The following is a 57,190-nucleotide window of genomic DNA, read 5'->3' on the forward strand; positions in this document are numbered from 1 at the left end:
GGGCGGTGGGGGCGGGAGTCGGTCCACAGTCATAGAGCATTTGCGTTGGCGGCCCGACCAACGCATTAACCTGTCTCACTGCGACGTGCAGCGTAGACACCCTATCGGCGATTGTACATGAGCAGCCGACAAGCGACGGCACGACAACATGCGGTCTGTGACGGCAGCCGTCCCCCTGCGCTAGCAGCGGAACCCGCAGACATGCACTGCTGCAGACTCACCTCTATCGCGTGTCACCGTGGCCGCACTTCAGTCATGGCCATGGTGCTTAGGCACCAGCAAGACCGGAACGGGAGAGGAAGCTAACACGCGCGCTGCCACCGACCCGAGGACGGCCGACAGGAAAGCGCCCCGGCCGTGCGTGCCCATGACGATGACGTCGGCTCGGCACGCTAGCACCACGTCTACGATTCGTGGCGCTGGCTCACCAATGCAAGCATGTTCGGTCACCGCACAGTGAGCCGCCTTCAGTAATGGGCGAATTGCCTGGAATGCGTTATCTGCGGCCTCGTTTGCCCACCGATCGATCTGGGGCTTCGAGAAATATGCCTGCGCCCTGCCGCTGATATCGGGAAACGCGTGCACTAGGTGCACTTCCAGCGGGCGCTCAAAGAGACCGGGAGAAACCAGTCTTCTCGCGGCTCTAATGCTGTATGGCGAGCCGTCGCTCGGTAGCACGACAATGGTCATCCCGGCCTCCTATAGCAACGATTCAAGCTTACGTAAGCTCTTCCGCCTGTGATTGATTCACGTCAAAGCAGCACGCTCTCAAACCTGTAACCAGGCAGAACCCGGTGTACCACCCGCGCTGGAGTACGTCGCACACGTACCTGAATGTTACCCCCCGGCATGGCCCGACTCCTTGCTGTCGATGGAGCGGTCTCCGATCGCTTCGTGCTAGGCACTATCAGCCGCCGTCCGACAAAAGAAAAGCTGTCGACAATGTTGACGAGGGCTTCAAGAATGGGTGGGCAATCGCGGCGACGTCCGAAACAATGCTCGCAAACAACGCGAGGTTATCGAAGCCTACTTATTGGTGGTATCGCGTCGGTGCAACGTTCGAAGCACTCAAGACTCCTAAAGCGGTAAGTAGAGGATCAGCCGCAGATGGCGGCTCTTTCGTGCGCCGCAATTAGCCTGGTTCGGTGCTCATGGAGCCAGCAGGAAGAGAGTCATGAGTTTGCGCGACGTCCGGGCCCGGCACGTCAGCCAGTAGCGACAAGAAGATCGTTGAAGAGCGCCGGCCGGCGTGAGGCTAGGTCAACTGCACCATGGGCACCGCGCAGCTGTTCAATGTCGTCCCCGGCCAAACGGAACCTGGCCGTTGGCTGCCGGCAAGGCCGGCTCAAACCAGGCGCTGGCCGCCGTCGATGTGCAGCGTCTCGCCGTTCATGAAGTCGTTCTGGATCAGGAACATGACGGCGGGCGGCAGCCTGTTGCATAGGAACGATCTTCTTCAGCGGCAGCCGTGCGCTGAGCTCCGTGACATAGCCGCCGCGGGCGTCGCCGAGCGTGCGGCCCAACAGCGGGGTGTCGGTGGTGCCGGGTGAAAGCGTGTTGAAGCAGCTCGGGATCCCGCTGTTCATCCGCACAACGAGGTCGTTGCGCCTGACCCACGAGGCGAGGGGTTGCGCGAGCGCGCGATGCGCCTGTTGCACGAAGCGGAGGAAATACAGCAGGCCGCGATTTCCACTAGAAACGGTCCTTCCGGGATAATCCGCGTGGCGGCGCCGTATCCGATCGGCGTGCATGTGCTGGCACCGGCGCTGGTGCTATTTCGCGCGCGGCATCCCGCCCTCGCGGTCGACCTGCGCATCCGCGACCAGATGGCCGACCTCGTTGCCGAGGGCATCGATATCGCCATCCGCGTGGGCGATCTCCCGAATTCCCGCCTGATCTCGCGCCATCTGGCGCCGCACCGGATCTGCGCGTTTGCCGCGCCCGCGTACCTGGCTCGGAAAGGCACGCCCACGCGCCCGGAGGAGCTGGATCGGCATGACTGCGTGAAATTCCGCTTCCAGAGTTCGGGCCAGGCGTTGCGCTGGCCGTCTTCCGTGGATGGGGAGCTGGTCGAGATTGCTCCGGATGCGGGCATCGTCGCGGATGTAAGCGACGTGGTGGCGTCGATCGTCATCGCCGGCGGCGGGATCGGCATCATGCCGACCTATCTGGCGGCGACGCATGTGATGCGAGGGGAGCTGGTCCCGGTCATGCCGCGGTTAGCGGTCCCTCGCGCGAACATTACCGCGCTATGGCCCGAGAGCCGGCGCGCAAGCCCCAACGTGCGGGCATTCCTCGACTTGCTGGATGAGGTATTTACCGCGCCGCCAAGATGGGATGCGCTGATCGACGGCTTCGGGGGGGACGAGGGAAACGGCTGATGGTAACCCCGCCGGGCTACTTGAGTCTGTACTAAAGGCAGATAGCAGCGCGCCGCGCTCTTCATCAGATGCGAGGCGCACCGCATTTGCCGGATCGGCCGAGGTCAGCCACGCCAGCGCGACACGACGCGCCGGCTCCTCGCCGGGGTGCGGCGTCGACGGGCCAGGCCGATTCCCGCTGCATGCTGCCCAGGGCCCGGTGATGGAAACGGATCGACGCAAGTGAGATGGCTGAGCACTGCAAGACTGGCCATGTTAAGGCGTGGCATAAGGTCGTACCGCCAGCATGTTTTCAAAAGTCGGCACGGGCGTGCGTTCTGTGCACCGCCTGGTCTCTTCGTTGAAGTTGGCCCGTGAAGCAGTGAACCTGTCCTGAGACAGCAACGTCGTGTCGAAGGTAGGGCAGGAGGCACGGTCTACGATCACAGTCATCCACCAACCTGCGCGGTCGTCCGGGTCCGGCCAGTGGACTAAACCGCTCGCGCGGTAGCCCTCCGGCCATTGCACAAAGTGACTGAACCGCCTGTGCTGTTCCCTATGTCGAGAATCGAGGCAATTTCCTCGACAGGAGCACAGCCATGTCAATCCCGACGCCTACCATCAGCCCGCGGCGCCAGCGCATGATCGAGGACATGCGGATGCGCAAGCTCCATAGTTGAACTGCCTACGAACCGGCGCAGACAACGGTTCAAATCCAGAGCAGTCACTTAGAATCTGGCCGCCCTTCACGCCAGACTAATGTCGTCTGGCTAACGGCCGGACACAAGGAAAAGTGGCCGCGATCACCGAACTTCCGTATCGTCTTCTTGCCTCACGATCACCGGCTATTTGAAATCACACCACTCATGTATTTATTTAAATCTCGAAAATCTTGAACAGTCCAAGAGTGCGGCGCCAGCCTTACACCATTCTCTTGCAAAGTTCTTGGAATCAAGTCTCCATTTGGACGAAGTATCACCGATGAAACAATAACACCAGGATAATCATTGAGTCGTCTTTTGAAAGCGGCGGTTGTCAGATCAGGTGTGGGAGGAATGCTTTTCTTGGCCAATGGCCCTGTCCCTTTGAGGTCTGCTCCATGGCATATGGCACATCTCTGCGTAAAGAGATTTTTCCCATTAAAATTTTGCGCACAGGATAGTGATGTTTGAGTTAGCACCACAACTCCTAGCGAAGCGATGCATAATGCTCTTACTTTCATTTGGCCTTATTGTATAAATCAGATCATAATCGAGAGCAAATACCGGGGAGCACCACTGCAACACATGAGGGCCACGACACGCGACAGCTCGTCGGGCCGCCAAGCCGATCCCTGGGCAACCCGCCTCGCAGGCGGCGGCTCGGCGCACTCAGTCATGTTCCAGCGAGAGTTAGGTGCGCTGTCCCACTACCTGCGCCCGGCCACGCGAGCTCCGCCCTCCCGGTTGCGGCACACCGCTAGTTAGCCTATGTCTTCTACTGTGGCCGCCGCGACGGCACACGGCTCGCCATGACGGTGACTTCGACTAGCCATCCCGGCGGCACCAGCCGCAAGACTTCGGCTCGCGTGCGCACCGGCACGTTGGGCTGCTTGTCTGTTCCGAAGTATTGCTTATAGGCGCTCGAGAAGCCGGTGAAGTCTGGCTCGCCCGTGGCCGGGTCTGCCACAATCAACGCCTGCATGGAGACGATGTCGCCCATGCGATAGCCGCGATCCTGGAGGATGCGCTCGATCTGGCCAAGCACGCTGCGAGTCTGGGTTGCGGTGTCGCCATAGGAGGCCGCGGTATCGGGCGGCGCCGAGGCATTCGCCACCGTGGGCCCCACGCCGCTGAGCACAAGCAGCTGCGCATTGGCGGGAATCTCGATCACCTCCGCGAACTCACGCGCCCACGGTTCGGTCATGTGCGCCGGGTTGCGATGCCTGACGATCTGCTCGGCGGCGTTGGCATTGGCGATGCAGAGCGCCGGCACAACGAGGGTGGCAAGGGCCGCGATAGAACTACATGATAGCAAGCGTGCTGTGCGCATGGGCAGGGCCTGGGAAGTAAAGGATGAAGGTCCGGACAACGCGGCGTTGCCTTGCCGGACCGTACAAAACGAAGAACGCATATGCGAAGAACGTGCTCGCGTTCGTCTCGACTAAATCGAGTGGTCGCCCCTTGGGCGGACAAATAACTCCCGCTGCCTGGTCCACGGAGGGAGTTCGGTGTGCATTTCATCTCGAACAGAAGGCGGCGTTCGTCCCACTCACTCTTTAGACTACTCATAACTTCATCATCTCATCAGCCGCATTGAGAATCCGATTGGAGGACTGCTGAGCACCGCGAACAATGCTGTCCACGTTGTAGGCTAGCAAGCGACCGCTTCTCTTTATTATTCGGCCATCGACTAACACCGTGTCGACGTTGCTGGCGCTGCCGCTCTGCACAATCGCCGTTTCGATATTGCCTATTGGCCAGATGTTCAGATCCTTGGCCCGCACCAGAATGATGTCTGCGCGCTTGCCTTCAGTGATCGATCCAGTGATGTCGCCGATCCCCATCGCGATGGCTCCATTGATCGTCGCCATCTCGATCACCTCTTGCACGCTGACCGCCCTTGCCCGCTCGCTGGGGGTGCCAACCCAGGGCACCCCGAGGTTCCAGGTGAAACGCATCATTTCGAACATGTCCGGTGGGGCAATGGACGTCGCGTCGCTCGACAATGAGATAGTCAGCCCCGCGGCACGCATCGCGAACAGCGCAGCCCGGGCATCGCCCGTGCTGCTGAGCCGGAGTTCGGAATGTGTCGCAAAGGAGAGCGGTGTCTTCGTGCGCGCCATCGCCATCAAGTCCTCGGTCGTCGCCGGGACGTAATGCGCGATCATAAAATCGGGGCCGAGGTAACCGCGCCTCTCGTAGTCGACAGCATCGACATTGTTGGGCGACTCCTGCGGCGCGTGGATCGCTACGGGAAGCCCACTCTTCTTGACGAACTTCATTTCCTCGTGAAAGACAGCATCGGTGCTCTGTTGCGGACCACGCAGATTCAGTCCCAGGTGCACCAAACCTTCGAATGGGGAGTTTGCACCGAACCATTTGCGCTGGACGCGCGCAAGGTCGCCGAACCTGTTCACCTCGTCTACCGGGAGCTTGTCAATGTGGCCGTACGAGTAACGGGCCCTCAGCAGAGAGTGCTGGTGCGCGCGAAGTTCGGCATCCGCATGGGCCGCGGAGCGGGTGTTATGCGACCAGTTGTGCACGGTAGTGGTCCCGCCGTTCGCTAGTTCGGCGCACGCAAGGAGCACGCTGTTGTAGAAGTCCTCCGGCGTGTACAAGGCGGATGTGGCGCTCTTGGCCGGGTAGTAGGAGAAGCCGCCGTTCCGCGCGGTGAAGCTGCGTCCGATCGCGCTCCACATATGGTAGTGAGAGTTGACGAAGCCGGGCATGACGATCATGTCCGCGGCATCGATCGTCTGCGCGCCGGACGTACTCAGACCCCGACCGATCTTCTCGATCACGCCGTTTCGAATCAAGATGTCGGCGCGTGGCATGACGCCATTCTTCCGGTCGACCGTGATGACCATGCCGTTCTTGATCAGGTAGGTGCCTCGACGGGCTCCGGACGCCGCGGATGGCGTGCCGCCTCCCGCCGAAGCCGATGCCGATGCCGAAGCGACAAGCGAGGGGATCCCGGTTGCCGCGACCATCATTGCGCCGGCGACCTTGGTGAATTCTCTTCTGGTTGTTCTCATGTTCCTTTCCGATGCGATTTGGATTGCAGGAAGACGGTTGTGGTCAACTCGTCTCGAGAAAGAATGCTGCGGTCATTGCCAGCCCTGTCAGGACGACGAAGCCACGCACCAGGGCCGCTTTAAGTCGCCGAGCCATGACGCCGCCGAAATACCCGCCGGCTGTGGCGCCGATCGCCATCCATAGTGCATGCGTCCAGGCGATGGCGCCGCTGGCCGCATAAATGACGACAGCTATCAGCGTCAGGATCACGGAGACGAAGTTCTTGATGCCGTTCATCCGGCTCATGTCGGTGTGCCCGAGCGCAGCGAGAACCGCCAGCAGCAAGATGCCGAGACCGCCGTTGAAATAGCCACCGTAGATCGCGACCGCAGCGATGCTGATGTCCGTGATCCATTCACTGGGGGACTGCGATGCGACGGCTCCTTTGCGCAGAAGCCTTGGCCCACAGGCAAAGAGAAGGGTCGCGGCCAACAGCAACCAAGGCACAATGCGCCCGAAGTCGCTGTTCGAGGTCGACAGCAGCAACGTGGCGCCTGCCGCACCGCCCAGCACCGACAGCACGCTTAGCCGAAGAAGCGAGGGTGCCATCGGCCCCGACAGATCCTTGCGCTGTGCCCAGGCACCCGCCATATAGCCAGGCAGGAGCGCGGCGGTCCCGGTGGCGTTGGCAGATACCAGCGGCACGCCGACCATCGCCAAGGCCGGCAGTGTCAGGAAACTACCGCCGCCTGCCACCGCATTCAGCGTCCCGGCGAAAGTCGCAGCGCCACCGAGCAGCACCCATTCGGCCGGCGTCATGGCTTACGCACAGGCAACGACATCCGGTCGGTCCGCAGTAGCACGGTGAGTACTATTCCGAAGACCGATAGCAAGGTGATCTGCGCAAAGCCGGCGGTGCTCCAGCCAAAGCGCGCCGCGATGCCGCCGATGATGTAGCCCGCGAAAGCGCCCGCGCCGTAGAGCGTCGTGACAAAGACACCGGTGGCCCGATTCGTGAGCGAAGAGCGCACGGACTTGATATGGTAGCCGGCCAGGTTCACGTACAGCACGCCACTTACCACCAGCCCCCACACGAATGACAGCACCGATTGGACCAACATGCCCGTCGGCCCCGAGAACAGAAGGAAGCCGAGCAGCCCGGTCCCCGCAAAGCTCAGCGACAACACAAGCTTGGGGTGGAAGCGGTCGCCAAGCCAGCCGCCAAAGATGGAGGCGAACACGCCGCACCCGAAGATACTCATGACGCGACCAGTGTCCGACGGCGTGTAGTGCAGATGCTCGCGCAGGAACGTGGGGTACATGCCGAGGTAGCCATAGATGCACAACCCGCCAATGATGCTCATCACAGTCAAGAGAGCCGTGTTGCGGTTCCACATCGTGGTTGCACCGCGCGTGTCGATGTGCGTGGCGATCGCGCTGGCCTTTTCGGTCATGCGCTTGCTCACGGTAGCCGCGATCAGCGCCATTGCGACAAATCCGGTCAGGCCGAACACCACCAGCGGCAAGCGCCAGTTTCGCTCAATGCCGATCAGGTGCCCACCGAGCAGCGGTCCCACGATGGCTCCGACACCGAAGGAGAAGTTGATGGCCCCAACGGCCGTCGCGCGGAAGCGAGCGAAATAGCTCGCCGCGATGGCGATCACCACAGTCAGCTGCATCGCTTCGCCGATGCCAGTAGCGGCGCGGTAGAGGATCATGTCGGCAAAGCCGCTCGAGTAGGCAGTCAACAGCGTGCCAAGCGAGAAGATCGCGATGCCAATCTGGAGCACGGCCTTGCGCGACCACCGCGCCAGCAGGTAGCCTGTCGGCACCCCCGCCAGTGCCATGCCGAGCGTAAAGATGGTCGAAAGCAGGCCGGTGTCGGCGAGGCCGAACCCAAACTCCCTTCGCACATCTGCGGCGATCAGCGGAAAGATCTGCCGGTCCATCGCGTTGAGCGCATAGGAGGCAAGCAGCACAAGAAATATGCCGATCTCCAATGCCGTGACGGGCGCATCGCTGCGCACGTCTCCGGTCAGCGGGCCGGCCGAAGTCGAGGAATTCACGTGTTGTCTCCTTCTCGTCAAGCGAGAGATTTGTTCGAGTTTCTGGCGATGTACGGATCCGGCTATGAGGCCGCGCGCGCTGCCTTATACCAATCGAGGATCTGTTCTCCCGTCAGGAAGGCAACGTCGTCGTGTGCCCGAATGTGCGCCAGCGCCTCCCGGAAATAGCGCAGGCGGTGTGGCGCGCCCATGATGTACGGATGCACGACCAGCGCCATCACGCGGGCTGAGTCCTTCGCATCGGCGTAGAGTTGCTCGAACTGGTCGATAGCGCGGTCGCGATACTCGCTGGCCTTGTGATGCTGGATCAGCATCATCGCTACATCGTTGCACTCCTGTGTGTAGGGCACGTTCACGATACAGCCGCCATCTCGCGTCCTCAGTTCCACGGGCTGATCGTCGAGCACCCAGTCGCACACGTACTCGTAGCCTTGCTCCGCGAGGATGTCCGGTGTATTCCAGGTCTCGGTGAGCCCCGGTCCGAGCCAGCCGCGGGGGCGCTTCCCGGTGTAGGCGCGAATGGCCTCGGTGGTCTTTGCGATGTCGACCGCTTCGTCGGGCACCTTCTGCATGTTGCGCTGCCCAAAGCCATGGCCGATGAACTCCCAGTTACGCGCCTTCGCCGCCTTGGCGATAGGCTCGTAGGCATCGATGGCGGCGCCGTTGATGGCGAGCGTTGCATTGATCCCAAGCTCGTCAATGACGTCCAGCATGCGCCAAAAGCCGACGCGGTTGCCGTACTCGTGCCAGGCCCAGTTCGGGATGTCTGGCATCGGCGAACCGCCCGCCGGAGGCGTGAGAACCGTGCGCGGCATGGTCTCGTTGATATCCCATTCCTCAACATTGACGATGACCCAAACGGCCAGGCGCTTGCCAGCCGGCAGCGTCAGGGCGGGACGCTCGGAAATGGCCGAAAATGAGATGCGTTCGAGTGGTTTCATGGCGTGTTTCCTTTGACCCGGGACTCAGACGATCTCGACCTGCAAGGGGTCGAGTCCTTCAATACGGCCGATCAACCTGTCACCGCGCTGCACCGGACCAACGCCTTCTGGCGTGCCGGTAAAGATCAGGTCGCCAGGAAGCAGGCGATACTGCCTGGACAGCTCGCTGACGATTTCATGGACGTTCCAGATCATCTTCTCCAGGACCGAGTGCTGTCGTACGTCACCGTTTACCGCCAGGCTCAGTGCGCCCGAACGGAGATGGCCGACCTTCGCCACGGGATGGATGGGACCGCATGGCGCCGAATGGTCGAATGACTTGCCCAGCTCCCACGGCAGGCCGCGCTTGTTGCATTCGCGTTGGCGGTCCCGCCGCGTCATGTCAAGCCCTGCGGCATAGCCAAAGACATGATCCAGTGCAGTGTCCGGCGGCACTTCCGTCGCTTCACGGCCGATGGCAACGACGAGTTCAAACTCGAACTGAAAGTCATCAGTAAACGTCGGATAGGGGACGCGGCCATCGGTCACAATGGCATCGGCCGGCTTCTGGAAGAAGAATGGGGGGTCGCGTTCGTCACCCTCCCCCATTTCCCGGATATGGGCAAGGTAGTTGCGCCCCACGCAATAGACGCGCCGCACCGGGAAGCGTTGATCGCTGCCAACGATATCAATGAAGGCGGGGGTAACGCTCAGGACCTTGGTCGATTGCACGACGCTGTCCGCACTGGCTCTAGGCATAAGGATTGTCTCTGTGTAAGATTATTGAACGGAGTGGCTAGAGTTTAGAGACGCGGTCGTTCGGCCTCAACGCACAGGCTTGCGAAAAGATGCGCAATCCTTACGATCCTTTGCCCCCCACGTTTCCATGCACCGAGCGAAGCCCTCGAACGACCCGCTGCTGCCCCTCCACCACGACGGCGAGAAGGGTGCTGTCATCCGGAACTACACCATGGCGGCCCGGGCGCAGAGCGCCTACTTTGGCATCCACGATCAGAGCAACTGTCTGCCGAACCCGGTGCCGCACCGTCACGAGTACTTCCAGATTTACGTCAACACACTAGGCGAAACCACTCACTACATTGGGGGCCAGCAGCGGCCCATTCGCCCCGGCACCGTAAGCTTCGTCCTGCCGTTTCTGGTTCACTACATTCCGAACGTAGCGGACGGCAAGTTCCACGTAATCAACATCAGCAAAGAGTATCTGCTACCGTCGCTTAACCTTGATGTCTTCGAGTTGTCGGAAGTGCCGCTCGCGCGCGCGCCAGAGCTTGGTCCCTTCCGCTTTCAGCATTGTCTGGATTTTCAGTTCGATGAACTGGACACCGAGTACCTTCAGGAGCTATGCGAGCGCATGGCGCAAGAATCCCAGCAATCGCCCAGTGACGATACGGCCAGCAACTTGCTGATCCGCAGCCACTTGCTAAACCTGATTGGCATGGTGTGGCGACGCCACGGTGACAAGATTCGTCTTTGCGAGAGCAACGGGATGTTGCTGCAGTCGTACAAGCAGTCCGTGCTGCGCTGCATTCGGTATATCACCCAAAACCTTTCGCGGGAACTGACCTTGGGCGACGCTGCGCAGGCCAGTCATGTATCAGCAACACACCTGGCCCACCTGCTGAAGAGTGAAACCGGAAAGACCTTTCTGGAGATCGTGACTGAAAGGCGGATCGAGCGGGCAAAGACTTTGCTGGCTTTCACATCCGCCTCGGCCGCAGAAATCGGGCAAAGCACGGGATTCGGTGAACCAAATAACTTTGCCAGGCGGTTTCGGCAGATCGTGGGTTCGACACCTTTGGCATATCGACGCCAATTCCAGGACGTGGGCGCGCGAACTTGGGTTGAGTAAGACCACCTGTCAAAAGACATAGCAAAGTGGTGAGCTGAGGGCTAGCCGATGAGACTGGCATTGTTGGGGCTTTCCACTAGTCTTTATTTTAAGCTTCTTATTTGTGATATTTCCCTTGTATGTGTACTGCGTTCCGACTGGCCTCAGTATTCCTTGTGCTGCGGAAGCGTATCGGTGATTTCATACCACGACGCCTTGCTGCCGACAAAAACATGGCGCTCGGCCTTCACGCCGGGATCGCTATCAAGCGTACCGAGCGGGAATCCGATTACATCGGGATTGCTGTCAAATCGCGTCAATATGCTTGAGCCACATTCGCTGCAAAATCCCTTGTGCTCGCCAGGCGAGGACTCGTAAAACTTGACGGTGTTCTGCCCGGATACCCATTCCCAATCCCTAATCGCCACCTTGGCTCTCGTGCGGAAGGCCGAGGCATGAAGCTTTCGGCACATCGAACAATGACAATTCAGGACGTCGGTTAGCGGGCCGTGGATTCGGTATTTGACGTGTCCGCAGAGACAACTGCCGTGCTGGGTCATGGGCTTCTCCAGGAAGTGTTGCGATGAATGCTAAATTGGAGAAGATCGTAGGGTGTGCGGAAATTTTGATAAAGTAGCCGCCCATGAATGGATTCTTCATGATTTACGAATAATCGACGATGGATCAGCTGTTCAGCATGCAGGTGTTCTGCCAGATCGTGGACTCGGGGAGCATGGCGCAGGCAGCCCGGGTCCTCGGACTCGCGCCTGCGACGGTGACCGGCGCACTAGCCCGAATAGAAAAACGGCTTGGCGCGCGCCTGCTCGACCGGACGACGCGTCGCATCGCCGTGACCGAGGCAGGCAGGCTCTGGTACAAACACGCGAAGCGCATCATTGAACAGTCGCATGAAGCGGAAGATGCGGTCCGGCGCCTTGCGTCGGAACCAAGGGGTGAGTTGCGCGTCACATTACCGCTGGGCGTGGCGCTGACCTTTGTGTACCCGCATCTGGATGAGTTCACGGCACGCTTCCCGAGAATCAGCCTCGATCTCCAGGTTAGCGACCGGATTGTCGACCTTGTGGCCAACGGCTTCGATCTCGCCCTGCGGGCGGGGCGACCCGGGGATTCCGATTTCTCGGCTCGATGCCTCAGCACGTACCGCCGCGTAACATGCGCCAGTCCCGGCTATCTGGCATCTCATGGCGCCCCCCGGCATCCGGCCGAACTGGCACGACATCAGTGCCTGATTTACCGCCATGAACCGCATTCCTCATCTTGGCAGTACCAGGTGGACGGCACAACTATGGCAATTCCGGTAGATGGGGCATTTTCGAGTAACGAATCGCATGCGCTGATTGCATGGGCCAAAGCAGGCAAGGGAATCACCCGGCAGCCCGACTGGCTTGTCGAGCAGGACTTGCTCAGCGGCGGCTTGATTCGGCTGCTGGAAGAGTACGACGAGATTGGTGCATCTGAGCAGCCGGGAATATATGCGGTGTTTCCGAAACCTCGCAATCACCCGAGGAAGGTCGAGGCTTTCGTGAAGTTTTTTTCTCAAAAGATCGCCTCAGCATCCCACCAGTAGCGTCACAAACGGGGCGAGGGTCGTGCGCCATAATCGAGTGTCCTGCTGGGATCGCAGGCGCCCATCGTTTCCTTGACCGGACGGATGGCTCGGATGACAACTATCTCAGTCCAGCCGCGTTTGTCGACTTCCTGCGCTGCATGGCATCGACCGGCTTCCGTTGCCCGCGCCAGCGCGTCGACGGCCATCTGAGGTGAGGGCCGCGTCGACAGGCGCAGAGGCAGGTCAGTGCTAAATTGATAACGCTAAACCGACACCAGGTGATGGCAGCATACGCAAAGCTTGTTTCCATCAGCATCTCGGAAGTATGCGCCGTAGTAGTGAGGGTGATACTGGGCTCTTAGGCCAGGAGCGCCTTCGCAATTTGCTCCGTTTGCGAGCGCGCGGGCGTATGCCTGGTCAACGGTCTGCCGATCACGCGCAAGCAATGCCACCATTTGACCATTCCCACCTCGCGCAGCATTGCCGTCATATGGCTTGCCAATAAGGAACAGCGGCCGCGGTGCGTCCGTTGCCATCCACCCCGCCCATGGCGTGCCGCGCTCGCAGAATTTGAGGTTGTGTCCTAGTTCATGCATCAACGCCGAATAAAACTCAAAAGCACGATCGAAGTCGTTAACGCCAAGAAAAATGTGCGAAATCACTTTGCGTCTCACAGGAGGGTGGTGGCGACGAACATTATCACGGTTGTGAGCATGGGATCGCTCCTAGCCTCCCCACGAAGCGTCAGCCTCGCCGGTCCGGTTTCGTCGAGTCGGCCGTCAACCAAGTGGTGAGCAGGCGCTTCGTCAAACGACAGCAGATGGCTTGGCGGCCTCGGCGCGCGCACAACCTGCCACAAATCCGGATGGCCGTGCTCAATGACCAGTTGCGATCGCACGTTGAGCGACGGTATCCATCTATTGCCGCAGAAGAACAACATCGCCTTGCCGCTTGATTAGCCCCAACGCCCGGCTCGCGACTGACAGAGGTCATCTAAGATTTCTATCGGCTCTCCTTGCCCCACATCTGCAATCTCAAGGGTGCCAGGTCGACGGCCTTTCAATTTGCATCGCAGGCCGTTGGCTTCCTGCCATGGCATACGAAAGCTTGTTCGCCGCGTCGACGACTGTCTGTGCCAGCTCCAGCAAACGCTCTTCGCTTAGCCGGGCGGTCGGTCCCGAAATGCACATGGAGCCTAGCAGCCGCCAGTGCAATCCGAAAACCGGTGCCGACACGCTCGAGACTTCGGCCTCGCGCTCGCCGAGCGACAGATGAAATCCACGGCGGCGGATCATTTCATAAAGCTCGCCCGGCTCACCTGAGAACGCCAGGATGACGCGGCCTGGCGAACCGCTGTCCAGCGGCAGGGCCGCCCCGATCCTGACGTGATGCCGGATGGCCTGCGGTCCTTCGACCCGGACGAGGCAGGTTCGCTGTTGTCCCTCCCGGACGTAGAACGAAGCGCTTTCGCCGGTCTTGATCGTCAGCTCCCGCAGCACCGGCTCCACCACTTCCTGAACGTTGAAGGTGGCCTGGTAGCACGCGCCCAGCCACCCGGCTGCGCGGCCGAGCCGCCAGTTGCCGTCTTCCTTCTGCACCAGATAGTTGTCCGCCGCCAGCGTGCGCGCCAGCCGCAGCACGGTGGTCTTGTGGATGCCGGTCCGCCGGCTCAGTTCGGCAAGTGAGAGCTGGGGGTCGTTCACCCCGAACGCCTCGAGTACGCGCAGGGCGCGGGTGACCGCTATGACGCCCCCAGCGCCATCGTCGCCTTTTGAGGCGCCCCTTGAATCACTATTCGCATTCATAGAATGAAACGCGGTGCACGGTATGAAACAGCATTGTATGCCGTGAAACGGTCGACCACAATCCGAAGCACAACGAAACCGAGATTCGGAGACAGTAATGAAGGCAATTTCCCGTCGCTGCATATTCATGCTCGCCGCAGGTCTGGTTCTGGCGTCCGCCACTACCCAGGCCGCGCCGCAATACCCCACCAAGCCCATCCGCGTCATCGTGCCTTTTCCCGCCGGCGGGGGCACGGACATCATTGCGCGCGAGGTGACCAATACGGTGGCCAAGTCGACCGGCTGGGTCTTTGTGGTGGAGAACAAGCCAGGTTCCGGTGGCAACCTCGGCGTGGACGCGGCAGCCAAGGCGCCGGCCGATGGCTACACCATCGTCATGGGGCAGACCAGCAACCTTGCAATCAATCCCTCGCTGTATGAACGGTTGCCGTATGACCCATTGAAGGATCTGGCGCCCATCAGTCTGGTCGCCTCCGCGCCGCTCGTCCTGGTGACGCATGTCAACTCGCCCTACAAGACGATGAAGGACGCGATTCAGGCTGCCAAGGCAAAGCCCGGAGCGATCAATTTCGCATCGCCGGGCAACGGCACGGTGGCGCACCTTGGCGGCGAGCTGCTTCAAGGTACCGCGAAGGTGAAGTTCACCCATGTGCCGTACAAGGGCGCAGCCCAGGCGGTCAACGACCTGATGGGCGGCCAGGTCGATCTCTACATGGCATCCGTGCCAACGTTGCTCGGGCATATCAAGAACAACAGGCTGCGGCCGCTCGCGGTGACGTCGCCGAAGCGTTTGCCAGACCTGCCCCAGGTGCCGACAGTCGCCGAGCTGGGCTATCCCGGCTTTGATACCGCGACCTGGTTCGGCTTCGTCGCGCCTGCCGCGACACCGAAGGACATCGTGGTACGCCTCAATACCGAGTTCAACAAGGCGCTCAAATCCCCGGAGCTCGCCAAGAAGCTGAATGAACAAGGTGCATCGGTGCTGGCCGGCACGCCTGAGGCGTTCAGCGCGCTGATCAAGCAGGACATCGGACGCTGGGCATCGGTCATCAAGACCTCCGGCACGAAGCTGGATTGACGCCCTTATCTACCTATCCATTTCATATTGCTGGAGTCCATCATGACCTTGCCCAACATCATCAAATCGTTTGAGCGCGTGCCCGCCGAGATCGTGGCGCGCGCTGCCAGGTTCCAACCGGCGATCCTCTCCGATGTCGGCGGACGCCGCGGCGCGTTGCATGGCCGGATCAGGGCCTTGCGCCCGACCATGAAAGTCGCCGGGCCCGCCTTCACTGTCGAGGTACGCCCCGGTGATAATCTGATGATCCACGCAGCACTGGCGCTGGCGCAGCCGGGCGATGTTCTGGTCGTCGACGGCAAAGGGGACCAGACCTCTGCGCTGATGGGAACGATCATGATGCATGCCGCTCGCCAGCGCGGCCTTGCTGGTGTCGTCATCGACGGCGCGGTCCGCGACAGCCTCGAGCTGGACGAAATGCAGTTCCCGGTCTTTTCGGTGGGCACGAACCCTAACGGCCCCACCAAGGAAGTTGGCGGGCGTATTGGACACCCCATTTCTGTTGGTGGCGTCACGGTGAACCCTGGCGACTACATCTGCGGCGATGCCGATGGCCTGGTCGTGGTGGAGCGCGAGAAGATCGAAGCCTTGCTCGATGCGGCGGCAAAGAAGGAAGAGGCGGAAGCCAAGCGCATCGCCCAGATCAGGGAAGGCAATACCACCGCGCCCTGGCTGCTGGCATCGCTGGTGACGGCGGGCGTCCTGAAGCAGGGAGAAGCACTGTGACGAAAAAGCAAGTCATTATCGTCACGGGTGCCGACCTCGCGCCGGAAGCCCTCGCGCTGCTGGGTGACTATGAGATCGTATTCGCGGGGAAAACGCCCCAGACCGCCGATATTGCAGCCCTGGCAAAGGAGCACAACCCGGTCGGCATTATCGTGCGCTACGGCAGCTTGACCGCTGAAGTCATGGACGCAGCACCAGCCTTGAAAGTGATTTCGAAACACGGCACCGGAACTGACACCATCGATAAATCCGCTGCGCAGGCGCGCGGCATCAAGGTGGCCGCCGCAGCCGGGGCCAATGCCGCCGCCGTGGCAGAACATGCGTGGGCGCTGATCCTTGCGTGCGCCAAAGCGGTTCCACATCTCAACGATCGCATGCGCCAGGGTCATTGGGACAAGGCAACTTATAGGGCCGTCGAGCTGAACGGTTGCACGCTCGGTATTGTGGGGCTCGGAGAGATCGGCCGCCGCGCCGCCGTGATTGGTGTGGCGATGGGCATGCATGTCACCGCTTTCGATCCTTATGCGACGACAGTCCCGGAAGGCGTAACGCTTGTCGACCTGCCTCGGTTGTTCAGGGAATCGGACGTGGTGTCGCTGCACTGCCCGTTGACGGAAGAGAACCGTGGCATGTTGAACCGTGAAACACTGGCGACGTTCAAGGACGGCGCGATCCTGGTCAATACGGCGCGAGGCGGGCTCATCGACGAGCCTGCACTGGCCGAAGCGCTGCAGAGCGGCAAACTGTATGCCGCTGGCCTGGACAGCTTTGCCGTGGAACCGATGCCCGTGCCGCATCCGTTCCGCGACATTCCCAGCCTCATCCTGTCGCCGCACATCGGCGGCGTCAGCAACGCGGCGTACGTGAACATGGGGGTTGGGGCGGCGAAGAACGTCCTGGCGGTGCTGCAAGGCGTGGCGACGCCGGCCTGAACGACGCACGGCTGCATCATCAACTAGAACAGAAGTGTCGCGGGAGGAGCCGACGGACAGTCAGGCCTCCCCCCAGCACAAGGAGACAAAGGTGTTTTATCGAACCATTGGCTGCCTGGTGGCAGCAACGACGCTGCTTGTCAGCCTGTCCGCTGTGGCGGCGTACCCGGACAAACCGGTCCGCATCATCGTGCCGAATCCTCCCGGCGGCGCCGTCGACGTCGTGACGCGCAAGGTTGCGCAGAAGCTCTCCGTGCAGACAGGGCAGAGCTTCGTCGTGGAGAACAAACCGGGCGCGTCCGGCACGATCGGCACGTCCCTGGTCGTGAACGCACCCGCCGATGGCTACACGCTTCTGGCGAACGACAACTCCTATACCACCCTCCCCTATGTCTTCAAGAAACTGAACTGGGACCATCAGACAGCTCTGATCCCTATCGCGCCGTTCGCATTTTCGCCGGTGGTGCTTGGCGTCAAGGCCGATTCGCGCTTCAAGGACCTGGCCTCCCTCATCAGCTATGCCAAGGCGCATCCCGGAGAAGTGACGTTTGGCACCGGCGGCCCCGGTAGTTCGCCGCATTTTTCTGCCGAGGCGTTCCAACAGGCCGCAGGTATCAAGCTGATGCATGTGCCGTACAAGGGGGCTGGCGAGGCCATGGTCGGGCTGCTGTCCGGTAGCGTGGATCTGCTGGTCGTGTCGACCCCGACCGCGCTGGCGCCGGTCAAGGGTAATCAGATGCGTCTGCTGGGCATCAGTGGCAAGACCAGGGTGGATGTGTTCCCGGGCGTCCCTACGTTCGCTGAAGCTGGTGTACCCAACTTCAGCCTGTTCAACTGGTCAGGCCTTGCCGCGCCAAAGGGCACGCCGAACGATGTCATTACGCGCCTGCAAACGGAAATCCAGAAGGCGCTCCAGGCGCCCGACATGAAGGCATTCCTTGCGCAGATGGGGTCGCAGCCGGGCAACCTGGACAGCCCCGCGTTCGCGCAGCTGATCCAGCGCGAAACCGCGCAATGGGCAACGGTTGCGCAAAAGGCGCATATTGAGAAGCAATAACCAGGAGCGGCGATGTTCCTACTTCAGCAACCGGCCGTACGCGATGCACAGGTGCTCACCCGGCTTCCGGAGTCGTTCCGTCGGCACGACCCTGACAACGCGTGGGCACACGCCAATCGCGGCGGGGCGACGATCGACTCATTCCTGGAGGGGCCGGTCTGGGCCGATGGCCAACTCTGGGTAACGGACATCCCCTACGGCCGCATTTTCCGTGTTTCGATGCAGGGCGACTGGGAGCTTGTTGCCGAGTATGACGGTGAACCGAATGGCATGAAGCGCCTGGCCAGCGGTGACTTCCTGATCACTGATTATCGCAACGGCCTGGTGCGTCTGGATGCAAAGTCGGGAACCGTCACCCCGTTTCTCGAGCGCAGGAATTCCGAACGCTTCCGGGGCGTCAACGACCTGACCTTCGATTCGCAGGGCAACCTCTACTTCACCGACCAGGGCCAGACCGGCTTGCACGATCCGACGGGCCGCGTCTATCGGCTGACGCCCGACGGCAAGCTGGACGTCCTGCTGGACAACGCACCGAGCCCGAACGGTGTCGTCCTGTCGCCTGACGAGAAGGTGCTGTTCGTCGCGATGACCCGCGGCAACAGCGTATGGCGCGTGCCGTTGCAGGCCGACGGTTCGGTCAGCAAGGTCGGGCAGTTCTTTACCTCTTACGGCCCGAGCGGCCCCGACGGTCTGGCAATGAGATCGGATGGCCATCTGCTGGTGGCCAATCCCGGACTTGGCTATGTCTGGGTGCTCAATCATCGCGCCGAGCCTGTGGAGGTGATTCGTAGCCCGGATGGCACATCGCTGACCAATCTGTGCTTTGGCGGCACCGAGGGCGCCACGCTACTCATGACCGAGTCGACCACCGGGACGATCCTGTGCGCCGACATGTCGGTGGGCGGTGCACCGGTGCATGGAGGGCGGCTGGCGTGAACGGAGTACCGGGCGTTCTCGCCATGCCGGACGCATGCCACCGTCAGAGCGCCGCGGCCGAGCAGCAAGAACGCGGCCTCACCCACGCCGCGTGCCGCGGGACTATCGCGCCTCGGTCGATTCGCGCTCGAACTCGCGGATCACCGGGTTGCCAAGGATGACATCCCTTCCCGCTTCGATCAGGCGATCGACGTCCTTCTCGGGCAGTCGAAGCCTGGTCGGCAGATCGTTCAGGCTTGCAGCTCGCTCCTTGTCGAGGGCCTCAAACGAGATCCGCGTGACGAAGAATTCGACTTCATTGCACCGCCAGCCTGGGCGGCGTGCAGCGATCTCCTGCTGCCGGGAATGCGGCAGCGCACACCGATACGCCACGAGATCATCGCGCCACCGTTGCATCATGGGAACGAAGGCGTCATAGGTCATTCGAACGCTGGTCGCCATTCCCGCGTCGATGGCTGCGCTTGCGACTTCGATTCCGGATGGGCCACCCGGGCTTTGGTTCCAATCGCCGCGCGGGCCCTGACCGGCGTCAACAACGATGAAGAGTAGCCGCCGCACATTGATCGCGTCGTTCTCGCTCATGGGACCGTAAGCCGTGCCCAGCAGCAGGCGCGATTGCAAAATTGTGGCCAGGCCGTAGTTGTCGGTCACCCCACCGTCGACCAGCTTGATGTACTTTCCCTTCGAAGTGTCCCGGTGACCGCGAACGGCGGTTGCCAACGCGCCAAGCAGCAGCGATTGCCCGGGCCTCTGGGCGTGGTCAAGGTTCGGCAGCGGTGTACTGCAAGCCTCGGGATATTTTTGAAGGACGATCGGTGCGAAGAAGAGCGGGACCGCCATGGATGCGGCGACGGCCTCGGAAACGGGAAAGCTCGCGAGATCACTGCATAGCGCATCGAATGCCAGCTGGCTGAACGGGAACGCGACCCGGTAGTAGACGTTCGTGGCGTTGATCCAGACGAGCGGCTTGCCGCGGCGGAACATGTCGGCGAACGTCGCGCCCTTGAACACGTCTTCGTCGAGCCATGTCTGGAGATCTTCCCGATTGTTGAGGCCTCCCGCGAAGAGGCGCGCAAGGTTGACCGGATTCAGGAGACTGAAGCGAAGTCCCGCCTCTCCGTCCTTCAAGAGCACTGATCGAAAGGTCGCCAGGCTGGCCTTGCCGTGCAGACCGTAGTACGCCGCGGTGATGGAGCCTCCGGACACGCTGCTGATAAATGAGACGTCGTCGAGCAGGGACGCGCCCCCGGGACCTCTCATGGCGTCGAGCCCCTGCAGCGCGCCGAAGGCGAAAGCTGCGGCTCGCGTGCCACCGCCAGAGAACGACATGGCGACGGTTGTCGGGCCAACGACGTCGGTGGGTTCGCGCATGGTCGCGGATGCGCTGCCAGCCGCTGCCTGAGGCAGATTGCGCGGAGCATTGTGAGAAAGCGACCCACAGGCACTGAGTCCCGCAAGCAGAAGCAGCATCAGAGCGTGGCAGGCCCTGCCGCGGGCGTGCCGCTCTCTCCCTGCCTCCCCAACTCGCCAAGGCAGGCTGCTCTTGCGGCAAAGAGTCTGGTCATGTCGAAACTTCCACATTGGACTAGGTCAGAAAGGTGCTCGGCGTGGTGGCGGCCCGCGGGAAGGGAAGGTCGAGCTTCGTTGGCGCCAGGATCCGGTGTGTCCGGCTCCCTCGGAATCTTACGGCATCGCCATGGGGCCGCGCGACCCGCAGATGGCGCCTGAGTAGCGTCGGGAGAAAGTCGGAGGGCGGACGAAGATCAATCAGATACTGAATGCTAACTCGACCGGGCTTGCCTGGTTCGCCTGGTGCCGCGCCGCTGGCGGTCATTTTCGATCTCCTTCATGTCGGAGCCCGCCACGCTCGCGGGCTTCAGGAACCAAACGCCCACCGGAGCCAGGGTCGTACATGTCCCGATTTAATCAAATTTTTTGAATAATACTTACAACTCTGGCTGACTGCCTCCGCACTTTCCTCCGCTATAGTTCGTCACATGGACGGCACGACAACGCAACACAGCGAACAAAGCGCCGCCCAACGAGAACTCAAGATCATTGAATAAATTTCATCGGAGAGAGCAGCATGTCGAACGCCAAGCTGGAAGTCCTGACCCCGCGCAACAGCCAACTGATCATCATCGACCACCAGCCCCAGATGGCTTTTGGTGTGCAGTCGATGGACCGCCAGACCATGAAGAACAACGTCGTGGGCCTGGCCAAGGCAGCGAAGATCTTCGATGTGCCGACCACCATCACCACGGTCGAGAGCGATTCATTCTCCGGCTATACCTACCCCGAACTGCTCGACGTCTTCCCCGGCAAGCAAACGCTCGAACGCACCTCGATGAACTCCTGGGACGACCAGAAGGTGCGCGACGCGCTGGCCGCCAATGGCCGCAAGAAAATCGTCGTGGCCGGCCTGTGGACCGAGGTCTGCAACACTACCTTCGCGTTGTGCGCAATGCTTGAGGGCGACTACGAGATCTATATGGTGGCCGACGCTTCGGGCGGCACGACCAAGGAAGCTCATGACTACGCCATGCAGCGCATGGTCCAGGCAGGCGTGGTGCCCGTGACCTGGCAACAGGTCATGCTGGAATGGCAACGCGACTGGAAGAACCGCGAGACGTACGACGACGTGATGGCCGTGGTCAAGGAGCACTCGGGCGCCTATGGCATGGGGGTCGACTATGCCTATACGATGGTCCACAAAGCCGCGCAACGCACGGCAACCACGCACGAATCGCTGGCTCCCGTGCACGCACCGGTCATCGAGCGCTGATGCATGTCCGCCACCAGCCATCCCTCGGAGCACACAAGATGATTCCAGGTCGAAGCGTGGCCAACGGCGCCTTCCTGCTGGGATGCTGGCTGGCCATCAGCACGTCCAGCGTAGCGGCGGCAGCGATCGTCGCCAACGCGCTGATCGCATGATCGTCCCCTCCGCGGGGGAAACCCTCCCCCGCGGGCATGCCCCCGCTACAGGATGGATCTCAGCCATGAGCGCAAACGTCAACGCATCAGACTACAGCCCTGCACATCCGGTCGGCTATCATGCGAATCCTCTCTGAAGTAGCTCCCTATGATTTCCGTCCGTAATGTCACGCTGCGCCGCGGCGTCAATGTCGTACTCGACCGCGCGTCCGTCACCTTCAACCCCGGCGAAAAGATTGGTCTTGTCGGCCGCAATGGCGCCGGCAAGTCATCCTTCTTCGGCCTTCTCAACGGGACGCTACACGAAGACAGCGGTGAGTTCTCGATTCCCGCTGCATGGAAGATGGGCCAGGTCGCGCAGGAGATGCCGGAGACCGGGCAGAGCGCGACCGACTTCGTAGTCGAGGGTGATACCGTGCTGTTGGCCGCGCAGGCCGAAGTAGCCGCCGCCGAGGTCAGCGACGACGGCATGCGCATGGCGCACGCCTACATGGCCCTGCACGACGCCGGTGCACACGATGCCCCCGCGCGTGCCCAAGCGCTGATCCTCGGCCTTGGCTTCAGTGCTGCGCAGCTTAGTCAGCCGGTCAACAGTTTCTCCGGCGGCTGGCGCATGCGACTGCAACTGGCGCGCGCGCTCATGTGCCCGTCCGACCTGCTGCTGCTCGACGAGCCGACCAATCACCTCGACCTCGACGCGCTGGTCTGGCTGGAAGCCTGGCTCAAGCGCTATCAGGGAACCCTGGTAGTGATCAGCCACGACCGCGAATTCCTCGATGCGGTGACGCAGGTGACGGTGCACGTCGACAACGCCAAGCTCGTGCGTTATGGCGGCAACTACAGCAAATTCGAAGACATGCGCGCTGAGCAACTCGTATTGCAGCAGGCCGCGCTGGCCAGGCAGGCGGACAAGATCGCCCACCTGCAGAAATTCATCGACCGTTTCAAGGCCAAGGCCTCGAAGGCGAAGCAGGCGCAGAGCCGGGTCAAGGCGCTCGAACGCATGGAGAAGATCGCACCGGTACTTGCCGACGCAGAGTTCAACTTCGAGTTCAAGGAGCCGCTCAACGTCCCGAACCCGCTGTTGTCGATGCTGGACGCGAGCTTTGGCTACCCGGCGCCGACCGGCGCACTGCCGGGCACGCCGCCCACGATCATCGTGCGGGGCATCAACCGTTCCGTGCTGGCCGGGCAGCGCATCGGCATTCTCGGTGCCAACGGCCAAGGAAAGTCCACGCTGGTGAAGACGGTGGCGCACGCGCTGGCACCGATTGCCGGCGAAATCAGCGAAGGCAAAGGCCTGAATATCGGCTACTTCGCACAGCAGGAACTCGACGTGCTGCGCCCGCTCGACACGCCGATGGAGCACATGATCCGCCTTGCCAAGGACACGCCGGCGCACATGCGCGCTCCCGGCCAGAGTGGCACCGAACAATCCCTTCGCACCTTCCTCGGCACCTTCAACTTCAGTGGCGACATGGTCCATCAGGCGGTTAGCACGATGAGCGGCGGCGAGAAGGCGCGGCTCGTGTTGTGCATGATCGTGTGGCAGCGTCCCAACCTGCTGCTGCTCGACGAGCCTACCAACCACCTCGACCTGGCCACCCGCGAAGCGCTAGGCATGGCGCTCAACGAATTCGAAGGCACAGTGATGCTGGTCAGTCACGACCGGGCCCTGCTGCGCGCCGTATGCGATGAGTTCTGGCTGGTCACCAAGGGCGGCGTCGAGCCCTTCGACGGCGATCTGGACGATTACCAGCAGTTCCTGCGCGACGAAGCCCGTCGCCTGCGCGAGCAGCCTGCCGCAGTGTAGAAGGTCATCGCCTGAAATGGTGGGACCCAGGCATGAGCTTTACAGGATTCAGCGCGAAGGTCGCCATTGAGCGCCTCGTGATTGATATGGCGAGTTCCGAAATCCCGTCGCAGTGGTTCTCCTTTTCAGAACCCTGCGCATGCCTATTAATGGGAAGCTGCTCGCCGGTCGAAGCAGTGACTGGAAACGTCAGTCAGTTGCCGGGACCATCGCCAGCCCGGGGAAAAAGCGGCCACGCCGTCGCCGCGCAGGCCCCGGCCAGGAGCCAGACGCCGGCCCAGCCGCCGCTATCGAGCAGTAGCGGAATCGCCGCAGGGGCAGCGAAGTACGCGGCGAAGACCAGCGTATTGGCCAGTCCGAGGGCCGTACCCGCCCGCTCCGCGCCCGCCTGCGTCGCCAGTTCGGTGTAGGCAACCCCATGCCAGGCCGAAACCGCGATGCCAGCCAGCACGACCGCGACCATGGTCAGCGTCGCAGGAACACCCTGCCCGACCGCCGCGCAGAGGGCCAGCGGCACGAACATCAGCGCGGCGATCAGCGTGCAATGGCGCAGCCATGCACGGCGGTTGCCACGCCGATCGGTATGGCGGCCGCTCCAGATCCGCATCGCCATCGCGCCGAGCTGCACAGCGCAAAGGGTGGCGGCGATGCCCGACACAGCCACATGGGCCGCATCGTGCAGGAACACCGAGGCGAAGCTCAAGACCGCGAACTGGGGCGCGCACAGGATGCCGATGGCCAACGCAATGCGCCAGACCCGCAGGCTGCGCAACGGGCTGGCATTGTCATGCGCATGGCGTCGTGCCGACGCGGGGGCAGCGAGATGCGTGGGTTCGTGCAGCCATCGCCAGGTCAGCCAGGCAGAGGCAAGGCAGAACGCGGCCAGGACTGCGTACACCCAGCGAAAGCCCATGGCAAAGGCCAGCCACGGCAACACGAGCGCCCCTAGCCCGCCGCCGAGGGGCACCGCCGTCTGGCGGATACTCATCGCCAGGCCGCGCTCGCCGTCGGCGAACCATCGCATCACCGCCCGCCCGCTGGCCCCGTTGACGCTGCCGCCCGCCAGTCCCAGCAGCGCCATGCAGGCCATCGCCACCGGCAAGGACGGCACGCGATCCGGCCTTGGGGCCAGGAACAGTGCCATCACCGCCAGTATGAGAGCGGTGGCGCCGAGCCCGTACAGCAGGACGCGACGGTCGCCCCACCGGTCGGCCGCTGCGCCCCACGGCAGTTCGGACAACGCGGCGCCGATGCCCAACGCACCAAGCAGCAGGCCAAGCCCCCCGTTGTCGATCTGATAGGCGCTGCGCAGCCACACCGCGGTGGCGGGCAACCCGTTGGCGGCAGCGATGAAGCTGGCGTTCGCGGCAACGCCGACGCCCAACACTTTCCAGCGATGCGAAGCGGCGGAAGCCGCGAGGGAATTGCCACCAGGGCGGGCAAAACAGACGGACTCGGCCACGACGGCCCTCCGATAAGGCTGTTGACAGGGCGTCAGTATTGCAACCAATATTCGTCTTGAAAATCAGAAAGTTTGGGACCAATTGTTTCGTTTTTCCGCACGATTGCCATGACGTCGAATCTTGATATTGCCGCGCTGCGCAGCTTGATCGCCGGCATCGACCTGGGCAGCTTCGCGCGCGCTGCGGAGCAGGTCGGGCGCTCCACTTCGGCCGTCAGTGCGCAGATTCACAAGCTCGAGGACATGGCAGGCACGCCGCTGTTTCGCAAGGCCGGCCGGACCCTGGAACTTACCGAGGCGGGGAGTCTGCTGCTTGGCTACGCGCGCAGAATCGTTGCCCTGAACGACGAAGCTGCCGCGGCCGTGAAAGGGGTGGACCTGTCCGGCGGCGTGCGATTGGGACTGCAGGAAGAGTTCGGCGAGGCAATGCTGCCGGAGGTGTTGGGGCGGTTTGCGCGAGCGCATCCGAAGGTCCGGGTCGAAGCCATGGTGGCGCGCAATCACGATTTGTTCGCCCGCATCCAGGCGCGGACGCTGGATCTCGCGCTGGTCTGGGGCGGCGCGGATGGCGCTCGGACGGCAAGAGAGCCCGGCGCCGATATCGCCGTGGTCGGCGAACCGCCGATGTGCTGGGTCGGACCGGCTGCGCTGCCGTGGCACATCGAGCCCGGCCAGCCGATACCGCTGGCGGCGTTCGACCGGCCCTGCCATTTCCACGATGCCGCCACGGCGGCATTGGACCGCGCCGGAATCCCCTGGCGCGTCTCGTTCACCAGCCCCAACCTTGGTGGCCTGTGGGCCGCCGCGGCAGCCGGACTTGGGTTGGTGGTCCGCACGCCCTACGGCTTGCCGGCATCGCTGCGGCAACTTGGGGCTGCCGAAGGATTGCCGCCGCTCGGCAAGATGCCCCTGATGCTGCTGCGCGCGCCGGGACCCGCGTCCGAGGTATCGCAGCGCCTGGCTGACATCATGCTTGAGGCGTTGCGTCCAGTGTGATGGCGGCGGCGGGATGGCTGGTCACGCCCTATCGGATCGGCGGTGAACCATCGAATTCCGGCCGTTCACGTAACAGGATGCGGAAGACCGGTACGGGGTCGCAAGCAAGCGGGCCCCGCCAGCGGCGCGGCGCTTGATGTTTGGCGTTGCAGCAAGGCCTGTCCGACATATAGTGAAATCCTGGCCCGTGTTTATGACTGCACGTTCCCCCCCGCGGTGACACCTGTTGCCATGGAGAGGCACATCGACCCCGGCAGCATGCCCATCGCCGTGAGCAACACAGCGCGGATGTCATTGCCAGCCGGAATCTTGTGCGCGTTCCTACGGGAGTCTTCATGCTGTACCAGCTCGTCGAGTATCAGCGCGCGCTGCTCGCGCCATTCACCGCATGGGCGGCGAGCGCAGCAAATGCGTTCATCGATCCGGCCAGCCCCTTCGCGTATGTCCCGGGCGCATCGTGCTTTGCTGCTGGCTATGAGATGCTCTACCGGCTCGGCAGGACCTGCGAGAAGCCGTCGTTTGGCATCATCACCGCCATCCGGCGCGACGGCCACGTCATCGCGGTGGCTGAGCAGGTCATCGTGGAAGGGCCGTTTTGCCGGCTGCTGCGCTTCGCACCCGACATGGGCGCGCTTGACCCTTGCACCGCACCGACGCCGCCGGTGCTGGTCTGTGCGCCGCTGGCGGGCCATCATGCCGTCATGCTGCGTGAAGTCGTGCAGGCCTTGCTGCCCGAGCATGTCGTGTATGTGACGGATTGGAACGATGCGCGTCGCGTGCCGATGGCCGAAGGACCGTTCCACCTCGATGACCAGGTGGCCCACCTGCAGGCCTTTATCCGTCGGATCGGGGCGGAACCGCTACATGTGCTGGCCATCTGTCAGGCCACCGTGCCAGCGCTGGCTGCGGTTTCCCTGTTGGCGAGCGCGGGTGAGCCGACGCCCAGGAGCCTCATCCTGGTGGGCGGCCCGGTCGATGCACGCCGCAGCCCGACTGCACTCGGACGTCTGGCCGCGCGCCACTCTCTCGCGTGGTTTCAGCGTAACCTGATCTATGCGGTACCGCAGCCCTACCCGGGTGCCGGACGCAAGGTGTGCCCAAGCTTTCTGCAACTTGCCGGCTTGGCGGCGGCACAGCCAGAACGTCTGGGGGAGGCTTATTGGGACTATTGCCTGGATCTCGTTCGCTGCGACCCCGTGCGTGCCAAGGAGCACCGGCGTGCCTGCGATGCCTACCACGCGGTGCTCGACATGGCGGCCGAGTTTTACCTGGACACCATCCAGCTCGTGTTCCAGGAATTTCAGTTGGCGCGCGGCAGCTGGCAGGTGCGGGGCGAGGCAGTACGGCCACAGGACATCCGTACCACCGCACTGCTGACCATCGAGGGCGAACAGGATGAGATTTCCGGCCGGGGCCAGACGCAGGCCGCGCACGATCTGTGCCAAGGCATCGCCGCATGCGACAAGCGGCACCTCACGGCCCGCCAGTGCGGCCACTATGATCTGTTCTGCGGGCCTCGCTGGTGCACCGACGTCTACCCCCGCATCCGCGATCTGACCGGGCACGATACTTAGCATCGCCTGCCCGCGGGCAGGCGCAAGCGATCACCCAGTCAAGGGTTGTGCAATCCCTATTGGGGAACAAGAACTCGCGGTGGCCAGCTCAGGGCTGGCTCTCGGGCGCCGATGCAGGACGGCCACGCGTTGCCGCGGCGGAAGCGCCTTGGCCGCCGGCACGCCCCTTGCTGCGGTCAACCTTGCCGTGCGCTTCGCTCTTGTCTTTCTTGGCACTCTCGCCGGAAGCTCCGCTGGCGGCCTGCACAGTTGGCTCCGCGCGCCTGCCAGTGTCAGTCCCCGGTGTTGGAGGCGAACCGTAGCGACCGCCCTGCGCCCACGCCGCAACGGCCGTTAGCGAAAGGGCGGCGAGGAAAGCTAGCTTTTTCATTGCTGTCTCCTTTCCTGTGGGATCGCCTTTCACGGTAGACGCTCGCGCTGTAAACACAAGCCTGCGAACCCAATAGCGCTCAAGTAGCTGCAAACTCTGCTCCGCGCCGGCGTGCGATGAGGGTGCACGCGAGTTCAAGAATGACGCTGACCCTCCGGCGCCGACGACACATCGTGCGTGATCTGCCCCACGCCCAGCTTGTTCACGCGTCATCGCGCAGTCGGTAGTGGTACCGGTGATCGCTGATGCCGACACAGACTATGGCAACGAACTGAACGTCACGCGCCGGCGCGTACTTCGATCGTGAAGAAGTGATCGAGTGCCTGTACGGGACCGGCCGGCCCATCGACCGAGCCGCCGGGCGCGAAGCCGACCAGCCGCTGCAGGTCCCTACTTGCCGCCGACGCCGACCTTGCCGCGCCCGACCTTTCGATGCGGCACACTGGGGCGTAGCCTCTTCCTGGAGCCAGCCGTCAGCGTGACGTGCTCCGCAGGGTAGCGGGGGGTCCTGTGCGGCGCGGCCTGATGGGCGGAATGGCCCGGATCGATGCGCTTGATAGCTGACATGACTGACACCTCCTCAGAGGATTCTAGTCCGAAACTGCACGGCGCTTATGCCGCCCGTCGCTAGCAGCCCCATGGGCGCTGAGCTTGGGGCGCTCACCAGTGAGGGGCCCATGACCGCAACATGCAGACAGGCGCGGCAAATGTCTCCATCAATGCAATCGAGGACACGATCAACGCGTGGCGGCGCCGCGCACAGCCGCCGGCCGACGTGTGGCCAACGGCACTATCCCGCCCGCAGCGCCCACAGGGCCTCCCGTACGTATTCCGTGGCGCGTTCTACCCGCTCCCCGCTGTGCGCCAACCCCAGTCGCCGCCACAACGCCGGCCGCAGCGGCCGCATCACTATGCGCGCATCCGGCGCCGGCGTGGTGACCTCGTGTGGCAGCAGGGCCGCGCCATAGCCGGCCGCCACCAGGCTCTTGATGGCGTCGTTGTAGTTGAGCTGAATCCGCGGCGCCGGCCTGTGGCCACCGCTGGCGAACCACTCGGCGGTCAGGCGCGACAGGCGCGTGGTGCCGTCATTGAGGATCAGCGGGCGCGTTGCCAGCCAGGCCGGCGTGATGCGCGCCGGGCAGGGCCAGCTCGCTGGCAGGAAAGCCCGTACCGGATCGCGCCGCCAAGGGCGGATGGTCAGCCCCGCCACGCGCGCCTGTGGCAGTGCCACCAGACCGATCTCCAGCGTGCCGGCGGCCAGCCGCGCCAGCGTCTCCTCCGAGGTAAGCACGGCCACCTGCACGTCGATGTCGGGATGCCGCTCCGCCAGCATGGCCAGCGCCTGCGGCAGCAGGTGGGCGATGGCCCCGGTCGAGGCGCCGAGGCGCACGCGGCCGGTCAACCCCTGCACCTGACGCTGCACGTCGTCCAGCGCAAGGTCGGCATCGGCCAGCAGGCGGCGGGCGCGATCGACCAGGGTCTCGCCAATGGACGACGGACGCACCTCACCGCGCCTGCGCGTCAGCAGTTGCGCACCGACACGGGCTTCCAGCTCGGCAATGTGAAGGCTGACGGTGGGCGGAGCCAGGTGCAACGCGCGCGCGGCTTCGGCGAAGGAACCCAGATCGGCGATGGCGACGAGGGTACGCAGGCGGTCCAGGCTGATCTCGCGCATGGGGCGGCACTCCGGTTAAGGGCGTATCTGCTGACGAGGAATATCGTTCAGGAAACGTGAATTTCATCGTCATGAAATTCAACTTCTTCGATTCTAGCCGGTGGCGCAAGATGGCGCTTCCTGTACCGGCCGCACCAACGCAGAGCTGATGCTGAACCGGCCGGGGCCGCCACTTTCACGCCACTGCCAAGGATCCATCCCATGCGCTACCCTCTTGTTTTCATCGACGGCGACCAGGGCACCACCGGCCTTCAGATCCACGAGCGCCTGCGCGGACGCGACGATCTGCGCCTGCTGACACTGCCCGCCGGCCAGCGCAAGGATGCGCGCGCCCGCGCCGACGCCATCAACGGCTGCGACATCGCCATCCTGTGCCTGCCGGACTCCGCCGCACGCGAGGCGGTGGCGTCCATCGTCAACCCTGCGGTGCGTGTGATCGACGCCAGTTCGGCACACCGCACGCAGCCCGGCTGGACCTACGGCTTTCCCGAGATGACCGCCGGCCAGGCGCAGCGCATCGCGGGCGCGCTGCGCGTCAGCAATCCGGGCTGCTATCCCACCGGGGCGATCGGCCTGTTGCGCCCCCTGGCGGAGGCCGGCCTGCTGCCGCACGACTACCCCATCGCCATCCATGCGGTGTCGGGTTATTCGGGTGGCGGCCGCATCGCCGTCGATACCTACGAGGGACCGGAGGCCACCCGGGCCCTGCCCTTCCAGGTCTACGGCCTGGACCTGGCGCACAAGCACACGCCTGAAATCCGGCAGCACGCGGGCCTGGCACGGCGCCCCGCCTTCGTGCCGGCCTACGGCGCCTTCCGGCAAGGTATCGTACTGACGGTGGCGCTGGAGTTGGACCTGCTGGCACCCGGCACGGACGTCGGCAGGCTGCACGCCTGCCTGCTCGACCACTACGCCAACGCCCGCCATGTCGAGGTGATGCCGCTAGCCGAATCGGCCGCCGCTACTCACCTCGACCCGCAGGCACTGAACGGCACCAACGACCTGCGCCTGGGCGTGTTCGCCAACTGCGAGCACGGGCAAGTGCTGTTGGCAGCGGTGTTCGACAACCTCGGCAAGGGTGCTTCGGGGGCGGCAGTGCAGAACCTCGACCTCATGCTGGCCGGGGTGGCGGCGGAGGTTCACCGGGCCGCCTGAAGCCTACCCAGCTCGAAATAAGAAGCGGGCCGGCAGCTTCCCGGCTTCCGGCCCGCCTGGTGCGATCGGGTCAATCACGCGTGATTCGGCGCGTCTGTGAATCCGCATGCCACGCATGGCGTGGATGCGTTCGTGATATTTCCACATGCGCTCGTACTGACGCAGGAGCAATTGTTGCCGTTCGGTCAACATACTGAGGGCCTTCGCGATGCTACTGGCGTTCGCCCCCGCTGCCTACAACCGGTTGCAACGATGGTTGCACAAGACGTGCGACGGTCGAGGCCTGGCTGCGGTCACCGACATCGTGATTACGCATATGCACATGGATCACGTCGGGGGCCTGAACGTGGATGGCGTCAAGGCCAAACTGCGCCCGGACGAGCCTGGGTCGGCCATTCTCGGTCGATCATCGCTTCCTTCCCGAGTGACCATGGGTGCTCTGACACCGGTGGTCACTGACACGGCAGTAACTTCGTGCCACGCGCCTAGGGTTTCGCTGTTCCTCTTCGGATAAGCATGTCAAAGAGAAACTGAGCGGCCGGCGCCAACGGGCGTCCTCGTCGCGAGATCAATCCCAACGTTCGAGTTATCACTGGGTCAGTCAGCGGGATCGCAAGCAGACCACTGCTGGACTTCGGCGGCAAAGCCATTCGAGGCACAACACCGATTCCCAGGTCGGCCTGGACCAGGCTTACCAAGGCGGGAACATGATTTACCTCGCAGTACCATCGCGGTCTTACCGGCAGCCGCGCAAGGGCCTGGTCGATCAGGAAGCGGTTGCCGCTGCCTTGCGCGAGCGTAATGTAGTCAAAGCCTTCAAGGTCTTTCCATTTGACGCTTCTTCGCGTCGCCAGCGGATGCCCCTTGCGACAGGCGACAACGAACGCCTCTTCAATCAAGGGGCAAAAATCGATGTCAGGCTCCTGCGTCCCGATATAGGTCAGGCCGAAATCCGCATCGCCGCGCGTGACCGCGAGAAGGACATCCCCGGAAGACTCGTCAATGATGCGGATCCGTATCCCCGGATAGCGCTCGTGATACGGCCCCACGACAGAGGGCAGGAAATGCCCGACCGCAGACGGTACGCATGCAAGCGTCACCTCGCCCGACAGCCGATCGGCAACGGTCTGGATGCCGAGCATGGCCTCTTCCAGCTCGTTGATGACGTTTCGCGCCTTGTGCACAAACATGCGGCCCAGGGTAGTCAATTCGACTTTCCGGGTGGTCCGCGTGAACAGCGCGACGCCAAGCGCTTCTTCCAGTTTATCGACGCGACGCGACAGTGCCGACTGCGACAGGAACATCGCATCGGATGCCGCCTTGAAGCTGCCCAGATCGGCTACGGCCAGGAACGCTCGCAAGTCCGCCAAATCGAAATTCATGTGTCTTACGCAAGAATACTTGTGATCTTTGCACTTTACACTGGAATCCGGTCAGCGTGATCATTCGCCCTATGGATGGAACGAAACACTGTCCTGACCAAGCAGGAGACACAATGCCCAACAAAGTACAAGAGCCGTTACGGCGCATGTCGCGCCGTAACGCCCTAGCCGCCCTCGCGATCCCGCTAGCCACTGCACTGATTCCCGCACAGGCGCAGACCTGGACACCCGCCAGGCCGATCCGGCTGATTGTCCCGTATGGGCCCGGCGGAAGCTCGGACGCCATTGCCCGCGTCATCGCGGCAGAGATGTCGAAGAATCTGGGCCAACAGATCGTGGTGGACAACAAGGGCGGCGGCCAGGGTGTCATCGCCATGCAGGAGACCGCACGCGCAGCGCCTGACGGATACACACTGGTTCTCGGCCACGTTGGCACGCTTGCCGTCAATCCCGCCATGATGCGCAAGCTTCCCTACGATCCTCTGAAGGACTTCACGCCGGTGACTTTGCTGGCGAAAGTGCCGATGGTGTTCGCGGTGGGGCCTACCGTCCATAGCGATTCCATCAAGGCATTCATCGCCCAAGCCAAGACGAAGCCTGGTGCCATGACCTATGGATCGGCGGGCAACGGAAGCGCTGGCAACGTTGCCTTCGAGATGCTCAAGCAGACTGCGCATATCGATCTTGTGCACGTGCCATACAAGGGCACCGGCGCCCAGATTTCCGACTTGCTCGCCGGAAACATCGACGCCGCATCGGCGGGCCTGGCGGGGATCCTGCAACACGCCAAGGCGGGCAAGCTGCGCATCCTCGCCGTTGGATCGTCACAGCGCCTCGCGCCGATTCCCAACGTTCCCACCATTGCCGAGGAAGGCTACCCGGGATTTGAAAGCTCGCAATGGTTTGGGCTGATGGCGCCAGCGCGCACGCCAACGCCGGTGGTCAGCCGCCTGCATGCCGAGGCAGTCAAGGCCCTGGCCACCCCACTGGTGCGACAACGACTTGCCGAGGACGCAAGCACGCCTGTCGGCGCGGGCAGCGCCGAATTTGCGTCATTCATTCGTGCCGAGCAACAACGCTGGGGCACCGTCATCCGCAGCGCGGGAATCCAGGCAAACTAAGTCTTCCGAGAATATCCAGCATGCAACAAGATCGAATCACTGTATCCGAAGCCGAACTCCGCCAGCTCGGAGTGCGCGCGTTCCAGGGCCTGGGCCTGACCGAAGGGGACGCCATCGATGTCATTGACATCCTGGTACTTGCAGACCTCTTCGGGCTCAGCACCCATGGACTGTCTCGCATTGAATCCTATGGCGAACGGCTCCAGTCCGGCGGTATCTCGGCACGCCCCACCATTACAGTCGAGCACGCCGCGCCGGCGCTGGTGAAGGTCGATGGTGGCAACGCAGTCGGCCCGCTCGCTGGCATGAAGGCGCTGCGCGCCGCCATGGAAGTCGCCGAAGAATTCGGCATCGGCATGGCCTTCGTCCGGGGCAGCAATCATTTCGGGCCAGTTTCACCGTACAGCTACATTGCGGCGGAAGCAGGATTCGCCAGCATGATTGGCAGCAACGCCACGACGACCATCGCGCCATGGGGTGGAAGCGACGCACGCCTGGGCAACAGCCCGCTGGGTTTCGGCGTACCGGGGCATGACGGCCGCCACTTCCTGCTGGACATGGCCATGAGCGTCGCCGCACGCGCCAAGATTCGCAATGCGCTCAAGGCAGGACAATCCATCCCGGATTCATGGGCTACCGACGCGCAAGGACGACGGACCACCGATCCCAAGGCTGCCCTCGATGGCTTCCTGCTTCCGATTGGCGGGCACAAGGGCTATGGACTGGCACTGATGGTCGATCTTTTCGCAGGACTGCTGTCGGATGCGGCGTACCTGACTCACGTCAAGTCGTGGGTCGATGCACCCGACCAGCCCCAGAACCTGGGCCATTTCTTTATCCTGGTTGATACCCGGCGACTGGGATCGGCCCAATGGCTGGCTGCCCGCATGCAAGACTTTGCGGCGATCCTCCACGGTAGCGCACCCGCGGAGCCTGGCAAGCCTGTCATTGTTCCCGGAGAGATCGAACTCGACAAGCTGGCGCGTCAGCGCGAAAAGGGCATTGCCATGGATCCAGCGGTGAAGGCGCTACTGGATCGACATGCCAACGCAAAGACGAACTGAAATGGCACACGCCGGAAGCATCATGACAAGTCAATATGCAAGGCTCGCAGCGGAGCTTGCGCCGACGGGAATCCTTCGCGCATCCATCAACGTAGGCAACCCTATCCTGGCAAACCTCGATGCCGGCGGCAATCCATTCGGCGTTTCAGTGGACCTCGCCCGTGAGCTTGCCAGTTGCCTGGGTGTTCCGCTTGAGCTTGTCGTATTTGACTCAGCGGGGAAGTCGGTCGATGCCGTCACGGCCGAACAGGCGGACTTCGGATTCTTTGCCGTCGACCCGGTCCGGGGGGCCGGCATCGCATTCTCCGAACCCTACGTGCTGATCGAAGGCGCGTATTTGGTGAAGGAGGAATCCACCGTCAAGGCCAACGAAGAGGTCGATCTTGCCGGACGCCGTGTCGTGGTAGGAAAAGGGAGCGCCTACGATCTTTATCTCACTCGTACGCTGCAACATGCACACATCGTGCGCGCGCCGACGTCCCCGGCCGTTGTGCAAACATTCCTGGAGCAAAGCGCGGACGTGGCTGCAGGGGTGCGACAGCAATTGGAAGCAGATGCCAAGCGCACTGCGGGCCTGAGGTTGTTGCCGGGCCGGTTTATGGTCATACAGCAAGCCATGGGCCTCCCCATAGCCCGCAGCGCTGAAGCCGTGGAATGGCTACGGCGGTTCGTCGAGCAGATGAAGGCCTCCTGCTTCGTTTCGGACGCTCTCAGGCGTCACGGAATCGAGGGCGCGTCCGTCGCGCCCGCAAAATCATAGCCTGCACGCAACGCCGGGCTGGCAATGCCGGCGACGCAGGTGCTGATCTATGACAACGCCAGGCGGGGAACGCCATTGATGCTCGCCGCACCCAGCGTTGCGCTGGACTTGCCCCTGCGCGTGCTGGTGCGCGATGACTGCCAGGGCAGCACCTGGATGAGCTGCCACACCGCCGCGGAACTGGAAAGCGCCCTCCCATTGCCGGCCGGCAGCGCCGCGCCGCCGGCTGTGGCGCAGCGGCTGATTCTTGACACGGGTGGGCGCGCAAGGCGCCCCACGGTGATTTATCCGGCCAGGCCCTTGTTCGGGTTGATCAGGTACTTCTCCCCCGTCGCGCGCTTGTTGTAGACGGCGATCACGTCCAGGTCCAGCACCTCGGCCAGCGAGATCTCTTTCGAGTAGTGGCTGGCAAAGGTGGTCTTCAGCTCCGCCATCACGCGTTGCTTCAGCGCGTTGGCCCGCTCGCGCCCGATCTTCTGCAGAAACGGGAACAGCAGCCAGCCGCCCATGCCCCACGCCATGCCGAAGTTGCGGTTGAACTCGGTCGGGCTTGTGTCCAGGCCGCCGTAGAGATAGACCTGCTTGTGGGTGGTCGAGCCATAGCGGCTGTATTCGCGGGCCGTCTTGTTCAAGGCCGCTTCCATGCAGGTGAGGATCTGGCCGCCGAGCTTGCCGCCGCCCGTGGCGTCGAACGCGATCGTTGCGCCAGTGGCGACGAGTGCTTCGGTGAGGTCCTGCATGAACGTGGGCGACGCGGCGTTGCAGACGTGGACCGCGCCTTGTGCCTTGAGCAGGTCCGCCTGCTCTTGCTTGCGCACGATGTTCACCAACTTGATGCCATCCTTGAGACAGATCTGATTGAGCATCTGGCCCAGGTTGGAGGCCGCGGCGGTGTGCACCAGGGCGCTATGTCCTTCGAGGCGCATGGTCTCGACCATGCCCAGTGCGGTGAGTGGGTTGACGAATGACGACGCGCCGTCAGCAGGCGTGGCGCCTTCGGGCAGGACCAGGCACTGGTCCGCGGAAATGCAGCGGTACTGCGCGTACATCGCGCCGCCGATGGCAGCCACGGTCTTGCCCATCAAGGCTTGCGCCGCAGGGGACGAGCCTGCATCGACGACCACGCCCGCGCCCTCATTGCCAACCGGCATGGACGCATCCAGGCGGCCCGCCATGCTGCGCATCGCGCCTTCCGGAACGCGCGCGGTGACGATGGGGCGCTCTGCCGTGCCGCTGGCCTTGGCCGTGCTCATGTCGGCCGCACCGAACAGCAGGCCGAGATCGGACGGGTTGAGGGGGGAGGCTTCAATGCGGATGAGCACTTCATCCGGACCAGGGTGCGGCGTGTCGATGCTGTCTAGCGACAGCTCGAGTTCACCGCTGCTCTTGATTTGCGAACGAAGTTGAAGTGCGGTGTGCATTCGATGTCTCCTTGGTCTGTCGGTTTGCGGTGAGCGCGGCAGCAGCAGGGGGCTGTTTTCGCCAGCAGTCAGCAATGTAGCAAGTTCCTGCGAATGCCGTACTGGGCCGGAAATTCAGGTCATGCGTCGGCCGACAGGCCATCATGCATCGCACTGATAACGGTGGATATGCCAATCACCTGGCGGTCAGCCCTGTTGCGCTTTACGTTCCAGTCGCCGGCTCGACTCGGACTGAAGGAAACGATTGACCCGCCTGTGCGGGACCGGCCGGCCCACGAGCGCGGCCAGCCCCTGCATGCTGCACGGCGGCAACATCATTCGGCCTTGTAGCCCGATGCCTTGATGGGCCGCTCCCAGCGCCTGAGGTCGGCGACCTGGGTCTCGCCGAGTTGCTGCGGGCCGGCGTAGTTCGCATTCAGGCCGATCTCGCGGATGCGCGCCTGGAGATCGGGCGCCTTGAGCACTTCGGCGATCGCGTCGGACAGGCGCTTGACCTTGTCGGCCGGCAGGCCTGCCGGGGCGAACAGGCCGACGAAGGCCTCAGCTGTGGCGTCGATTCCGGACTCCTTGAGCGTGGCCACGTCGGGCAGCGCCGGCGATCGCGCGTTACCCGTGACCGCGAGGATGCGCAGGCGGCCCGCGCGGTGATGCTCGATCGTCTCCGATATCGTGTCCACCATGATGGGAATCTGTCCGCCCAGCAGATCGGACACTGCCGGCGCGCCGCCCTTGTAGGCAACGTGCGTGAGCGGCACGCCTGAGGCCTGCGACAGCAGCACGCCCGCAAAGTGCGGCACGGTGCCTGCGCCCGAAGTGCCGTAGTTGGCGCGGGCCGGGTTGGCCTTGAGCCAGTTCAGCACCGCGCGGATGTCGCCGGCCGGCGCCGCCGGACCCGCCGTCACCGCGAAGTCGAAGGTCACCACGCGCGCGATGGGCGTGAAGTCCTTCACCGGGTCGTAGTTGAGGTGGTAGAGCCATGGCGAGATCACCAACGCGCCGCTGGGTGAAATGACCAGCGTGTTGCCGTCGGCCGGCGCGCGCTTTGCTTCCCCAAGCACCAGGCGACCGCCGGCTCCGGGCTTGTTCTCGACGATCACCTGCTGGCCGAGCGGCAGGCGCAGGCGCTCGGCCAGCAGCCGCGCCACGACATCGACCGAGCCGCCGGGCGCGAAGCCGACCAGCAGCTTGAGGGGGGGCTTGTCCTGGGCAAGGGCGCCCATGGGCAGCGCGGCGGCCAGCGCCATGGTTGCAGCCACCCGATTGAAAACGCGTCGCTTCAACATGCTGAGAGTCTCCTTGGTCAGCCGAAGTCGATCAGAAACCGAATACTCGCATGGCATTGCCCGAACGCACGGCGTCGCGCTGCGCGGCGGACAGCCGCTCGGTATTGGCGAAGGACCCGCGCGTGTCGTGAACCTGGTGCGGCCAGTCGGTGCCGAACATCACCCGGTCGGCGCCGACGACCGAGATCAGGAACTCCAGCGAAGCCGGACTGTACGAGATGCAGTCGTAGTGGATGTGGCGCAGGTAGTCGATGGGCGTGCGCTGCATCTTGCGCCGCTGGGGGATTTCGACCTCGTGGCCCTTCCCGAAACGGCCGGCCAGGTAGGGCAACGCACCGCCCGCATGCGAGGCGATGATCTTGAGGTTGGGGTATTGGTCGAAGAAGCCCTCGAAGATCATGCGCGTGATGGCGAGCGTGGTGTCGAACATGAAGCCCACCGACCAGCTCAGGTCGAACTTGGTCATGTCCATCAGGTCGGCGCCCGGCGGGTCGGTGGGGTGCACCAGCACCGGCAGCGCGCGGCGGTCGATTTCGGCCCAGATGGGTGCGAAGGCCGGGTCGGTCAGGCTGCGGCCGGCGATGTTGGCCAGCACCATGACGCCGCTCGCACCGTTGTCGCAGGTGCGCTTGAGCTCGTCGAGCGCGCGCTGCGGGTATTCCCACGGCAGCGACGTGAACCAACGCAGCCGGCTCGGGTGATCGGCCTGCGCCTGCGCCAGCGAATCGTTGGATTCGCGCGCCGCTTCGCAGCTGGTTTCCTCGTCGCCCCAGAACACATTGGGGCAAGTCAGCGACATGACTGAGATATCGATGCCGGCCGCGTCCATGTGCTGGATGCGCAGATCGTAGTCGAAGTGTCCTTTCTGTGGGATGACCACGGGCGTGTCGCCACGGAATACCTCGTGCTGGCCGTCGGGGCGCTGCTGGATGTTGTAGAGGCCGCCCTTGCGCTTGAGCAGCTCCAGCCAGGGCTTTGTGAAGATGTGGGTGTGGACATCGATGACAGGCATCTAGGGGGCTCCTGTGGTGTGTGAGTGACGGATGTCTAGACACTACTGTAGTGATCTGGCATAAACGTATTGGCAGATATCTTGATACCAGGATAAGTAAATACTTATGCCCGACCGACTCACCGCCCTGGCCCTTGAAACGCTGGGCCGCATGCGCTCACGCCTGAAGGCGCGCCAGCTCAACCTGCTGGTCGCGCTGAGCGAGTACGGCTCGCTTTCCCGCGTGGCGCAGGAATGGGGGGTGACCCAGCCCTACTTGACGCAGATGCTGGCCGAGGTCGAATCCATGATGGGCACGGCTCTGTTCACGCGGCAACGCGGTGGCGTCACGCCCACGCCGGTGGGGCGCATCGCGATCTCGCGCGCATCGCGCCTGCTGGTCGACCTGCAGGACTGGGCCAACGACATGGCCGCAGCCCGCCTGGGCTTCACCGAGCGGCTCAGCATCGGCGTGATCCACTACCTGTCCGGCCAGTTGCTGTGCGACACGCTCTCGCACACACGCGAGCAGGTCGGGCCGTTCGTGTTCTCGGTGGAGGAAGCCAGTAGCGACCGCCTGCTGGCGCTGCTTCGCGAGCACAGGCTCGAAGGCGTGGTGGCACGCGCGCGCGGCGCGGCACAGGTGCGTGACCTGCGCTGCGACATCCTGTTCCGCCAGCGCCCTGCGCTGGTGTGCCACCTCAAGACTGCCAGGCATCTGGGCAAGCGCGCGCTGGACTGGCACGAGCTCGCCACCATGGACTGGGTCCTGCCGCCCGCGGGAACGGCGCTGGGTGCCTCGGTGCTGGACCTGTTCCTGCACGTGGGCGAAGAGCCACCGGTGCCGGCCATCGAAACCCATTCGCTCAAGATCGTCGGCCGCATGATCGAGCGCAACCCGTCGATGGTGGCCATCGTGCCTGCCGACGTGGCGCACGATCTGTCCACCCGCGCGCACGTAGCCAGCGTGCCCTGCGACCTGGAGTGGCCGCTGCCGCCGGTGGCGCTTTACCGGCGCCAGGGTGCGGGTGACTCACCTACCATGGCGACTTTTGTGCGCACGCTGAAGACTCTGTGCAAGGAACGGTTCTGATGACCGCCAGTCACCTCTTCCCGACCTCCCCAATGTCCGCATCTCCCGAACCAACACCGTCCCAACAACTCTCCGACCAGCAACTGGTGCAGGAAATCTGTTCGGCTCCCAATGCGCTGGAAGCCCACCGCCGGTTCGAGAAGAACGCGGCCGCCTTGGAGGAATGGCAGATCATCTTTGCGGAGGAGAGCAACGCCGGATCCATCAAGCTGCTGGATCGGACACTAGGCCCCGCCGGCGTTGCGACGTCTGTATTCCGCGGGAAATCGCTATGGCTGATGGACGCGCCATTTGTCTCGCAATCCGGGCAAATGGGCTTTCACGGCGGCTCGGCCATGTTCGTAGACTCCAATGCGGCCACCTATATTCGCAAGATCGCCTACCAGGACAACCCGTCTCCGGAAGCGTTGAACCGGGCTGATCTGATCAACCAGATCGGACCAAGGCTGCAACAGCTCAACCCCTATCTGTATCTGTGGGAGGCGCTCCGGTCCTGGAACGATGAGACGGTCGCCAGATGCAAAGAGTCAGTAGCCGCGATCCATGCGCTGTCGTCCTCCGGCAGCAAGCTGACTGCGGAATGGGGTCGGCGCTTCCGCGCGGAGTTCCGTGAGAGTGCAGAGAATTTTGCCACCGGCCTGATGGCGGAATTCGAACGGAACCTGAAGGCTGGGCTTTTCGCCGGCCTGGAGGACCAGCTCGATCTGATGGAGGCGATCCTGGTTCGGAGCCAGATCATCGAGCTGAGTTCCAACAAGGCCAAGGAGCACAAGCTGGCGCAGTTGGTCGAGTACATGCACGAAGAACTGTCCACAATCATGCTACGGGAGCTGATCGTCTGCGGTGACATCCTGCTGCGCAGCAACCGATCAAGGATCTCCAGGAAGCTCAATTCCATCCAGAACCATGCCGATCCCCTCGCGCTGATCAGAAACTGCGCTTGGGACATGTACATTCCTCGCGCCCTGGATGCCTTGACCTCCGTCACTCCTGACCAGGCTCCTCACGTGGACTTCTATGTGGCGGAGGTGCTCAGCTTCGACGGCGACGTATCAGACATCATCAACACCACGAAGTTGAGGGCGATCGCCGTGCATCGGCCTTCGAAGCAGAACTTCCCGTTCTTCGATAGCGATGTGGCCGAGTGGTTGGGCAACCGCCTCGGGCCGAAACGCATGGACGCGCTGTCGGACTACTTCCTGCCGGAAGCCTTCATGGATCGAGCCAGGCGCCGGCCCTCAACGTCGGTCCGGTCCATTCTGGAAGCAGACCGCGAGGAGCTGATGCAGTTGATCCGGCAAAAGAAGGGTTGAACTCGAAACCGGGCCGCCCAGACTGTTGGCAATTTGCTGCATGGCCCGGCCCCCTCGACTGCCGAAGCCGCCCCCTGCAGTAGTCGAGAGGCTGCTCAGGGTCGGAAGCGGCAGTTTGCTGGAACGCCACCAAACCGCTAAAGCGACCACAAGCTGTATATACTCGCTCCACACATAGCGCACGACCTGCCGCCAAGGCAGTAGCGAAAGGTGACGGTACAAAAAGATGAAAAATACCGTATATCTCGCCTTGCCCGCGATGTTGGGAGCGGGTTGACCCGCGCCAACCATGGGCCAGACTCCTCCACGCACCCAGTTGCTGGCTACAACGGCCGGCGGCACCATGCCAGCGATCCCTACCACGCCGCGCTATGGCAGCGCGACTTCTCACTGGGACGGCTTTGTACTGGAGCGCCACCTGCTGCCCGCCGGCGCCCTGGACACCACGGTCATGCCCGTGCACTGCCTGGCCGTCCCGATCGGCCGGCATCCCGTCGCGATCCGCTGGCACGTCAACGGGCGGCGCCTGGACGGGGCGATGGCGCCAAACCAGGTCTATTTTCGCGCCGCAGGCGATGCGCTTTCCAGCGCCTGGTCAGCCCCGCTGGATGCCATCTATTTTTCCGTGCGGCCCGATGCCGTTGTCCTGGCGCATGAACAGACGCACGAACGCAGCGCGCCCGAGCTGCGCTCGGACTTCGCCGGCGGCGCCGACAATGGCCTGGTGCAACTGGTGCTGGCGCTGGACGCCCATGTCCGGGGCGGCAGCGTGGGCGGAAGCCTGCTCGACCAATCCTTGCTGCTGGCCATCAGCCTGCGCGTGGGCCTCCTCTATGGCGGCGGGAGGCAGGACGCAAGCGCTCTGGCAGCCCGGCAACGGGGTCTTTTGTCCAGGCACACGCTGGCGCGGCTGGACGATTTCATCCTCGCCCACCTGTCTCAGCCGCTCACCATCGACGCGATCGCCGCAGCGGTTCATATCAGCCCCTTCCACCTGTGCCGGATGTTCCGCAAGACGCGCCAGGTCAGCCTTTGGCAATACGTGCTGAGTTGCCGCGTCGAGTATGCGCGCAAACTGATACGGCGCCACCCCGATATGTCCCTGTCCGATGTGGCGGCCGCAAGCGGGTTCGATTCCTACACACAATTCTTCGCTGCCTTCCGCAAGTTCAGCGGGGCATCGCCAAGCGATTTCCGCCGCAATGCGCATGTGCAGGCCAGGCAAGCCTGACCTGACAGCCGACGCACAAGCCTGCTCCCCAGAATTATTCGCAAGAAACCGCAAGTACGGGCGTGGCGGATCTCGTATTGTCCTTCTATCCCCCCGAATGGGGGACAAGTCAGACAGAGCAAGGCGGGCAATCAGGCCGCGCGGGGTAACCCCCCCGGCAGGTGCGCGGCGCAGGCGCCCAGGGGGAGCGCGATGAAAGAAGAAGTGATGCATCAGACCATACGAGGTCTGTACGAGGGCATCCTTGACGAAACCGCCTGGCAGTCCAGCCTGGCCCTGCTGCGCGATGCCAGTGAAAGCATGCACGCCGCGCTGGTGGAGTTCGACGCGCTCAGCCAGCGGTTGCGGGTCAGCGAGATCCATGCCCTGAACCAGGAACTGGTCGACGCCTACAACGACCACTACCAGGCCGAGGACCCGTCGCGGACATACACGCGCCAGATGGCGGTGGGTGACTGGTATATCGATTCGCGCGACCTGGGCCTGGCAAATATGAGCCGGCTGCCCTTTTATAGCGAGTTCATGCACGGGTTCAATCTGAGTTCCGTCATGGGCTGCCTGGTCGAGCGCAAGCCGCACCGCGAAATCTATTTGTCGCTGCAAAAGCCGCTCGGACAACAACCGTTCCACGCTGACGACGCGCGCCGGCTAGGCTGGGCCATCCCGCACCTGCGTCAGGCACTGAGCCTGCGCGAGCGCACGCTGGACGTCACCATGCTCGGTGAACTGTCTGCGCAAGTGCTGGAACGACTCCCCTTTGGCCTGATCGTCGTCGCGCCCGACGGCAAGGTGCTGCTCAGCAATGCCCGTGGCGAACACTGGGTGAGGCGGCTGTTGCCGGGCAAGCAGGGTGAGCCCGGAGCCCGGGCGTGCCATGACGACTGGTGCCTGAGCCGGCCGTTCCGGGAGATGCTGGCTGCGGCCTGCAGCCCTGAAGCGGCCATGCCGGCCCAGGCCGCGCATGCCCGTGACGATAGCGGGCACAGCGCAAGCGTCATCGTGCTGCCGCTGCCGCCGGCCCATCGCCTGGCCAGCCGATGGCAGCGCCCCGCCGCCCTGGTTGCAGTCCGCGAGGTCGGCGCTGCTCCGCCCCAGCCCCTGCTGGCGGGCGTGCTACGCGAACTGTATGGCCTCACCGCATCCGAGGTTCGACTGGCGACCGTGCTCACCGCGGGCATCGGGCTGCCCGAAGCCTGCGCGCGGCTCGGAATCCGCCACGAGACTGCCCGCAGCCAGCTCAAGGCGATCTTCAACAAGACCGAGACCGGCAGCCAGGCCAGCCTCGCTCACCTGCTGAGCGAACTTGGTGCGTGCATGGGCCCTGGCTGATGACGGTCCGTTGCCGCTTTCGAGGGCCACGGACATTTCGAATACCAGGGAGCAATATTCACGTCTACACCGGGCCAGCGCATCCGACCCGCCTGCTATCTCCGATCCCCGTGCCGTCTCACCGGGCCGCCGCCCGTAGTGCCGCCATGAACTGCAGCATGGCCTCCGACGGCAGCTCATTCTTGCGGGTGACAATGCCGTAGCTCGACATGGCGCGCCGGATCGGCACCGGCACGTGCGCCAGCATGCCTTCCGCGACGAAGCGCTCGACCACGGCGCGCGGCTGCAGCGAAAGCATATCCGTCGCCTGCAGCAGTTCCAGGGTGGAAAAGATTGACGGTGTTTCCACCATGCCGACCAGGCCCTGGATGCCTGCCGCCGCAATGGTTTCATCGAACAGTTGCCGGATGGCGGTGAGCTGCGGGTAAAGGATCCACGGCCATGCGCCGATGTCGGCAATTTCCAGCGTGGGCCTGTCCAGCAGGGGATGTCCCGGCCGGCAGACGACCCATACCGGCTCTGGCGACAGTGCCTCGAAATCGAAGATCGCCTGGTGCCGTGGCTCGGTCAGACGCCCGACCATGATATCCAGCTTCCGGTCCTCCAGCCAGACGGCGAGCTGGTCACTGCTCTGCTCGATCAGCTTGACGACCAGCCGCGGGCGCTGCTGCAGGATCTCGCGGATCGCCGTGGTCACCACCTGCGCGGCCGACGCCGAAATCGCGCCAACGGTGAGGTGGCCGTGCCCGCCGGCCCGTAGCGCTTCCAGCTCGCTCACAAACTTGCCGAGCTCGGCCAGCGCCGTCGACGCGTAGCGCAGCGCGAACTCGCCCAGTTCGGTCGGGCGCATATCCCTTGGCAAGCGATCGAACAGCCTGGCCTGCAGGGTGTCTTCAATATCGCTCAGTATCTTCGTGGCAGCCGGCTGGGTGATATGCAATTGCTCGGCCGCGATGCGCAGGTTGCGGCTGCGTCCCAGCACATCCAACAGCTGCAGGTGCCGGAAGCGCAGCTTGGCGAGCACGGCGGAAGGGGCGGAAGCAGTCTGTCTGGCCATGAAGGGGTAAACCCGGCTGAATCAATAACTAAACGGAATCGATTCTACCCAATAATCGATTGGATGTTTATGGGACTGCCACGTAGAGTTCCACCCGACGCCACGGTGGTCGCGGCGCTCATGACAACAACATCAGGTGGAGACAATCGATGGCATTGCCGCTCACGCTCAGCGCAACGCAAACGCTTCCTGCCGACGGGCTGGCGGGGACGCTGGTCGGCCGCGCATGGATCCCGGCCAGTGACGGCGCTCCGGCCGGCCCGGCTGTCGTGGTCCTGCGGCCGGATGGGGTATTCGACATATCGGATGTCGCTCCGACCATGAGCACCCTGCTCGAACAGGGCGACCCGGTGACGGTCGTGCACAATACGCCCGGCCGCTGGATCGGCAAGCTCGACGACCTGCTGGCCAACACGGCCGATCCGCGCGGCAGCGACAGCGTGGCCCGCCTGCTGGCGCCATGCGACCTGCAGGTGATCAAGGCGGCAGGCGTGACCTTTGCCGGCAGCCTGGTCGAGCGTGTCATCGAAGAGCAGACCAAGGGCGACCCGCAAGGCGCCGCCGAGGTCCGCAACCGGATCCAGGCGCTGGTGGGCGAGCGCCTGTCCCGGATCCGGCCGGGTTCCCGCGAGGCGGGCGAACTCAAGGCCTTGCTGATCGAGCATGGCATGTGGTCACAATACCTTGAGGTGGGCATCGGCCCGGACGCCGAGATCTTCACCAAGGCACCGCTGCTTTCGGCGCTTGGCACCGGCACGGAAATCGGCCTGCATCCCGGCTCGGCATGGAACAATCCGGAACCCGAGATCGTGCTGGCCATCAACAGCCGCGGTGATGTGCTCGGCGCCACGCTGGGCAATGACGTCAACCTGCGCGACTTCGAGGGCCGCAGTGCGTTGCTGCTGGGCAAGGCCAAGGACAATAACGGCTCCTGCGCGATCGGTCCGTTCCTGCGCCTGTTCGACCAGAGCTTCTCGCTCGACGACGTGCGGCGGGCGACGGTGGATCTGCGCGTCGATGGCCTGGACGGCTTCGTGTTGTCCGGCACCAGCTCGATGGACCAGATCACGCGCGACCCGCTGGAGCTGGCCGAGCAGGCAATGGGGGCGACCCACCAGTATCCTGATGGCGCCATGCTGTTCCTCGGCACGCTGTTCGCGCCGGTGGAAGACCGCGACACCGCGGGCGGCGGCTTCACCCACAAGGATGGTGATCTTGTCACCATCTCCAGCCGCCAGCTCGGCAGCCTGGTCAACCGCGTGGGCCGCAGCGACCGTATCACTCCGTGGACGTTCGGCGTACGCGCCCTGATGGCCAACCTGGCCGCACGTGGCCACACCACTTTCTGAACGGCGATTTCTGAACGGGCGCCACGGCGCCCCGCCCTGAACACCGCAGCAACCCTCGCGCAAGCAAAAGACGGGGATGCCGCAATCCATGACATGAGGCCGCGGCGCGGCTTCGTACCGGAGACAAACCCATGCAGACTCAAGCTGCCAACCGCGATCCGCTCGCAAGCGCGGTAAGCAAGGCCCGCCTGCGCCTCGCTCCTTTCCTTGCACTGATGTTCGCGCTGTCGATGCTCGACCGCTCCAACGTCGGCTTCGTCAAGCAAGCCCTGATGGTCGATTCCAATATCGGCAATGCGGCCTATGCGCTTGGCGCCGGCATCTTCTTCATCGGCTATGCCGTCTTCGAAATCCCCAGCAACCTGATCCTGCACCGGGTCGGCGCCAGGGTCTGGCTCAGCCGCATCATGGTCACCTGGGGGCTGGCGTCGGCGGCCATGATGTTCGCGCATGACGAGACCTCGTTCTACGTGCTGCGCTTTATCCTTGGCGTCGCCGAGGCGGGCTTCTCGCCGGGCGTGATCCTGTACTCGACCTACTGGTTCCCTGCCAGCCAGCGCGGCAAGGCGCTCGGCGTCTACTACTTCGGCTTGCCGGTGGCACTGGTGCTGGGCGGGCCGGTCTCGGGGCTGCTGCTCGATGTGATGGGTGGCCAGCTGGGCCTGCGCAACTGGCAATGGATGTTCATCATCGAAGGCCTGGCGGCGTCCGTGGTGGGCGTGATCGCCTTCTTCTACCTGGTCAGCAAGCCGCGCGATGCCAAGTGGCTGAACGCCGACGAGAAGACTGCGCTCGAAGCCGCTATCGCCGCGGAAGACAACCAGAAGACCGCGCATGGCCCGGCAACCGCACTGAGCGCGCTGGGCAACTGGCAAGTGCTGCGTTTCGTCGCCATCTACTTCGCCATCCAGGTCAGCGTCTACGGCGTCATCTTCTACCTGCCGACGCGTATTTCCGAGCTGACCGGCACAGCGATCGGTGCCAAGGTCGGCCTGCTCACCGCGATTCCGTGGCTGTGCGCGCTGGTTTCCCTGCGCCTGATCACCGGCATTGCGGATGCCAGGGGCAAGCAACGGGAATTCGCCATGGCCATGCTCGCCATGGCGGCCACCGGCATCGCACTGTCGACGCTGGGGCACGAACTGGCGCCCGTGCTGATGGCGTTCTGCCTGGCTACCGTCGGCTTTGTCGTGGTCCAGCCGCTGTTCTGGACGCTGCCCACCGCGTACCTGAGTGGCACCGCCGCGGCCAGCGGCATCGCCCTGATCGGTGCGCTGGGCAATCTCGGTGGCTTTATCGCGCCGACGCTGAAGACCGCGGTCGAATCCGCATTCCATAGCCAGCAAGCGGGCATGCTGGCCCTGGCCATCGCAGGCGTGGTCGGTGTGCTGCTGCTGATGAGCATCGGCGCACGGGCCCGCCGCACCGCGACATTGCGGCTTGGCTCCTCCGAGGCGGCCTGACTGTGTCCCGTATTCCCTGCACCAAAACACCCTGACATGACCATCCTCGGACTTCACTACATCGGCGGCGAACGCCGTGCTGCCGGCACCCCGCTGTTCAGCATCGACGCCGTGACCGGCGAGCGGCACCCGGTCAGCTTCCAGGAAGCCACCGAAGCCGACGCTGCAGCAGCCGCGCTGGCCGCGCACCAGGCCTTCCCCGCATTGCGCGCCACCAGCCCGGCCGAACGCGCCGCGCTGCTGGAGACCATTGCCGATGAAATCGATGCGCTGGACCAGGCGTTCATCGCGGCGGCCAGCCGCGAGACCGCCCTGCCGCCGGCGCGGCTGGAAGGCGAGCGCAAGCGCACCAGCAATCAACTGCGCATGTTCGCGGCCACGGTACGGCGCGGCGACTTCCTCGATGTCCGCATCGACCGCGCGCAGCCTGCACGCCAGCCGCTGCCGCGACCCGACCTGCGGCAGTACCGCGTCGGCGTGGGTCCGGTGGCGGTCTTCGGCGCAGGCAATTTCCCGCTCGCATTCTCGGTGGCCGGCGGCGACACGGCTTCGGCGCTGGCAGCGGGCTGCCCGGTGGTGGTGAAGGCGCATCCGGGCCACATGGTCACGTCTGAATACGTTGCCAATGCGATCGAACGCGCGATCGCGCGCTGCGGTGCGCAGGCGGGCGTCTTCAACATGGTGTTCGGCACCGCAGCCGCCGGGGCGGCACTGGTACGGACGCCGCACATCAAGGCAGTAGGCTTTACCGGATCACTGGCTGCGGGCCGGGCTTTGTTCGATCTGGCGCACTCGAGGCCGGATCCGATTCCGGTGTTTGCGGAGATGTCGAGCGTGAACCCGGTGATCCTGATGCCCTCGGCACTGTCCGCGCGCGGCGCGCAGATTGCGCGCGAACTGGCGGCCTCGGTCACCTTCGGCTGCGGCCAGCTCTGCACCAACCCGGGGGTGGTGCTTGGCATCCGCTCACCGGCATTCGATGCGTTCGTCGCCGAACTTGGCACGGCACTGGCGCTGGCCGAACCGCAGCCCATGCTGGGCGCCGACATCCGGGAGAATTTCCAGCGCGGGCTGGCCGGCTTGCGCGAAGTCCCCGGCGTGGAAGTCCTGGTGTCAAAGCAAGCTGACGGCCGCATTGGCGGACATCTGCTGAAGGCAGATCGCAGCGTGCTGTTTGCGGAAAATCGTCCGCTGGAGGAGGAGGTATTCGGCCCGTCGACGGTGATCGTCGCGCTGGATTCCGAAAATGACTTCCTGGCCTTTGCCGAACGGATGCGCGGCCAGCTTACGGCCACGCTGATGGCCGACGACGGTGACCTCCATCACCACGCCGCGCTGATCGAGCTATTGGAAAGCAAGGTCGGCCGTTTGCTCTTCAACGGTTATCCGACCGGCGTGGAGGTCAGCGACGCCATCGTCCACGGTGGCCCCTACCCGGCTACCACCGATGCGCGCGGCACCTCCGTCGGCAGCGCTGCCATCGAGCGCTTCCTGCGCCCGGTGTGCTACCAGAACTATCCCGATTCCGTGCTCCCACCGGCCTTGCGCGACCGTAACCCGTGGCAGCTGCCGCGCCTGGTCGACGGCGTGCCGACACGCGCCGCGCTGCAAGGCGCGCACGATCTGGAGGCCGCAGCATGAGCGTCGTCCTGGAACAGGAAGCAGCAACCGCCGCCGAACCCGTCATACGGCTGCATCCGGATGACGATGTCGTCATCGCGCGTGCGCAACTGGTGGCAGGCGCGCGCCTCGGCGCAGGCCTGGTGGTACGCGGCCTGGTGCCCGCAGGGCACAAGCTGGCAGTGCGCGCACTCGAGGCTGGCGCGCCGGTGCGCCGCTACGGACAGGTCATCGGCTTCACCACTCGCCCGGTCGCGCCTGGCGAGCACGTCCACACCCACAACCTGGCCATCGGCGAGTTCGAGCGCGACTACGCGTTTGGCACCGGTAAGCGCCCTGCCCCGGTCGCGGCGCAGCGCGCGCAATTCATGGGCATCGTTCGCGCCGATGGGCGGGTCGGCTCGCGCAACTACATCGGCATCCTTACCTCCGTCAATTGCTCGGCCACCGCGGCACGCGCCATCGCCGAGCATTTCCGGCGCGAGCTCAATCCGCATGCGCTGGCAGACTACCCGAACGTGGATGGCGTAGTGGCCCTGACGCACGGGCAAGGCTGCGCGGTGGATGGCGAAGGCGAAGGCCTGGCGCTGCTGCGGCTCACGTTGTCGGGCTATGCGCGCCACCCCAACTTTGCAGCCGTGCTGATCGTCGGGCTGGGCTGCGAAACCAACCAGATCGACGGCCTGCTCGACAGCGAGGGACTGGCGCGCGGCGCCGCGCTGAAAACCATGACCATCCAGGCCACCGGCGGCACGGCCCGTACGGTGGCGGCAGGCATCGAGCAGATCAAGGCGATGCTGACCGACGCCAACCGGGTGCGACGCGAGCCCGTCGATGCCAGCCACCTGGTGGTCGGACTGCAATGCGGCGGCTCCGACGGCTATTCCGGCATCAGCGCCAATCCCGCGCTTGGCGCAGCCGTCGACCGGCTGGTGGCGCACGGGGGTACCGCCATCCTGTCGGAGACGCCGGAGATCTATGGCGCCGAGCATTTGCTGACGCGCCGTGCCGTCTCGCCGGAAGTCGGGCACAAGCTGCTCGACCGGATCCGCTGGTGGGAAGCCTACTGCACGCGCATGAACGCCAGCCTGGACAACAACCCGTCCGCCGGCAACAAGGCGGGCGGGCTCACCACCATCCTGGAGAAATCGCTCGGTGCCGTGGCAAAGGGCGGCACCACCAACCTGGTCGACGTATACCGCTACGCAGAGCCGGTGGAGGCGGCTGGCCTGGTCTTCATGGACACCCCTGGCTACGATCCGGTCTCGGCGACCGGGCAGGTGGCCGGCGGCGCCAACCTGATCTGCTTTACCACCGGGCGCGGCTCCGCCTATGGCTGTGCACCGTCCCCGTCCCTGAAGCTCGGCACCAATACTGCCTTGTGGCAGCGCCAGCAGGAGGATATCGACATCAACTGCGGCACCGTGATCGATGGCTCGCAGACGATCGACGAGCTTGGGGAAGAGATCTTCCGCCTGATGCTGGCGACGGCTTCGGGACAGCGCTCAAAAAGCGAACTGCACGGTTACGGCCAGAACGAGTTCGTTCCCTGGCAGCTTGGCGCGATCACCTGACGGGGCGTCGCTCGCAGAATTAGCGCTTCTCAGCAGCAGCTGCGCGCGGGGAATCAGTCGGGGGCGACCGCCACACGTACCTGCTTCAATGCCTGGAACGGTTCCAACTGCTCGGCCGTGGCCGCCGCATCGGTAATCAACGTCCATGCGCGGTCGAGCGGCGTCCAGTGCTGCTGCTGTGCCCGGCCCAGCTTGGTAGCGTCGGCCAGCACAAAGATATCGGCCGCCTGGCGGACGATGCACTCCTTCAGGTAGGCTTGCTCCGCGCTGGCTTCGCACAGCCCCACGCCTGCAACCACGCCGTCCGCGCCAAGGAACGCCTTGTCGACGCTGATGCGCGACAGCGTTACCTGGGCCAGCGGACCGAAGGTGCCCATGCTGGAGGGGCGCACGTCGCCGCCGATCAGCGTCACGCGGATGCCGGGCAGGCCGGTGAGCGCGGTGACGGCCAGCAGGTTGGTGGTATAGACATGGAGGTCCTCGCGCGCCCCCAGCTGCCGAGCCAGCGCGGCGGCCGTGGTGCCGCTATCGAGCAGCACGGCGTCGCCGTCCTGCACGAAGCTCGCCGCCAGGCGGGCAATGGCTTCCTTCTGCTCACGCTGCAGCGACTTGCGCTCCTCAAGCGAAGCCTCGGGCTCGTGGCCGCCCACCTGCATCAGCGCGGCGGCGCCGCCATAGGTCCGCACAATGCGACCCTCGCGAGCCAACGCGGTCAGATCGCGGCGCACCGTGGCCACGGATACCCCGAGGCTGCCGGTCAACTGTTCGACATTGGCGACCTCGCCCGAGAGCACGAGTTCGAGAATGGCGCGGCGGCGGTCGGCGGCTTTCATGGCAGGCGAAATGAAAATGGGGGATCCTCAACGATCCCCGATCTTACAGGAGCCGGCAGCCCCGGCGTACGCCGATGGCTCAGGCGCGGCGCGTGGCCAGCTCAGCGCCCTGGCGCAGCGCCTCCAGCAGGCTGCGTTCGTCGGCGATCCCCTTGCCGGCGATGTCGAAGGCGGTGCCGTGATCAACCGACGTGCGGATGACCGGCAGGCCCACCGTGATGTTGACGCCGGCCTCCAGGCCGAGCACCTTGACCGGCCCGTGGCCCTGGTCGTGGTACATCGCCACCACCAGATCGAAGTCCCCGCGGCCGGCGCGATAGAACAGCGTGTCGGCGGGCAGCGGACCTTCCACGTCCCGGCCGCGCGCGCGCAAGGCCTCGACCGCCGGGATGATTTTTTCCTCCTCCTCGCCGTGGCCGAACAGGCCGTTCTCGCCGGCGTGCGGATTGATGCCGCACACGCCGATACGCGGCGCTGCAATGCCAGCGCGCTGCAGCGTCTGATGGCCGCGCTCAATGGTGCGCTGGACCAGCCCCGGCTCGATCTTGCGGATGGCGTCGAGCAGGCCGATGTGCGTGGTGACGTGGATCACGCGCAGCTTCGGCGCCACCAGCATCATCGACACCTCCGGGGTGCCGGTCAGGTACGCCAGCATTTCCGTGTGGCCGGGAAACTTGTGACCCCCCGCGTGCAGGGCTTCCTTGTTCAGCGGCGCTGTGCAGATCGCATCGATCTTCTCGTCGCGGGTCAGCGCCACCGCGCGCTCGATGTAGCGGAAGGCGGCATCACCGGCGACGGCGGACAGCTTCCCGAAGGGCAGGCCTTCCGGGATCAGGCCCAGGTCGATGCAGTCGATGGTGCCGGACTGGAAGCGCGCTTCCTCCGGGGCCTGGATGGCGCGCAGCTTGAGCGGGGAGCCGACGAGCCGGCCGGCCACTTCCAGCCGGCGCGCGTCGCCGATGACGAGCGGGCGGCATTGCGCACGAACGCTGTCATGCGCGAGGCTCTTGACGATGACTTCGGGGCCGATGCCTGTGGCATCGCCCATGGTGATACCGATGACGGGGAGGTAGTCGCTCATTGATGTGTCTCTTGTCGAGTGTGGCGCGGCGCGCCGTCAGGCTGACGGCGCGCGGGATTCAGTCATAGCCTGCCAGGCATGCCACAGAGCGGCCTCGGAGCCGAATGCGCCGGCCTTGGTAGCAACGCGACGCGCGGGCAGGCCGGGCAGCGCAGGGGTGTCGGACAACGGCACACCGGGCTCGACTTCGCGCCGCAGCATCAGGGCGCCGATGCCGGCCGCCGAGAGCATGGCCCGGGCCGTCTCGCCGCCGGTGGCGATCAGGCCGCGCGTATGCTGGAAGCCGGGCAGGGACAATTGCGCCAGCGCGGCGCTCAGGCGCGGCCCTTCGCCCGGGTCGAACGCGTCGTCGCGACCAATGCTGACCAGCAGGTCGCGGCCAGCCCGCAGGCATCCGGTGATCGATTGCTGCGCGGCGTCCCAGTCAGCGTGGCCCGCGCCTTCACGCAAGATCCGCGGCGGAACCACCAGCGACTGCATCCCGGTGCGTTCGCGCAGGCAAGCGGCCTGTCGCCCGGAGATGCCCGAGAGGCTGCCGACCAGCGTCAAGACCGGGCCGCCCTCAGGGGCAGGCAGCGGCTGCGGCGCACCGCCCTCGAACAGGCATGGTGCAGCCAGCGCACGAGCCAGGCCGCCCGAGCCGACCCAGAATGCGGGGACGTCGAGCTGCGCCGTGGCCGCGGCGAGCGCCGCCAGGTCTTGCTCCGTCTGCGCATCGCAGACTACCGCCCGCACACCTTCGCGCGCCAGTCCGGCGATGGTTAGCCGCAGGGTCGCGTCACCCGCACGCACCGTGTCCAGCGGCAACAGGGTCGCCCGCAGCCCCCGCGCGGCCAGCAGCGCGACAAGGTCGGCACGTCCGGTAAGCGCTTCCAGGCGCCAGATGTCGGAGTCTTCCAGCGGCTGGCCGTTCACGAACATGCAGCCGCCGGCCGTGGTGCGGCCAGTGGCCGGAAAGGCCGGCGCGACGATGGCAAGGCCGGCCAGCGGCGCCAGCGCCGCGGTTTCGGCAGCCCAGTTGCCTCGCAACGTGGAATCGATCTTCTTGTACAGCCGCCGGCTGGCGCCCTGGCCGCGATGCCAGGCTTCGAGATTGCGCGCCGCCGCCTCCTGGGGCGCCATGCGGCGGCTGTCGACGTCGCAAGCCACTACGTCGGCCTGCGACAGGTCCGCGCCCGCAGGCGCCGCCTCCAGCGTTACAACGGTCCGGGCGCCAGACATGGCGTAGCCGATCGCGCAGTCTGCAGCGCCTGACAGGTCGTCGGCGATGATAAGCCAGCTCATGCGGCGGTCCTCACCAACGCCTCGGCCTCCTTGCCCGCCACGCGGCGGGCAATCCAGGCGGTCACCAATGGCGTCAGTACGGCGGTGACCACCACGCAGGCGGCCACCAGGATCGTGGCGCTCTTGGCCGATTCTGCGTAGACCGGATTAGCCGCCGCTACCAGCGTCGGCACGGCGGCGGCATTGCCGGCGGTGCTGGCGGCTGCGACACCTGCCACACCCGTGCCGCCGGTGAGGCGGTCAGCGAAGTACAGCGCGCAGCCGGTGACGGCCACCACGGCAACACCAAGGCCGAGGCCCAGCATGCCCGCCTGCCAGACCTTGTGCAGGTCCAGGCCTGCGCCCAGCGCCAGTGCGAAAAAGGGAATCATGACCGGCACGGCCTTACCCAGGAAATCGCGCATCTCCCGATCCAGGTTGCCCAGCAACATGCCGAGCATGAGCGGAAGAATGCTGCCGACCATCGTCGGCCATGGGAACGCGGACAAACCCGCCACGCCCAGCGTCACCATCGTCAGGAACGGGCCGGACTCGAGCGACATGATGCTGTAGGCGCCCACGTCTTCAGGCTTGCCGTACTGGCCCATCAGCGCCATGTACAGGCCGCCGTTGGTGTCGTTCATCGCGGCCACCACGGCAAGCGTCGACAGGCCGGCAAACATCCCGGCACTGATCGGCGCCTCGCCCAGGAAGTGCCCCATGATCACGCCCAACACCATTGCCGTGCCGACCTTGGTGCCGAACAACACGCCGCCCTTCTTGAGAATGTAAGGCGTGGCTTTGATGTTGATGCTTGCCCCCATGCAGACATAGAACACCGCGAGGATGGGCAGGGCACCGGTAAAAAGCGCGCCGGTAAACGATCCAAAAAACTTCGGCCCATCCGGCGCGAACGTGGCAACGAGCGAACCGATCAGCAGCGGCACGATCATCATGCCGCCGGGCACGCGCTCGATGGCGCGTTTGATAGAAATCTGCATGGTTGTCTCCTGCCGCTGAGGATGCGGCCTTGTATGTTTCGAGCAAACATTTGATCGAATCGATCAAATATCATCAGAGTGTAGTGCAGCTGACTGAATTTGACTAGTTCAATCATTTATTTGATCGAAAGGATCACATCGAGACAGAATACTGGCAGGTAGCGGGTTCAGAAAAGGCACCGCAGGTCACTCCATTGTGTCCTGCGACATGCCGAGCACCGGCCCTCTGCGTCGTCTATCCGCGATAGCGCCGCGTCTGGCACGAGGTGCTGCAACACTGGCGCCGTGAGGGGCGAGATGCGTGGATCCGTGACACGCCCCTCGCTGAGCCGTTTGAGCTGGAATTTGACGACGGCCATTGGCCAGGGAGCCCGGCATCTTGTTCCTTCAGGTGATCGACCGCAGCGCGGGCGCACTGATCGACGAGATCAACGGCAACAGGCAAGGTGAAGATTGCGAGGACAAGGCCAGGCGGGTCCTAAAGCGATTGAATCAGGATGACAACAGCGCCCGGGCTGGTCTCCCTGGCCGTAGGACGAGGACGTCAAGAAAAGGAATTCCTCTGTAACGAGGCGTCAGGTTCGCCTATGCTGTCCAATGCGGCAGATGCAAAATCCGCACAGGTCCGACGGATCTGAAAACAAGAAGGGGGAAGTCCCCGGAACGGAAAGCGCCATCCGGATTGCGCTTTCCGTGCGCTTGCTTGGCCGAGTCACGGGGTGGTGACCCATCGCACACGAGGCATATTGCCAGCTCGTGGGCGGGATTCTCCGTTGACGACAACATGACAGACGCTTTCCTGTTCAGTAAGCCGTTCACGTTTCTCGCCTGCGCCGGCATGTCGGAAGTCAGGGAAGGGGTTGACGTACTGGAAGCCCTCCCCGGCCACTTGTTCTGGCTCGAGAACGAGGACTATATCCGCCGGGTCTTCGTGCCCGATTTCCTGGAACAGAGCCGCGCCGCCCTTGAGGCGGTGATGCCGGACGGGCCAGCGCTGATCGATGCGATGGCCGACGAGATCCGGCACAGCCCCCGCCTGCTGCCGGATCTGCAGCGCCTCTCTCCGGAGGTGGCCGCTGCCGCCCACTCGTACTGCTATTGGCGCTACAGCGCAGACGTGGTCGGGCGCGCGCAGGGAATTCCGCGCAGCGCCATCGAGCGCCAGTTCGACCGGGCCGCGCGGCCTCGGGACGGCGCGCACAAGCTGCAATGGATCTGCCCGTGCTGCGACGGACTGGCGCATTATCAGGTCGACGGGCTGCTGGCCTCGCAGCGGCCGGCACGGCAAGGCGGTTTCTCACTCGAATGCGCACACTGCGGACACCAGGAACGGCTGTACGCCGGTTTCCTGCATGCGGGCCGGCTGGAATGCCGCTGCGCGCATTGCACGGGGTTTATCAGGACGCTGGCCGGCCAGCTGGCCAGGCCTGCGCGCAGGCTGTGCGCGGCGCTGGAGGACTATGCATGGATGCATGCCGTGGATACCGCGGCAGAAATCCGCGAACTCTGGGAAACGTCATTGCAGATGCTGGCAAGCGGTGCCAGGCCGTCAGACAACGCGATGGCATTCGCCCTGGCCATCCAGTCAGGCGAGGCGCGCCCGATCCCGGAGATCCTCAGCCAGATCGACCCGACCCTCGAAGGCCGGTTCGACAAGAATCCAAGGGCCTGGGTACTGCTGTGCGAGCTGCTGCGCGAAGGCGTGCTGGACGCCGACTGCGCAATCTATGACCACGACGGCCGCCAGCACGTGGCACTTGAGCTAGCCCTGCTCGAAGACGACCAGGCGGCCGACAGCGCCACTGCGCAGGACAGCCTGGCTACCTTGCTGAAGGGCTACCAGCCACCGGAACGCGATACCTTCATCAACTGGCTGAAGGCGCTGAAGCGCTTGCGGCTTTGCACCGCCAGGTTCAATGCCGCCGTGGACGTTGCCTGGAAGCCCAACCTGGAGCATTGCCGCA

Annotated in this window: 50 protein-coding genes and 3 pseudogenes (1 of these 53 cut by a window edge); 28 read left to right on the forward strand and 25 right to left on the reverse strand. The window is 64.0% G+C overall.

The genetic code is table 11. The features are described 5' to 3' along the window. Positions 1–249: 249 nt before the first annotated feature. On the reverse strand, positions 250–690 hold the full coding sequence (locus AC3WRI_RS17130) for a universal stress protein (protein ID WP_058698840.1): 441 nt from the start codon (positions 688–690) through the stop codon (positions 250–252). Between the two features lie 938 nt (positions 691–1,628). Between AC3WRI_RS17130 and AC3WRI_RS17135 the strand changes: the two genes are divergently transcribed. After that, positions 1,629–2,381, forward strand: a complete 753-nt coding sequence (locus AC3WRI_RS17135; protein WP_492293659.1) for a substrate binding domain-containing protein — start codon at positions 1,629–1,631, stop codon at positions 2,379–2,381. Positions 2,382–3,198: 817 nt separating this feature from the next. Here the strand turns inward: AC3WRI_RS17135 and AC3WRI_RS17140 are convergent. The 7 genes from AC3WRI_RS17140 to AC3WRI_RS17170 form a co-directional block, all read right to left on the reverse strand. Beyond that, the gene (locus AC3WRI_RS17140) at positions 3,199–3,582 is read right to left on the reverse strand and encodes a c-type cytochrome (protein ID WP_010812567.1); all 384 of its coding nucleotides are present in this window, start codon (positions 3,580–3,582) and stop codon (positions 3,199–3,201) included. Between the two features lie 254 nt (positions 3,583–3,836). After that, complete coding sequence (locus AC3WRI_RS17145; protein ID WP_011616590.1) at positions 3,837–4,391, reverse strand: RidA family protein; 555 nt, start codon at positions 4,389–4,391, stop codon at positions 3,837–3,839. 235 nt (positions 4,392–4,626) lie between these two features. Next, positions 4,627–6,096 carry an amidohydrolase family protein gene (locus tag AC3WRI_RS17150; RefSeq protein WP_439672373.1) on the reverse strand — a complete coding sequence of 490 codons (1,470 nt, stop codon included), beginning with the start codon at positions 6,094–6,096 and terminating at the stop codon, positions 4,627–4,629. 43 nt (positions 6,097–6,139) lie between these two features. Continuing rightward, positions 6,140–6,895: a sulfite exporter TauE/SafE family protein gene (locus tag AC3WRI_RS17155; RefSeq protein WP_492293660.1), complete on the reverse strand. Its 756-nt coding sequence runs from the start codon at positions 6,893–6,895 to the stop codon at positions 6,140–6,142. Further along, positions 6,892–8,142, reverse strand: coding sequence for an MFS transporter (locus tag AC3WRI_RS17160; RefSeq protein ID WP_492293662.1), 1,251 nt, complete (start codon positions 8,140–8,142; stop codon positions 6,892–6,894). Before AC3WRI_RS17160 ends, AC3WRI_RS17155 begins: the two co-directional genes overlap by 4 nt. Before the next feature lie 62 nt (positions 8,143–8,204). After that, positions 8,205–9,083, reverse strand: coding sequence for a polysaccharide deacetylase family protein (locus tag AC3WRI_RS17165; RefSeq protein ID WP_010812572.1), 879 nt, complete (start codon positions 9,081–9,083; stop codon positions 8,205–8,207). A gap of 24 nt (positions 9,084–9,107) precedes the next feature. Continuing rightward, entirely contained in the window at positions 9,108–9,794 is a 687-nt protein-coding gene (locus AC3WRI_RS17170; RefSeq protein WP_010812573.1) for a fumarylacetoacetate hydrolase family protein, read from the reverse strand. 154 nt (positions 9,795–9,948) lie between these two features. On the opposite strand from AC3WRI_RS17170, the gene AC3WRI_RS17175 reads away from it, so the two are divergent. Next, positions 9,949–10,932 carry a helix-turn-helix transcriptional regulator gene (locus tag AC3WRI_RS17175; protein ID WP_051398552.1) on the forward strand — a complete coding sequence of 328 codons (984 nt, stop codon included), beginning with the start codon at positions 9,949–9,951 and terminating at the stop codon, positions 10,930–10,932. 143 nt (positions 10,933–11,075) lie between these two features. Here the strand turns inward: AC3WRI_RS17175 and AC3WRI_RS17180 are convergent, their stop codons facing one another. Next, positions 11,076–11,471 (reverse strand): GFA family protein, encoded by a 396-nt coding sequence (locus AC3WRI_RS17180; protein WP_492293663.1) that lies wholly within the window; start codon positions 11,469–11,471, stop codon positions 11,076–11,078. 119 nt (positions 11,472–11,590) lie between these two features. Here AC3WRI_RS17180 and AC3WRI_RS17185 point away from each other — a divergent pair, with 119 nt between their 5' ends. Continuing rightward, positions 11,591–12,499: a LysR family transcriptional regulator gene (locus AC3WRI_RS17185; protein ID WP_492293665.1), complete on the forward strand. Its 909-nt coding sequence runs from the start codon at positions 11,591–11,593 to the stop codon at positions 12,497–12,499. A gap of 245 nt (positions 12,500–12,744) precedes the next feature. Here AC3WRI_RS17185 and AC3WRI_RS17190 read toward each other — a convergent pair whose 3' ends face one another. Beyond that, positions 12,745–13,143: a VOC family protein gene (locus tag AC3WRI_RS17190; RefSeq protein ID WP_492293667.1), complete on the reverse strand. Its 399-nt coding sequence runs from the start codon at positions 13,141–13,143 to the stop codon at positions 12,745–12,747. A 23-nt stretch (positions 13,144–13,166) separates the two neighbouring features. Between AC3WRI_RS17190 and AC3WRI_RS17195 the strand changes: the two are divergent. Continuing rightward, positions 13,167–13,436, forward strand: a pseudogene (locus tag AC3WRI_RS17195) (hypothetical protein); the annotation flags it as partial. 79 nt (positions 13,437–13,515) lie between these two features. On the opposite strand, the gene AC3WRI_RS17200 reads toward AC3WRI_RS17195, so the two are convergent. After that, entirely contained in the window at positions 13,516–14,286 is a 771-nt protein-coding gene (locus AC3WRI_RS17200; protein ID WP_492293669.1) for an IclR family transcriptional regulator, read from the reverse strand. Between the two features lie 97 nt (positions 14,287–14,383). On the opposite strand from AC3WRI_RS17200, the gene AC3WRI_RS17205 reads away from it, so the two are divergent. The 5 genes from AC3WRI_RS17205 to AC3WRI_RS17225 all read left to right on the forward strand — a co-directional run bounded on the left by AC3WRI_RS17205 (position 14,384) and on the right by AC3WRI_RS17225 (position 19,015). Beyond that, positions 14,384–15,364 (forward strand): Bug family tripartite tricarboxylate transporter substrate binding protein, encoded by a 981-nt coding sequence (locus AC3WRI_RS17205; protein WP_010812579.1) that lies wholly within the window; start codon positions 14,384–14,386, stop codon positions 15,362–15,364. 42 nt (positions 15,365–15,406) lie between these two features. Further along, entirely contained in the window at positions 15,407–16,090 is a 684-nt protein-coding gene (locus AC3WRI_RS17210; protein WP_010812580.1) for an RraA family protein, read from the forward strand. Further along, positions 16,087–17,022 carry an NAD(P)-dependent oxidoreductase gene (locus AC3WRI_RS17215; protein WP_011616508.1) on the forward strand — a complete coding sequence of 312 codons (936 nt, stop codon included), beginning with the start codon at positions 16,087–16,089 and terminating at the stop codon, positions 17,020–17,022. Before AC3WRI_RS17210 ends, AC3WRI_RS17215 begins: the two co-directional genes overlap by 4 nt. A gap of 91 nt (positions 17,023–17,113) precedes the next feature. Continuing rightward, positions 17,114–18,079: a Bug family tripartite tricarboxylate transporter substrate binding protein gene (locus tag AC3WRI_RS17220; RefSeq protein WP_011616507.1), complete on the forward strand. Its 966-nt coding sequence runs from the start codon at positions 17,114–17,116 to the stop codon at positions 18,077–18,079. A 12-nt stretch (positions 18,080–18,091) separates the two neighbouring features. Further along, positions 18,092–19,015, forward strand: coding sequence for an SMP-30/gluconolactonase/LRE family protein (locus AC3WRI_RS17225; RefSeq protein WP_011616506.1), 924 nt, complete (start codon positions 18,092–18,094; stop codon positions 19,013–19,015). A gap of 102 nt (positions 19,016–19,117) precedes the next feature. Here the strand turns inward: AC3WRI_RS17225 and AC3WRI_RS17230 are convergent, their stop codons facing one another. Further along, entirely contained in the window at positions 19,118–20,386 is a 1,269-nt protein-coding gene (locus AC3WRI_RS17230; RefSeq protein WP_010812584.1) for a patatin-like phospholipase family protein, read from the reverse strand. 715 nt (positions 20,387–21,101) lie between these two features. Here AC3WRI_RS17230 and AC3WRI_RS17235 point away from each other — a divergent pair. Continuing rightward, a complete protein-coding gene (locus AC3WRI_RS17235; protein WP_010812585.1) occupies positions 21,102–21,800 on the forward strand; it encodes a hydrolase in 699 nt (232 codons plus the stop codon). A 300-nt stretch (positions 21,801–22,100) separates the two neighbouring features. Then, a complete protein-coding gene (locus AC3WRI_RS17240) occupies positions 22,101–23,765 on the forward strand; it encodes an ABC-F family ATP-binding cassette domain-containing protein (protein ID WP_010812586.1) in 1,665 nt (554 codons plus the stop codon). 193 nt (positions 23,766–23,958) lie between these two features. Here AC3WRI_RS17240 and AC3WRI_RS17245 read toward each other — a convergent pair whose 3' ends face one another. Next, positions 23,959–25,227 carry an MFS transporter gene (locus tag AC3WRI_RS17245; RefSeq protein WP_011616505.1) on the reverse strand — a complete coding sequence of 423 codons (1,269 nt, stop codon included), beginning with the start codon at positions 25,225–25,227 and terminating at the stop codon, positions 23,959–23,961. Between the two features lie 108 nt (positions 25,228–25,335). Between AC3WRI_RS17245 and AC3WRI_RS17250 the strand changes: the two genes are divergently transcribed. Both AC3WRI_RS17250 and phaZ read left to right on the forward strand, forming a co-directional pair. Next, positions 25,336–26,223 carry a LysR substrate-binding domain-containing protein gene (locus tag AC3WRI_RS17250; protein WP_010812588.1) on the forward strand — a complete coding sequence of 296 codons (888 nt, stop codon included), beginning with the start codon at positions 25,336–25,338 and terminating at the stop codon, positions 26,221–26,223. 335 nt (positions 26,224–26,558) lie between these two features. Beyond that, positions 26,559–27,797 carry a polyhydroxyalkanoate depolymerase gene (gene phaZ, locus AC3WRI_RS17255; RefSeq protein ID WP_492293670.1) on the forward strand — a complete coding sequence of 413 codons (1,239 nt, stop codon included), beginning with the start codon at positions 26,559–26,561 and terminating at the stop codon, positions 27,795–27,797. Between the two features lie 648 nt (positions 27,798–28,445). Here phaZ and AC3WRI_RS17260 read toward each other — a convergent pair. Continuing rightward, the gene (locus tag AC3WRI_RS17260) at positions 28,446–28,610 is read right to left on the reverse strand and encodes a hypothetical protein (RefSeq protein WP_155737078.1); all 165 of its coding nucleotides are present in this window, start codon (positions 28,608–28,610) and stop codon (positions 28,446–28,448) included. A 347-nt stretch (positions 28,611–28,957) separates the two neighbouring features. Next, on the reverse strand, positions 28,958–29,842 hold the full coding sequence (locus AC3WRI_RS17265; RefSeq protein ID WP_011616503.1) for a LysR family transcriptional regulator: 885 nt from the start codon (positions 29,840–29,842) through the stop codon (positions 28,958–28,960). Between the two features lie 201 nt (positions 29,843–30,043). Between AC3WRI_RS17265 and argC the strand changes: the two genes are divergently transcribed. Next, a complete protein-coding gene (gene argC, locus AC3WRI_RS17270; protein ID WP_011616502.1) occupies positions 30,044–30,997 on the forward strand; it encodes an N-acetyl-gamma-glutamyl-phosphate reductase in 954 nt (317 codons plus the stop codon). A gap of 274 nt (positions 30,998–31,271) precedes the next feature. After that, positions 31,272–31,376, forward strand: a pseudogene (locus AC3WRI_RS17275) (MBL fold metallo-hydrolase); the annotation flags it as partial. Between the two features lie 106 nt (positions 31,377–31,482). On the opposite strand, the gene AC3WRI_RS17280 reads toward AC3WRI_RS17275, so the two are convergent. Continuing rightward, positions 31,483–32,379, reverse strand: coding sequence for a LysR family transcriptional regulator (locus AC3WRI_RS17280; protein WP_010812593.1), 897 nt, complete (start codon positions 32,377–32,379; stop codon positions 31,483–31,485). A gap of 113 nt (positions 32,380–32,492) precedes the next feature. Here AC3WRI_RS17280 and AC3WRI_RS17285 point away from each other — a divergent pair, with 113 nt between their 5' ends. The 4 genes from AC3WRI_RS17285 to AC3WRI_RS17300 are packed head-to-tail and all read left to right on the forward strand — an operon-like array spanning position 32,493 to position 35,672. Continuing rightward, positions 32,493–33,500 (forward strand): Bug family tripartite tricarboxylate transporter substrate binding protein, encoded by a 1,008-nt coding sequence (locus AC3WRI_RS17285; RefSeq protein ID WP_011616501.1) that lies wholly within the window; start codon positions 32,493–32,495, stop codon positions 33,498–33,500. Positions 33,501–33,520: 20 nt separating this feature from the next. After that, on the forward strand, positions 33,521–34,564 hold the full coding sequence (locus tag AC3WRI_RS17290) for an Ldh family oxidoreductase (RefSeq protein ID WP_439669651.1): 1,044 nt from the start codon (positions 33,521–33,523) through the stop codon (positions 34,562–34,564). 22 nt (positions 34,565–34,586) lie between these two features. Further along, a complete protein-coding gene (locus AC3WRI_RS17295; RefSeq protein WP_037025715.1) occupies positions 34,587–35,324 on the forward strand; it encodes an ABC transporter substrate-binding protein in 738 nt (245 codons plus the stop codon). Between the two features lie 39 nt (positions 35,325–35,363). Next, on the forward strand, positions 35,364–35,672 hold the full coding sequence (locus AC3WRI_RS17300) for a DUF302 domain-containing protein (RefSeq protein WP_231881480.1): 309 nt from the start codon (positions 35,364–35,366) through the stop codon (positions 35,670–35,672). Here AC3WRI_RS17300 and AC3WRI_RS17305 read toward each other — a convergent pair. From AC3WRI_RS17305 to AC3WRI_RS17315, 3 genes are all read right to left on the reverse strand, one after another. Further along, entirely contained in the window at positions 35,609–36,745 is a 1,137-nt protein-coding gene (locus AC3WRI_RS17305; RefSeq protein WP_492293691.1) for a zinc-binding dehydrogenase, read from the reverse strand. The genes AC3WRI_RS17300 and AC3WRI_RS17305 overlap by 64 nt on opposite strands. 314 nt (positions 36,746–37,059) lie before the next feature. Then, entirely contained in the window at positions 37,060–38,028 is a 969-nt protein-coding gene (locus AC3WRI_RS17310; protein ID WP_010812599.1) for a Bug family tripartite tricarboxylate transporter substrate binding protein, read from the reverse strand. Positions 38,029–38,059: 31 nt separating this feature from the next. Continuing rightward, positions 38,060–39,040, reverse strand: coding sequence for an amidohydrolase family protein (locus AC3WRI_RS17315; RefSeq protein WP_010812600.1), 981 nt, complete (start codon positions 39,038–39,040; stop codon positions 38,060–38,062). 106 nt (positions 39,041–39,146) lie between these two features. Here AC3WRI_RS17315 and AC3WRI_RS17320 point away from each other — a divergent pair, with 106 nt between their 5' ends. The 4 genes from AC3WRI_RS17320 to AC3WRI_RS17335 all read left to right on the forward strand — a co-directional run bounded on the left by AC3WRI_RS17320 (position 39,147) and on the right by AC3WRI_RS17335 (position 43,985). After that, a complete protein-coding gene (locus AC3WRI_RS17320) occupies positions 39,147–40,112 on the forward strand; it encodes a LysR family transcriptional regulator (protein ID WP_010812601.1) in 966 nt (321 codons plus the stop codon). Beyond that, entirely contained in the window at positions 40,112–41,425 is a 1,314-nt protein-coding gene (locus tag AC3WRI_RS17325) for a hypothetical protein (RefSeq protein ID WP_492293672.1), read from the forward strand. Before AC3WRI_RS17320 ends, AC3WRI_RS17325 begins: the two co-directional genes overlap by 1 nt. Positions 41,426–41,882: 457 nt before the next feature. Further along, entirely contained in the window at positions 41,883–42,656 is a 774-nt protein-coding gene (locus AC3WRI_RS17330) for a helix-turn-helix transcriptional regulator (RefSeq protein WP_439669649.1), read from the forward strand. Between the two features lie 192 nt (positions 42,657–42,848). Continuing rightward, complete coding sequence (locus AC3WRI_RS17335) at positions 42,849–43,985, forward strand: helix-turn-helix transcriptional regulator (protein ID WP_492293674.1); 1,137 nt, start codon at positions 42,849–42,851, stop codon at positions 43,983–43,985. Positions 43,986–44,103: 118 nt separating this feature from the next. On the opposite strand, the gene AC3WRI_RS17340 is transcribed toward AC3WRI_RS17335, so the two are convergent. Next, a complete protein-coding gene (locus AC3WRI_RS17340) occupies positions 44,104–45,042 on the reverse strand; it encodes a LysR substrate-binding domain-containing protein (RefSeq protein WP_011616493.1) in 939 nt (312 codons plus the stop codon). Positions 45,043–45,191: 149 nt separating this feature from the next. On the opposite strand from AC3WRI_RS17340, the gene AC3WRI_RS17345 reads away from it, so the two are divergent. The 4 genes from AC3WRI_RS17345 (at position 45,192) to AC3WRI_RS17360 (ending at position 51,048) form a co-directional block, all read left to right on the forward strand. Next, a complete protein-coding gene (locus tag AC3WRI_RS17345; RefSeq protein ID WP_058698307.1) occupies positions 45,192–46,391 on the forward strand; it encodes a fumarylacetoacetate hydrolase family protein in 1,200 nt (399 codons plus the stop codon). A 131-nt stretch (positions 46,392–46,522) separates the two neighbouring features. Further along, on the forward strand, positions 46,523–47,854 hold the full coding sequence (locus AC3WRI_RS17350) for an MFS transporter (RefSeq protein ID WP_058698306.1): 1,332 nt from the start codon (positions 46,523–46,525) through the stop codon (positions 47,852–47,854). Between the two features lie 36 nt (positions 47,855–47,890). Then, positions 47,891–49,495, forward strand: a complete 1,605-nt coding sequence (locus tag AC3WRI_RS17355; RefSeq protein WP_492293676.1) for an aldehyde dehydrogenase (NADP(+)) — start codon at positions 47,891–47,893, stop codon at positions 49,493–49,495. Further along, positions 49,492–51,048 carry a UxaA family hydrolase gene (locus tag AC3WRI_RS17360; RefSeq protein WP_010812609.1) on the forward strand — a complete coding sequence of 519 codons (1,557 nt, stop codon included), beginning with the start codon at positions 49,492–49,494 and terminating at the stop codon, positions 51,046–51,048. Before AC3WRI_RS17355 ends, AC3WRI_RS17360 begins: the two co-directional genes overlap by 4 nt. Before the next feature lie 53 nt (positions 51,049–51,101). Here AC3WRI_RS17360 and AC3WRI_RS17365 read toward each other — a convergent pair whose 3' ends face one another. From AC3WRI_RS17365 to AC3WRI_RS17385, 5 genes and pseudogenes are all read right to left on the reverse strand, one after another. After that, positions 51,102–51,881: a DeoR/GlpR family DNA-binding transcription regulator gene (locus AC3WRI_RS17365; RefSeq protein ID WP_010812610.1), complete on the reverse strand. Its 780-nt coding sequence runs from the start codon at positions 51,879–51,881 to the stop codon at positions 51,102–51,104. Between the two features lie 79 nt (positions 51,882–51,960). Further along, on the reverse strand, positions 51,961–52,962 hold the full coding sequence (gene pdxA / locus AC3WRI_RS17370) for a 4-hydroxythreonine-4-phosphate dehydrogenase PdxA (protein WP_492293678.1): 1,002 nt from the start codon (positions 52,960–52,962) through the stop codon (positions 51,961–51,963). Positions 52,963–52,998: 36 nt separating this feature from the next. Beyond that, a complete protein-coding gene (gene dtnK / locus AC3WRI_RS17375; RefSeq protein WP_492293680.1) occupies positions 52,999–54,246 on the reverse strand; it encodes a D-threonate kinase in 1,248 nt (415 codons plus the stop codon). Further along, entirely contained in the window at positions 54,243–55,226 is a 984-nt protein-coding gene (locus AC3WRI_RS17380; protein ID WP_010812613.1) for a 2-keto-3-deoxygluconate permease, read from the reverse strand. Before AC3WRI_RS17380 ends, dtnK begins: the two co-directional genes overlap by 4 nt. A gap of 235 nt (positions 55,227–55,461) precedes the next feature. Next, positions 55,462–55,643 (reverse strand): annotated as a pseudogene (locus tag AC3WRI_RS17385) (2,4-dienoyl-CoA reductase); the annotation flags it as partial. Positions 55,644–56,010: 367 nt separating this feature from the next. Here AC3WRI_RS17385 and AC3WRI_RS17390 point away from each other — a divergent pair. After that, positions 56,011–57,190 carry the 5' portion of a hypothetical protein gene (locus AC3WRI_RS17390; protein WP_492293682.1) on the forward strand. Its footprint extends 215 nt past the window's final position, so only the first 1,180 of its 1,395 coding nucleotides appear in the window; its start codon is at positions 56,011–56,013; its stop codon lies beyond the right edge, outside the window.

This window comes from Cupriavidus sp. FW305-27, assembly GCF_058787995.1.

Excerpts from the sequence above, each read along its gene's own strand:
- dtnK (WP_492293680.1), bottom strand. The coding sequence starts at position 54,246 with ATGAGCTGGCTTATCATCGCCGACGACCTGTCAGGCGCTGCAGACTGC.
- AC3WRI_RS17325 (WP_492293672.1), top strand. The coding sequence starts at position 40,112 with ATGACCGCCAGTCACCTCTTCCCGACCTCCCCAATGTCCGCATCTCCC.
- AC3WRI_RS17310 (WP_010812599.1), bottom strand. The coding sequence starts at position 38,028 with ATGTTGAAGCGACGCGTTTTCAATCGGGTGGCTGCAACCATGGCGCTG.
- AC3WRI_RS17205 (WP_010812579.1), top strand. The coding sequence starts at position 14,384 with ATGAAGGCAATTTCCCGTCGCTGCATATTCATGCTCGCCGCAGGTCTG.
- AC3WRI_RS17180 (WP_492293663.1), bottom strand. The coding sequence starts at position 11,471 with ATGACCCAGCACGGCAGTTGTCTCTGCGGACACGTCAAATACCGAATC.
- AC3WRI_RS17305 (WP_492293691.1), bottom strand. The coding sequence starts at position 36,745 with ATGCACACCGCACTTCAACTTCGTTCGCAAATCAAGAGCAGCGGTGAA.
- AC3WRI_RS17130 (WP_058698840.1), bottom strand. The coding sequence starts at position 690 with ATGACCATTGTCGTGCTACCGAGCGACGGCTCGCCATACAGCATTAGA.
- AC3WRI_RS17380 (WP_010812613.1), bottom strand. The coding sequence starts at position 55,226 with ATGCAGATTTCTATCAAACGCGCCATCGAGCGCGTGCCCGGCGGCATG.
- argC (WP_011616502.1), top strand. The coding sequence starts at position 30,044 with ATGCGCTACCCTCTTGTTTTCATCGACGGCGACCAGGGCACCACCGGC.
- AC3WRI_RS17285 (WP_011616501.1), top strand. The coding sequence starts at position 32,493 with ATGCCCAACAAAGTACAAGAGCCGTTACGGCGCATGTCGCGCCGTAAC.
- AC3WRI_RS17250 (WP_010812588.1), top strand. The coding sequence starts at position 25,336 with ATGACGTCGAATCTTGATATTGCCGCGCTGCGCAGCTTGATCGCCGGC.
- AC3WRI_RS17365 (WP_010812610.1), bottom strand. The coding sequence starts at position 51,881 with ATGAAAGCCGCCGACCGCCGCCGCGCCATTCTCGAACTCGTGCTCTCG.
- AC3WRI_RS17225 (WP_011616506.1), top strand. The coding sequence starts at position 18,092 with ATGTTCCTACTTCAGCAACCGGCCGTACGCGATGCACAGGTGCTCACC.
- pdxA (WP_492293678.1), bottom strand. The coding sequence starts at position 52,962 with ATGAGCGACTACCTCCCCGTCATCGGTATCACCATGGGCGATGCCACA.
- AC3WRI_RS17265 (WP_011616503.1), bottom strand. The coding sequence starts at position 29,842 with ATGCGCGAGATCAGCCTGGACCGCCTGCGTACCCTCGTCGCCATCGCC.
- phaZ (WP_492293670.1), top strand. The coding sequence starts at position 26,559 with ATGCTGTACCAGCTCGTCGAGTATCAGCGCGCGCTGCTCGCGCCATTC.
- AC3WRI_RS17165 (WP_010812572.1), bottom strand. The coding sequence starts at position 9,083 with ATGAAACCACTCGAACGCATCTCATTTTCGGCCATTTCCGAGCGTCCC.
- AC3WRI_RS17290 (WP_439669651.1), top strand. The coding sequence starts at position 33,521 with ATGCAACAAGATCGAATCACTGTATCCGAAGCCGAACTCCGCCAGCTC.
- AC3WRI_RS17315 (WP_010812600.1), bottom strand. The coding sequence starts at position 39,040 with ATGCCTGTCATCGATGTCCACACCCACATCTTCACAAAGCCCTGGCTG.
- AC3WRI_RS17295 (WP_037025715.1), top strand. The coding sequence starts at position 34,587 with ATGACAAGTCAATATGCAAGGCTCGCAGCGGAGCTTGCGCCGACGGGA.
- AC3WRI_RS17320 (WP_010812601.1), top strand. The coding sequence starts at position 39,147 with ATGCCCGACCGACTCACCGCCCTGGCCCTTGAAACGCTGGGCCGCATG.
- AC3WRI_RS17340 (WP_011616493.1), bottom strand. The coding sequence starts at position 45,042 with ATGGCCAGACAGACTGCTTCCGCCCCTTCCGCCGTGCTCGCCAAGCTG.
- AC3WRI_RS17345 (WP_058698307.1), top strand. The coding sequence starts at position 45,192 with ATGGCATTGCCGCTCACGCTCAGCGCAACGCAAACGCTTCCTGCCGAC.
- AC3WRI_RS17155 (WP_492293660.1), bottom strand. The coding sequence starts at position 6,895 with ATGACGCCGGCCGAATGGGTGCTGCTCGGTGGCGCTGCGACTTTCGCC.
- AC3WRI_RS17210 (WP_010812580.1), top strand. The coding sequence starts at position 15,407 with ATGACCTTGCCCAACATCATCAAATCGTTTGAGCGCGTGCCCGCCGAG.
- AC3WRI_RS17235 (WP_010812585.1), top strand. The coding sequence starts at position 21,102 with ATGTCGAACGCCAAGCTGGAAGTCCTGACCCCGCGCAACAGCCAACTG.
- AC3WRI_RS17150 (WP_439672373.1), bottom strand. The coding sequence starts at position 6,096 with ATGAGAACAACCAGAAGAGAATTCACCAAGGTCGCCGGCGCAATGATG.
- AC3WRI_RS17230 (WP_010812584.1), bottom strand. The coding sequence starts at position 20,386 with ATGCGCGAACCCACCGACGTCGTTGGCCCGACAACCGTCGCCATGTCG.
- AC3WRI_RS17335 (WP_492293674.1), top strand. The coding sequence starts at position 42,849 with ATGAAAGAAGAAGTGATGCATCAGACCATACGAGGTCTGTACGAGGGC.
- AC3WRI_RS17145 (WP_011616590.1), bottom strand. The coding sequence starts at position 4,391 with ATGCGCACAGCACGCTTGCTATCATGTAGTTCTATCGCGGCCCTTGCC.
- AC3WRI_RS17140 (WP_010812567.1), bottom strand. The coding sequence starts at position 3,582 with ATGAAAGTAAGAGCATTATGCATCGCTTCGCTAGGAGTTGTGGTGCTA.
- AC3WRI_RS17185 (WP_492293665.1), top strand. The coding sequence starts at position 11,591 with ATGGATCAGCTGTTCAGCATGCAGGTGTTCTGCCAGATCGTGGACTCG.
- AC3WRI_RS17240 (WP_010812586.1), top strand. The coding sequence starts at position 22,101 with ATGATTTCCGTCCGTAATGTCACGCTGCGCCGCGGCGTCAATGTCGTA.
- AC3WRI_RS17360 (WP_010812609.1), top strand. The coding sequence starts at position 49,492 with ATGAGCGTCGTCCTGGAACAGGAAGCAGCAACCGCCGCCGAACCCGTC.
- AC3WRI_RS17175 (WP_051398552.1), top strand. The coding sequence starts at position 9,949 with ATGCACCGAGCGAAGCCCTCGAACGACCCGCTGCTGCCCCTCCACCAC.
- AC3WRI_RS17200 (WP_492293669.1), bottom strand. The coding sequence starts at position 14,286 with ATGAATGCGAATAGTGATTCAAGGGGCGCCTCAAAAGGCGACGATGGC.
- AC3WRI_RS17350 (WP_058698306.1), top strand. The coding sequence starts at position 46,523 with ATGCAGACTCAAGCTGCCAACCGCGATCCGCTCGCAAGCGCGGTAAGC.
- AC3WRI_RS17280 (WP_010812593.1), bottom strand. The coding sequence starts at position 32,379 with ATGAATTTCGATTTGGCGGACTTGCGAGCGTTCCTGGCCGTAGCCGAT.
- AC3WRI_RS17355 (WP_492293676.1), top strand. The coding sequence starts at position 47,891 with ATGACCATCCTCGGACTTCACTACATCGGCGGCGAACGCCGTGCTGCC.